Annotated in this window: 52 protein-coding genes (2 of these 52 cut by a window edge); 26 read left to right on the top strand and 26 right to left on the bottom strand. The window is 60.5% G+C overall.

What is annotated here, in order from left to right:
• A protein-coding gene (locus ACYSTU_RS13590) for an alpha/beta hydrolase (protein ID WP_498999296.1) crosses the window boundary here: on the bottom strand, nucleotides 1-144 show its 5' end (the start). 627 nt of this gene lie to the left of the window's left edge; the window shows 144 of its 771 coding nt (coding positions 1-144); it begins with the start codon at nucleotides 142-144; its stop codon lies beyond the left edge, outside the window.
• Between the two features lie 111 nt (nucleotides 145-255).
• On the opposite strand from ACYSTU_RS13590, the gene ACYSTU_RS13595 reads away from it, so the two are divergent.
• Nucleotides 256-1215, top strand: coding sequence for an aldo/keto reductase (locus ACYSTU_RS13595; protein ID WP_350483891.1), 960 nt, complete (start codon nucleotides 256-258; stop codon nucleotides 1213-1215).
• Between the two features lie 6 nt (nucleotides 1216-1221).
• Here ACYSTU_RS13595 and ACYSTU_RS13600 read toward each other — a convergent pair whose 3' ends face one another.
• Nucleotides 1222-2115, bottom strand: coding sequence for a LysR family transcriptional regulator (locus tag ACYSTU_RS13600; RefSeq protein ID WP_498999299.1), 894 nt, complete (start codon nucleotides 2113-2115; stop codon nucleotides 1222-1224).
• 96 nt (nucleotides 2116-2211) lie between these two features.
• Here ACYSTU_RS13600 and ACYSTU_RS13605 point away from each other — a divergent pair, with 96 nt between their 5' ends.
• Nucleotides 2212-2688 carry a (R)-mandelonitrile lyase gene (locus tag ACYSTU_RS13605; RefSeq protein WP_498999303.1) on the top strand — a complete coding sequence of 159 codons (477 nt, stop codon included), beginning with the start codon at nucleotides 2212-2214 and terminating at the stop codon, nucleotides 2686-2688.
• A gap of 337 nt (nucleotides 2689-3025) precedes the next feature.
• On the opposite strand, the gene paoC is transcribed toward ACYSTU_RS13605, so the two are convergent.
• The 4 genes from paoC to ACYSTU_RS13625 all read right to left on the bottom strand — a co-directional run bounded on the left by paoC (nucleotide 3026) and on the right by ACYSTU_RS13625 (nucleotide 8822).
• Nucleotides 3026-5224, bottom strand: coding sequence for an aldehyde oxidoreductase molybdenum-binding subunit PaoC (gene paoC, locus ACYSTU_RS13610; RefSeq protein ID WP_498999306.1), 2199 nt, complete (start codon nucleotides 5222-5224; stop codon nucleotides 3026-3028).
• Entirely contained in the window at nucleotides 5221-6177 is a 957-nt protein-coding gene (locus tag ACYSTU_RS13615) for an FAD binding domain-containing protein (protein WP_016775138.1), read from the bottom strand. The genes paoC and ACYSTU_RS13615 overlap by 4 nt, the downstream gene beginning before the upstream one ends.
• Nucleotides 6174-6797, bottom strand: a complete 624-nt coding sequence (gene paoA / locus ACYSTU_RS13620) for an aldehyde dehydrogenase iron-sulfur subunit PaoA (protein ID WP_016775137.1) — start codon at nucleotides 6795-6797, stop codon at nucleotides 6174-6176. Before paoA ends, ACYSTU_RS13615 begins: the two co-directional genes overlap by 4 nt.
• Nucleotides 6798-7067: 270 nt before the next feature.
• Entirely contained in the window at nucleotides 7068-8822 is a 1755-nt protein-coding gene (locus ACYSTU_RS13625; protein WP_056789178.1) for an L-lactate permease, read from the bottom strand.
• A gap of 244 nt (nucleotides 8823-9066) precedes the next feature.
• On the opposite strand from ACYSTU_RS13625, the gene ACYSTU_RS13630 reads away from it, so the two are divergent.
• Nucleotides 9067-9273: a hypothetical protein gene (locus ACYSTU_RS13630; protein ID WP_016775135.1), complete on the top strand. Its 207-nt coding sequence runs from the start codon at nucleotides 9067-9069 to the stop codon at nucleotides 9271-9273.
• Nucleotides 9274-9323: 50 nt separating this feature from the next.
• Here the strand turns inward: ACYSTU_RS13630 and ACYSTU_RS13635 are convergent, their stop codons facing one another.
• Nucleotides 9324-9605 carry a hypothetical protein gene (locus tag ACYSTU_RS13635; RefSeq protein ID WP_110601006.1) on the bottom strand — a complete coding sequence of 94 codons (282 nt, stop codon included), beginning with the start codon at nucleotides 9603-9605 and terminating at the stop codon, nucleotides 9324-9326.
• A gap of 243 nt (nucleotides 9606-9848) precedes the next feature.
• On the opposite strand from ACYSTU_RS13635, the gene ACYSTU_RS13640 reads away from it, so the two are divergent.
• A complete protein-coding gene (locus tag ACYSTU_RS13640) occupies nucleotides 9849-10871 on the top strand; it encodes a hypothetical protein (protein WP_498999312.1) in 1023 nt (340 codons plus the stop codon).
• 90 nt (nucleotides 10872-10961) lie between these two features.
• Nucleotides 10962-11582: a TetR/AcrR family transcriptional regulator gene (locus ACYSTU_RS13645; RefSeq protein WP_024013291.1), complete on the top strand. Its 621-nt coding sequence runs from the start codon at nucleotides 10962-10964 to the stop codon at nucleotides 11580-11582.
• Nucleotides 11583-11784: 202 nt separating this feature from the next.
• Here the strand turns inward: ACYSTU_RS13645 and preA are convergent, their stop codons facing one another.
• From preA to hydA, 3 genes are all read right to left on the bottom strand, one after another.
• Nucleotides 11785-13059 carry an NAD-dependent dihydropyrimidine dehydrogenase subunit PreA gene (gene preA / locus ACYSTU_RS13650; RefSeq protein ID WP_071172797.1) on the bottom strand — a complete coding sequence of 425 codons (1275 nt, stop codon included), beginning with the start codon at nucleotides 13057-13059 and terminating at the stop codon, nucleotides 11785-11787.
• Nucleotides 13060-14427 carry an NAD(P)-dependent oxidoreductase gene (locus ACYSTU_RS13655; RefSeq protein ID WP_498999317.1) on the bottom strand — a complete coding sequence of 456 codons (1368 nt, stop codon included), beginning with the start codon at nucleotides 14425-14427 and terminating at the stop codon, nucleotides 13060-13062.
• A 164-nt stretch (nucleotides 14428-14591) separates the two neighbouring features.
• On the bottom strand, nucleotides 14592-16031 hold the full coding sequence (gene hydA, locus ACYSTU_RS13660; RefSeq protein WP_150741059.1) for a dihydropyrimidinase: 1440 nt from the start codon (nucleotides 16029-16031) through the stop codon (nucleotides 14592-14594).
• A 624-nt stretch (nucleotides 16032-16655) separates the two neighbouring features.
• Here hydA and ACYSTU_RS13665 point away from each other — a divergent pair.
• The 4 genes from ACYSTU_RS13665 (at nucleotide 16656) to ACYSTU_RS13680 (ending at nucleotide 21655) form a co-directional block, all read left to right on the top strand.
• A complete protein-coding gene (locus tag ACYSTU_RS13665) occupies nucleotides 16656-18140 on the top strand; it encodes an NCS1 family nucleobase:cation symporter-1 (protein ID WP_217878441.1) in 1485 nt (494 codons plus the stop codon).
• 136 nt (nucleotides 18141-18276) lie between these two features.
• Entirely contained in the window at nucleotides 18277-19560 is a 1284-nt protein-coding gene (locus ACYSTU_RS13670) for a Zn-dependent hydrolase (protein WP_125918691.1), read from the top strand.
• 201 nt (nucleotides 19561-19761) lie between these two features.
• Complete coding sequence (locus ACYSTU_RS13675; RefSeq protein WP_498999322.1) at nucleotides 19762-21258, top strand: helix-turn-helix transcriptional regulator; 1497 nt, start codon at nucleotides 19762-19764, stop codon at nucleotides 21256-21258.
• A 139-nt stretch (nucleotides 21259-21397) separates the two neighbouring features.
• Nucleotides 21398-21655 carry a DUF1652 domain-containing protein gene (locus ACYSTU_RS13680; RefSeq protein ID WP_024013284.1) on the top strand — a complete coding sequence of 86 codons (258 nt, stop codon included), beginning with the start codon at nucleotides 21398-21400 and terminating at the stop codon, nucleotides 21653-21655.
• A 1056-nt stretch (nucleotides 21656-22711) separates the two neighbouring features.
• Here the strand turns inward: ACYSTU_RS13680 and ACYSTU_RS13685 are convergent.
• From ACYSTU_RS13685 to ACYSTU_RS13700, 4 genes are all read right to left on the bottom strand, one after another.
• A complete protein-coding gene (locus ACYSTU_RS13685; protein ID WP_024013283.1) occupies nucleotides 22712-23479 on the bottom strand; it encodes an SDR family oxidoreductase in 768 nt (255 codons plus the stop codon).
• A gap of 37 nt (nucleotides 23480-23516) precedes the next feature.
• Nucleotides 23517-24584, bottom strand: coding sequence for a phosphotransferase family protein (locus ACYSTU_RS13690; RefSeq protein ID WP_130927225.1), 1068 nt, complete (start codon nucleotides 24582-24584; stop codon nucleotides 23517-23519).
• 163 nt (nucleotides 24585-24747) lie between these two features.
• Nucleotides 24748-25716 (bottom strand): 2-hydroxyacid dehydrogenase, encoded by a 969-nt coding sequence (locus ACYSTU_RS13695; protein WP_024013281.1) that lies wholly within the window; start codon nucleotides 25714-25716, stop codon nucleotides 24748-24750.
• Between the two features lie 156 nt (nucleotides 25717-25872).
• Nucleotides 25873-26256, bottom strand: coding sequence for a tautomerase family protein (locus ACYSTU_RS13700; RefSeq protein ID WP_016775121.1), 384 nt, complete (start codon nucleotides 26254-26256; stop codon nucleotides 25873-25875).
• 136 nt (nucleotides 26257-26392) lie between these two features.
• Here ACYSTU_RS13700 and ACYSTU_RS13705 point away from each other — a divergent pair, with 136 nt between their 5' ends.
• The 3 genes from ACYSTU_RS13705 to ACYSTU_RS13715 all read left to right on the top strand — a co-directional run bounded on the left by ACYSTU_RS13705 (nucleotide 26393) and on the right by ACYSTU_RS13715 (nucleotide 28432).
• Nucleotides 26393-26677 (top strand): hypothetical protein, encoded by a 285-nt coding sequence (locus tag ACYSTU_RS13705; protein ID WP_373877948.1) that lies wholly within the window; start codon nucleotides 26393-26395, stop codon nucleotides 26675-26677.
• A gap of 52 nt (nucleotides 26678-26729) precedes the next feature.
• Nucleotides 26730-26900, top strand: a complete 171-nt coding sequence (locus tag ACYSTU_RS13710) for a hypothetical protein (RefSeq protein WP_016775119.1) — start codon at nucleotides 26730-26732, stop codon at nucleotides 26898-26900.
• Between the two features lie 251 nt (nucleotides 26901-27151).
• Nucleotides 27152-28432: an HAAAP family serine/threonine permease gene (locus tag ACYSTU_RS13715; protein ID WP_024013278.1), complete on the top strand. Its 1281-nt coding sequence runs from the start codon at nucleotides 27152-27154 to the stop codon at nucleotides 28430-28432.
• A gap of 181 nt (nucleotides 28433-28613) precedes the next feature.
• On the opposite strand, the gene acnB is transcribed toward ACYSTU_RS13715, so the two are convergent.
• A complete protein-coding gene (acnB, locus tag ACYSTU_RS13720; RefSeq protein ID WP_122698657.1) occupies nucleotides 28614-31223 on the bottom strand; it encodes a bifunctional aconitate hydratase 2/2-methylisocitrate dehydratase in 2610 nt (869 codons plus the stop codon).
• Nucleotides 31224-31690: 467 nt separating this feature from the next.
• Here acnB and ACYSTU_RS13725 point away from each other — a divergent pair, with 467 nt between their 5' ends.
• Nucleotides 31691-32161, top strand: a complete 471-nt coding sequence (locus ACYSTU_RS13725) for a DUF1289 domain-containing protein (RefSeq protein WP_024013275.1) — start codon at nucleotides 31691-31693, stop codon at nucleotides 32159-32161.
• 100 nt (nucleotides 32162-32261) lie between these two features.
• Here the strand turns inward: ACYSTU_RS13725 and ACYSTU_RS13730 are convergent, their stop codons facing one another.
• Nucleotides 32262-33125, bottom strand: coding sequence for a universal stress protein UspL (locus tag ACYSTU_RS13730; RefSeq protein ID WP_324175385.1), 864 nt, complete (start codon nucleotides 33123-33125; stop codon nucleotides 32262-32264).
• A gap of 159 nt (nucleotides 33126-33284) precedes the next feature.
• On the opposite strand from ACYSTU_RS13730, the gene ACYSTU_RS13735 reads away from it, so the two are divergent.
• From ACYSTU_RS13735 to ACYSTU_RS13745, 3 genes are all read left to right on the top strand, one after another.
• Nucleotides 33285-33887 carry a MiaE family protein gene (locus ACYSTU_RS13735; protein WP_016775115.1) on the top strand — a complete coding sequence of 201 codons (603 nt, stop codon included), beginning with the start codon at nucleotides 33285-33287 and terminating at the stop codon, nucleotides 33885-33887.
• Between the two features lie 141 nt (nucleotides 33888-34028).
• Nucleotides 34029-34736 (top strand): response regulator, encoded by a 708-nt coding sequence (locus ACYSTU_RS13740; protein ID WP_016775114.1) that lies wholly within the window; start codon nucleotides 34029-34031, stop codon nucleotides 34734-34736.
• Nucleotides 34737-36023: an ATP-binding protein gene (locus tag ACYSTU_RS13745; RefSeq protein WP_217878436.1), complete on the top strand. Its 1287-nt coding sequence runs from the start codon at nucleotides 34737-34739 to the stop codon at nucleotides 36021-36023. It begins immediately after the preceding gene.
• 98 nt (nucleotides 36024-36121) lie between these two features.
• Here ACYSTU_RS13745 and ACYSTU_RS13750 read toward each other — a convergent pair whose 3' ends face one another.
• Nucleotides 36122-36610, bottom strand: coding sequence for a GFA family protein (locus ACYSTU_RS13750; protein ID WP_125918562.1), 489 nt, complete (start codon nucleotides 36608-36610; stop codon nucleotides 36122-36124).
• 139 nt (nucleotides 36611-36749) lie between these two features.
• Here ACYSTU_RS13750 and glsB point away from each other — a divergent pair, with 139 nt between their 5' ends.
• Nucleotides 36750-37658, top strand: a complete 909-nt coding sequence (glsB, locus tag ACYSTU_RS13755) for a glutaminase B (protein ID WP_073471184.1) — start codon at nucleotides 36750-36752, stop codon at nucleotides 37656-37658.
• A gap of 180 nt (nucleotides 37659-37838) precedes the next feature.
• The gene (locus tag ACYSTU_RS13760) at nucleotides 37839-39341 is read left to right on the top strand and encodes an aldehyde dehydrogenase family protein (RefSeq protein WP_498999333.1); all 1503 of its coding nucleotides are present in this window, start codon (nucleotides 37839-37841) and stop codon (nucleotides 39339-39341) included.
• A gap of 171 nt (nucleotides 39342-39512) precedes the next feature.
• Here the strand turns inward: ACYSTU_RS13760 and ACYSTU_RS13765 are convergent, their stop codons facing one another.
• Together ACYSTU_RS13765 and cynS are read right to left on the bottom strand one after the other, a co-directional pair.
• Entirely contained in the window at nucleotides 39513-40172 is a 660-nt protein-coding gene (locus ACYSTU_RS13765) for a carbonic anhydrase (protein WP_498999336.1), read from the bottom strand.
• A 58-nt stretch (nucleotides 40173-40230) separates the two neighbouring features.
• Nucleotides 40231-40698, bottom strand: coding sequence for a cyanase (cynS, locus tag ACYSTU_RS13770; RefSeq protein ID WP_130900439.1), 468 nt, complete (start codon nucleotides 40696-40698; stop codon nucleotides 40231-40233).
• 122 nt (nucleotides 40699-40820) lie between these two features.
• Here cynS and cynR point away from each other — a divergent pair, with 122 nt between their 5' ends.
• On the top strand, nucleotides 40821-41708 hold the full coding sequence (cynR, locus tag ACYSTU_RS13775) for a transcriptional regulator CynR (RefSeq protein WP_498999339.1): 888 nt from the start codon (nucleotides 40821-40823) through the stop codon (nucleotides 41706-41708).
• A gap of 253 nt (nucleotides 41709-41961) precedes the next feature.
• Here cynR and ACYSTU_RS13780 read toward each other — a convergent pair whose 3' ends face one another.
• Nucleotides 41962-42291, bottom strand: a complete 330-nt coding sequence (locus ACYSTU_RS13780) for a hypothetical protein (RefSeq protein WP_041480831.1) — start codon at nucleotides 42289-42291, stop codon at nucleotides 41962-41964.
• 542 nt (nucleotides 42292-42833) lie between these two features.
• Nucleotides 42834-44777: a DNA topoisomerase III gene (locus ACYSTU_RS13785; protein WP_498999343.1), complete on the bottom strand. Its 1944-nt coding sequence runs from the start codon at nucleotides 44775-44777 to the stop codon at nucleotides 42834-42836.
• A gap of 191 nt (nucleotides 44778-44968) precedes the next feature.
• On the opposite strand from ACYSTU_RS13785, the gene ACYSTU_RS13790 reads away from it, so the two are divergent.
• A complete protein-coding gene (locus ACYSTU_RS13790; protein WP_024013262.1) occupies nucleotides 44969-45331 on the top strand; it encodes a DUF427 domain-containing protein in 363 nt (120 codons plus the stop codon).
• A 52-nt stretch (nucleotides 45332-45383) separates the two neighbouring features.
• Here the strand turns inward: ACYSTU_RS13790 and ACYSTU_RS13795 are convergent, their stop codons facing one another.
• Both ACYSTU_RS13795 and ACYSTU_RS13800 read right to left on the bottom strand, forming a co-directional pair.
• The gene (locus ACYSTU_RS13795; protein WP_024013261.1) at nucleotides 45384-47006 is read right to left on the bottom strand and encodes an MFS transporter; all 1623 of its coding nucleotides are present in this window, start codon (nucleotides 47004-47006) and stop codon (nucleotides 45384-45386) included.
• Between the two features lie 132 nt (nucleotides 47007-47138).
• Nucleotides 47139-48800 carry a GMC family oxidoreductase gene (locus ACYSTU_RS13800; protein ID WP_498999347.1) on the bottom strand — a complete coding sequence of 554 codons (1662 nt, stop codon included), beginning with the start codon at nucleotides 48798-48800 and terminating at the stop codon, nucleotides 47139-47141.
• A 133-nt stretch (nucleotides 48801-48933) separates the two neighbouring features.
• Between ACYSTU_RS13800 and ACYSTU_RS13805 the strand changes: the two genes are divergently transcribed.
• The 6 genes from ACYSTU_RS13805 to ACYSTU_RS13830 all read left to right on the top strand — a co-directional run bounded on the left by ACYSTU_RS13805 (nucleotide 48934) and on the right by ACYSTU_RS13830 (nucleotide 53913).
• On the top strand, nucleotides 48934-49818 hold the full coding sequence (locus tag ACYSTU_RS13805) for a LysR family transcriptional regulator (RefSeq protein ID WP_016775104.1): 885 nt from the start codon (nucleotides 48934-48936) through the stop codon (nucleotides 49816-49818).
• A gap of 198 nt (nucleotides 49819-50016) precedes the next feature.
• Nucleotides 50017-50364: a metalloregulator ArsR/SmtB family transcription factor gene (locus ACYSTU_RS13810; RefSeq protein WP_016775103.1), complete on the top strand. Its 348-nt coding sequence runs from the start codon at nucleotides 50017-50019 to the stop codon at nucleotides 50362-50364.
• A 27-nt stretch (nucleotides 50365-50391) separates the two neighbouring features.
• Nucleotides 50392-50862, top strand: coding sequence for an arsenate reductase ArsC (locus tag ACYSTU_RS13815; protein WP_101155199.1), 471 nt, complete (start codon nucleotides 50392-50394; stop codon nucleotides 50860-50862).
• Nucleotides 50863-50871: 9 nt separating this feature from the next.
• Nucleotides 50872-51570 (top strand): arsenical resistance protein ArsH, encoded by a 699-nt coding sequence (arsH, locus tag ACYSTU_RS13820; RefSeq protein ID WP_217878428.1) that lies wholly within the window; start codon nucleotides 50872-50874, stop codon nucleotides 51568-51570.
• A gap of 148 nt (nucleotides 51571-51718) precedes the next feature.
• Complete coding sequence (locus ACYSTU_RS13825) at nucleotides 51719-53260, top strand: phospholipase effector Tle1 domain-containing protein (protein WP_498999352.1); 1542 nt, start codon at nucleotides 51719-51721, stop codon at nucleotides 53258-53260.
• Nucleotides 53260-53913 (top strand): DUF2931 family protein, encoded by a 654-nt coding sequence (locus ACYSTU_RS13830; protein WP_110645605.1) that lies wholly within the window; start codon nucleotides 53260-53262, stop codon nucleotides 53911-53913. The genes ACYSTU_RS13825 and ACYSTU_RS13830 overlap by 1 nt, the downstream gene beginning before the upstream one ends.
• Before the next feature lie 106 nt (nucleotides 53914-54019).
• Here the strand turns inward: ACYSTU_RS13830 and ACYSTU_RS13835 are convergent, their stop codons facing one another.
• The 3 genes from ACYSTU_RS13835 to ACYSTU_RS13845 form a co-directional block, all read right to left on the bottom strand.
• A complete protein-coding gene (locus ACYSTU_RS13835) occupies nucleotides 54020-55123 on the bottom strand; it encodes a DNA alkylation repair protein (RefSeq protein ID WP_498999355.1) in 1104 nt (367 codons plus the stop codon).
• A 2-nt stretch (nucleotides 55124-55125) separates the two neighbouring features.
• Nucleotides 55126-55731: a glutathione S-transferase gene (locus ACYSTU_RS13840; protein WP_016775097.1), complete on the bottom strand. Its 606-nt coding sequence runs from the start codon at nucleotides 55729-55731 to the stop codon at nucleotides 55126-55128.
• Between the two features lie 61 nt (nucleotides 55732-55792).
• Nucleotides 55793-56567: the 3' portion of a MurR/RpiR family transcriptional regulator gene (locus ACYSTU_RS13845; protein ID WP_016775096.1), read on the bottom strand. 134 nt of this gene lie beyond the right edge of the window; 775 of the gene's 909 nt are visible here — the last part of the coding sequence; the start codon falls outside the window, past its right edge; its stop codon occupies nucleotides 55793-55795.

Genomic DNA, 56567 nt, shown 5'->3' on the forward strand with positions numbered 1-56567 from the left:
CAGTTTCATTCGCGAGTCCGCTGTAACCACGGCGGCAGGCTGGGGAAACCAGATCAGCGAGCGCTGAAACACGAACAGCGCGGCGCACAGCACCAGGTACACGGCAATGATGAAAACGACGAGTGACATCAGGGTTCGAGACATTCGGCTACTTTTAACGGGGAGAGAGGTTGGCTGTGGCAGTGTAGTTCAGCGACTGCGCCTGACAGCCGGCGCACACACCGTGCAACAGATCCGCGCAGCAGGAGGACTCGCATGCGCCACACTGAGGGGTACTCACGTCGCCGCTTGCTCACGCTGGCTGCCCAAGCTGCGGCGCTGCTCACCATTGATCGGGCGTTGGCCGGCAGCGTAGCGCCGACCGCCACTGCGCCGCCCACGGCAGGAGACCAGACCATGCAGACCCGCGCCATCCCTTCCAGCTCCGAGGCACTGCCCATGGTCGGGTTGGGCACCTATCGCGGTTTCGACGTCGCCCCGGGCGATCCGGTTTACCGGCAATTGCCCGCCGTCCTCGAGGCGCTGTTCAGGAAGGGCGGCACGCTGATCGACAGCTCACCCATGTACGGCCGCGCCGAGCAAACCACCGGTGAACTGCTGTCGATCCACGAACCGCGCTCGCCGGCGTTCCTCGCCACCAAGGTGTGGACGCGCGGGCGCGAGGAGGGCATCGCGCAGATGGAGCAGTCGTTCAGACTGCTGCAAACCGAGCGCATCGACTTGATGCAGATTCACAACCTGCTCGACTGGCAAACCCACTTGCCGACCCTGCGCGAATGGCAGGAGCAGGGGCGGATTCGCTACATCGGCATCACCCATTACACCTCGTCGGCGTATGACGAGGTCGAAGCGGTGCTGGAAGCCGAAAAGCTGGATTTTCTGCAGATCAACTACGCCCTCGATGATCGCGCGGTCGAGAAACGCATCCTGTCGCTGTGCCGCGAGCGTGGGGTGGCAGTGATTTGCAATCGGCCGTTTGGCGGCGGTGATTTGCTCGCCCGGCTCAAGGGCAAGCCGCTGCCGGCGTGGGTCTCGGATGTGCAGGTCAACAGCTGGCCGCAACTGGCACTGAAATTTCTCCTGGCGCATCCGGCGGTGACCTGCGTGATTCCGGGGACCAGCAATCCGCGCTACATGGCTGACAACGCCGGAGCCGGTTTTGGGCCGATGCTGACCGATGCGCAGCGGCATCAGTTGATTGCGTTGCTGGGCTGAGCCGGGTCAACCGCGATAGCGCAACGCTTCCAGCAACAACGCAAACGCTGGCGCTGCCTGGCGCCGGCTCGGGTAGTACAGGTGATAACCGGAAAATGCCGGGCACCAGTCTCCCAGCACCTGGACCAGGCGACCGTCCGCCAGAAAGGGCGCGACGACGTTTTCCGGGATGTAGCTCAGCCCGAAACCGTCCAGCGCGGCGTCGAGCAATGGGTACACGCCATTCAGGGTGACCTGGCCGGAGACGCGCACTTTCAGGCTTTCACCGTCCTTTTCGAACTCCCACGAATACAGCCCGCCATTGGTTGGCAGGCGCAGGTTGTTACAGGCGTGGTCGGTCAGGTCGCGCGGGGTTTGCGGCGGATCGCGCCGGGCGAAATAGGCGGGGGAGCCGACCACGGCCATGCGCATGTCCGGGCCAATGCGCGTGGCGATCATGCCTTGGGCGACGTCTTCGCCCAGGCGCACACCGGCATCGAAGCCCTGGCCGGCGATGTCGACGAAACCATAGTCGCAGCAAACCTCGACGGATACATCCGGGTATTGCGGCAGGAAATCCTGCAACACCGGACGCAGGATCCAGTTCAGCGAATGGTCGGTGGCGCTGATGCGGATCTTGCCCGCCGGGGTTTCACGCAGGTTGCTCAGGGCGGCCAGTTCCCCTTCGATTTCATCGAAGCGCGGACCGATGGTTTGCAGCAAGTGTTCGCCGGCCTCGGTCGGCGACACGCTGCGCGTGGTGCGGGTGAGCAGGCGCAGGCCGAGTCGCGCCTCGAGGCTGCGAATGGTGTGGCTGAGCGCCGATTGTGACACGCCGAGTTTGGCCGCAGCCTTGGTGAAACTGCGTTCACGGGCGACGGCGAGAAAGGCGAGCAGGTCGGTGGCGTTTTCCCGAAGCATTGATGATTGTCCTGCATAAGTTTTTTCGGATTCTAGTCGATTATCCAAAGAGTGCGGATCGCTACAGTGCTTGCATCATTTATTGGAGGAAATGCCATGGACCCGATTGCTGCTTCCGCGCTGACGCTTTCACTGCTGGCTGGTGAGGTGCACGCCACTGAAAATCCCCGTGTCACGGTCACACCGAATGGCTCGCAACCATCGGCGAAAGGCCCGGCTGACTGGTTTACCGGCACGGTGCGGGTGGATGCGCCGTTCAAAGGTACCGACGAGGCGCGGGTCAGTGGTGCGACCGTAACGTTCGAGCCGGGCGCGCGCACTGCATGGCATACCCATCCGCTGGGGCAGACATTGATCGTCACCTCGGGAGCAGGCTTGGTGCAGGAGTGGGGCCAGCCGGTTCGTGAAATCTGCCCGGGCGATACCGTGTGGATTGCCCCGGGCGCCAAGCATTGGCACGGCGCAGCACCGACGACGGCGATGAGTCATATCGCGATCGCCGAAGTGCTGGATGGCAAGGTGGTGGACTGGATGGAGCAGGTCAGTGAAGAGCAATATCCAAAGATCGAGTGAAACCGCGCCCCTCACCCCAGCCCTCTCCCGAGGGAGAGGGAGCCGATTGGGGGATGCTCGAGACGTTCGGCATTCTGCAAGCGTGGTGGTGAATCCACTCGACCCCTAGCACCCCATGCAGGTGCGCTAACAGCATGCGACTCACCCCAGGCGTCTCCCGGGGGAATGGGAGCCGACCGAGGTGTCTTGCGATGTGCATCGACCTGAACTTGCCGTTGCGATTATGGATACACAGAAGACTTTCACGTCGCTGCACATCCTGAATATACCCGGATCGGTCCCCTCTCCCTTTGGGAGAGGGCTAGGCGGGCGGCGTTCCGATGAGGGGCTTTTCGCTTCAGATCATCTCCGGCAACGAATCAAGAATCTTGTCCAGCGTAATCGGATATTCGCGGACCCTTGCGCCGGTGGCATTGTAGATCGCATTCGCCACCGCCGCGCTCACGCCGCAAATCCCCAATTCACCCACGCCCTTGGCCTTCATCGGCGACGAAATCGGGTCGGTTTCTTCGAGGAAGATCACTTCCTGATGCGGTATGTCGGCGTGCACCGGCACTTCGTATCCGGCGAGGTCATGGTTGACGAAAAAGCCCAGGCGCTTGTCCACCGCCAGCTCTTCCATCAACGCCGCGCCGACGCCCATGGTCATCGCGCCGATGACCTGACTGCGCGCCGACGTCGGGTTGAGAATTCGCCCCGCAGCGCACACCGCCAACATGCGCCGTACGCGAACTTCGCCAGTGGCGGCATCGACGGCGACTTCGACGAAGTGCGCGCCGAAGGTCGATTGCTGATACTTCTCGGCCAGATCACCGAATTCGATGCTGTCCTCGCCGACCAATGCGCCGCCTTCAGCCGCGTTGCGCAGCGGCAGGCTCTTGCTGCCGACGCGCACCTGACCATCGGCGAACTCCGCTTGATCCGCCGCCAGGCCCAGCTTGGCCGCCACCGCTTCGCGCAATTTCACGCACGCGGCGTAGACCCCGGCGGTCGAGCAGTTGCCGCCGAACTGGCCACCGGAACCGGCCGACACCGGGAAGTCCGAATCGCCCAGACGCACCACCACATGATCAAGGCCAACGCCCATCATCTCGGCAGCGGTCTGCGCAATGATCGTGTAGCTGCCGGTGCCGATATCGGTCATATCCGTTTCAACAACGACCTTGCCGTCACGCTCCAGGCGTACGCGGGCGCCGGACTTGACCAGCAGGTTGTTGCGAAACGCCGCCGCCACGCCCATGCCGATCAGCCAGCGGCCTTCACGACGGCTGCCCGGTTGCGCCTTGCGCTGCTCCCAGCCGAATTTCTCCGCGCCGATCTGCAGGCATTTGACCAGTTGGCGTTGGGAGAACGGCCGCTCGGTTTTCACCGGGTCGACTTGAGTGTCGTTAGCGATGCGGAACAGTACCGGGTCCATCTTCAGTTGTTCGGCCATTTCGTCCATGGCAATTTCCAGCACCATCAGCCCCGGCGCTTCACCCGGCGCGCGCATGGCGTTGCCTTCGGGCAGGTCGAGCGGGGCGAGGCGCATGCTGACGCGGCGGTTTTCTGCAGCGTAGAGCAACTGGCTCGGTTGCGCGGCCAGTTCGACCTTGCCGTCGGCGAGGTTGCCCGACCAGCCTTCATGGGCAATGGCGGTTAGCTTGCCGTCCGCCGTTGCGCCCATGCGGATGCGCTGAATCGTAGCCGGACGATGGGTGGTGTTGTTGGCCATTTGCGGGCGGGCGAGGGCGACTTTCACCGGCCGCCCCGCCATGCGCGCGCCGAGAGCGGCGAGGATCACGTCGGCGCGAATGAACAGCTTGCCGCCGAAACCACCGCCGATGTACGGCGAGACCAATCGGACTTTTTCCTTCGGCAGGCCGAGGGTTTTCGCAATGTCACCGACACTCCAGGCGACCATCTGGTTCGACGTCCACACGGTCAGTTGATCGCCTTTCCACGCGGCCAGTGTGGCGTGCGGTTCCATCATCGCGTGGGACTGGTCCGGCGTGGTGTAGGTCTGATCGAACTGCACCGGCGCGGCGGTGAAGGCCTTGTCGAAGTCGCCGTGATTGACGTCTGGCAACTCGTCTTTTGGCTCGACGCCGAGGTCTTTGACGCTGGCCAGATCGAACTTGCCTTCGCTGGTCTCGTAATCGACCCTGACCAGTTGCGCGGCGGCGCGGGCCTGTTCGAAGGTTTCGGCAACCACCAATGCAACGGCTTGCTGGTAGTGCTGCACTTCGGGACCGGCGAGCAGATGCGCGGCGTTGTAATCGCCTTTGTCGAGCTTGCCGGCATTCTCGGCAGTGACGATTGCGAGTACGCCGGGCGCGGCTTTGGCTTCGTCGAGATGAATGGCTTTGATCCGCCCTTTGGCGATCGCCGAGTCGACCATGAAACCGTAGGCCTGATTGGCCGCCGCTTCATGTTGCTCGTAGGCGTAAGTGGCCTGGCCGCTGGTTTTCAACGGGCCTTCGATGCGCTCGGTGGGCTGGCCGACGACTTTCAGGCGGTCGATGGGATTGGTGGTGGCGGGCGTGTCGAATTTCATGCGGTTTCCCTCGCTTGCGCCAACACCGAAGCCAGCGTGCGCTCGACCAGTGTCAGTTTGAATTGGTTGTCATCGGTGGGTGTCGCGCCCTCAAGCAGGCGTTCGCTGACTGCTTTGGCGCCCTTGGGCAACAGCGCTTCAGCGGCTTCGACCCGCCACGGTTTCGGCGCAACGCCGCCGACGGCGACACGGCCGGTGCCGTCCTTTTGCAGGATCAGACCGACTGAAACAAGGGCAAACGCGTAGGACGAGCGATCCCGCACCTTGTGATAAATGTGCGTGCCGCCGACCGGTGCCGGCAGGGTCACGGCGGTGATGAACTCGCCGGGCGTGAGGCTGGTTTCGATGTGCGGCGTGTTGCCCGGCAATTGATGGAAATCCGCCATGGGAATGCTGCGCGTGCTGCCGTCAGGCTTGACCGTTTCGATCTGCGCATCGAGTGCGCGCATGGCGATGGCCATGTCGCTCGGGTGAGTGGCGATGCAAGCGTCGCTGACGCCGATGATTCCGAGTTGCCGAGTCACGCCACCGATCGCCGCGCAGCCACTGCCGGGGTTGCGTTTGTTGCAGGCCTGGTGGGTGTCGTAAAAGTACGGGCAGCGGGTGCGTTGCAGCAGGTTGCCGGCGGTGGTCGCCATGTTGCGCAGCTGCCCGGAAGCCCCGGCGAGCAAGGCGCGGGAGAGCAGGGCGTAGTCCTTGCGCACGCGCGCGTCGGCGGCCAGATCGGTGTTGCGTACCAGCGCACCGATGCGCAGTCCGCCTTCGGGTGTGGCTTCGATCTGGTCCAGGCCGAGGTGGTTGATATCGATCAGGTGCACCGGGGTTTCGATGTCGAGTTTCATCAGGTCGAGCAGGTTGGTGCCGCCGGCGATGAACTTGGCGCCCTCGACTTGCGCAGCCTGGGAAGCGGCTGCGGCAGGCGAGTCGGCGCGGCTGTAATTGAAGGCTCTCATGCCGGCACCTCCGCGACTTCAGTGATGGCTTCGATGATGTTCGAGTAAGCGCCACAGCGGCAGATATTGCCGCTCATGCGCTCCTGCAGTTCGGCGGCAATCAGCTTCGGCGGCTCGGTCAGGCTCGGGCTGACGTGGCTGGGAATGCCGTCGCGGATTTCTTTGAGCACAGCGACCGCCGAGCAGATCTGCCCAGGGGTGCAATAGCCGCACTGGTAACCGTCGTGCTTGATGAAGGCGGCCTGCATCGGGTGCAGCTTGTCCGGCATGCCGAGGCCTTCGATGGTGGTCACCTCACTGCCGTCGTGCATCACCGCCAGGGTCAGGCAGGAGTTGATCCGCCGACCGTCGGCGATCACCGTGCAGGCGCCGCACTGGCCGTGATCGCAGCCTTTCTTGGTGCCGGTCAGGTGCAGGTGTTCGCGCAGGGCGTCGAGCAGGGTAGTGCGGGTGTCTACTTCGAGGGTTTGCGGTTTACCGTTGACTTGCAGGGTAACTTTACTCATGGCCGGTTGCTCCAGACTGGCCGCGTAGGCCTTGAGGCTGATAAAGGGGGGCATGGCGAACGCCGTCGCGGTTACGGCGCCGAGGATCATGAAATTGCGTCGGGAAATCGGCATGGTTCGATTCCTTTTCTCTCATCGGGCGGCAGGATTGCAAAAGGCCCAAACGGGCGCGCCGGCATGCATGCCAGTCTCGTAAAAGGAGTGACCGCAGCGGGAGGGAAAAGGTTTTGTCGGATTTGCGCTAAAGAGTTATGTGCGCAGCTCATCAATTGACCCGTGGGAGCGAGCCTGCTCGCGAAAGCGTCGGGTCAGACCCAGCCGCTGCTGGATCTGCCGACCTCTTCGCGAGCAGGCTCGCTCCCACAGTGGAGTTGTGTTTTGCAGTTATGGCCCACCCACCACCATCGAGGTAAACGGTGCGACATACGCCTGCAACGTCACCAGCCCGCCGACCAGGATCGCCAGCACGATCGAGTGGAAGAACACGTAACGCAGGATCTCGCCCTCATGCCCATACCAACGGGTTGCGGTCGAGGCAACGACGATCGACTGCGCGTCGACCATCTTGCCCATCACCCCACCGGAACTGTTCGCTGCCGCCATCAGCACCGGGCTGATACCCAGTTGTTCCGAGGTCACCCGTTGCAAGCCGCCAAACAGCACGTTTGACGCGGTATCGGAACCGGTCAGCGCCACCCCCAGCCAGCCGAGCAAAGTGCCGAACATCGGGTAGAAAATCCCCGTGGCCGCAAACGCCAGGCCCATGGTTGCATCCAGCCCCGAATAGCGCGTGAGGAAGCCCAGCGCGAGCATCGCCGCAATGGTGATCAACGAAAAACGCACCACCCACAGCGTGCGCAGGTACTGCTTGATCAGTTGCGGGATCGAATACCCCATCAGCAGACCGCCGACGATCGCCGCCAGCAAAATCCCGCTGCCGGTCGCGGTCAGCCAGGTGAACTTGTAAATCGCTTCCTCGGCTTTCGGCGCTGCGACAACCGGCGGCACTTTTTCTATTTGCAGATGCAGACCGGTGAAGGTCACCGCTGGGGCGAAGATCGGGTTGGCCTCGCGCACCGGTTTGCCTTGCGGGTCGAGCTTGGCCGATTGCGTGACCGGGTCGATCACCGGGCGCGTGTCGAACATGTTCTTGAAGCCCTGCGTGCCCCAGGCAAAAACGAACACCGTGAGAATGATCCACGGCATCCACGCACGCATCACTGCCGGGCGCGCCTGATCGCTGAACGCAGCGCTGGCGGTGACTGTTTCTTCATCGACTTTGGAGTTGTCGACGCGCCCGGACAGCGCTGCCGAGGTGTGGATGGTCGCCGGTTTCCACACCTTGAGGAACAGCGTCAGACAGGCCATGGATATCAGCGCAGCGATGACGTCCACCAGCATCGGCCCGTGGTAGTTGGACACGAGAAATTGCGGGATGGCGAAACTCACCCCGGCCACCAGAATCGCCGGCCACACCTCAAGCATCTTGCGCCACCCGGCAAACGCCCAGATCAACCAGAACGGCACCAGCACCGAGAAGAACGGCAGCTGCCGCCCGACCATCATCGACAGCTCCATCTCGTCCAGCCCGGTGACTTTGGCCAGGGTGATGATCGGCGTGCCCAGCGCACCGAAAGCTACGGGTGCGGTGTTGGCGATCAGTGCCAGGCCGGATGCGGCCAATGGCGAAAAACCCAGGCCGATCAGAATCGCCCCGGTCACCGCTACCGGCGTGCCAAAGCCTGCCGCACCTTCGAAGAACGCACCGAAACAGAAGGCGATCAGCAGCAATTGCAAACGTCGGTCATCGGTGATGCGCGCGAGGGAATCCTGCAGCACTTTGAACGAACCGTTTTCGGTGGTCAGGCGATGCAGAAAGATGATGTTGAGCACAATCCAGCCGATCGGCAGCAAGCCATTCGCCGCGCCGAACAACGCCGCCGAACCGGCCATGCCCGCCGGCATGTCGAAGGCGAAAATCGAGATCAGCAGGGCGGACGCCAGCGCCAACAGCGCCGCCAGATGCGCCTTGACGTGAAAGAACGCCAGCGCCGCGAGCATCACCACCACCGGCACTGCGGCCATCAGCGTGGAGAGTACCGGGTTGCCGAACGGGTCGTAGATTTGCTGCCAGACCATGATCCACCTCTGCTTATTGTTATTGAGGGCGCAGATCCATTGCATGGGGGTAGGTTGCAAGCAGTATAGGTGGCGTTACGCCGCTGTTCGGCTGCGACGAACGAGCCGACAAACGGTCGATAGTGGCCACTGAATCAACGCGCTTTTGCCCGGTCGTATCTGCGGCTGCGCGCACTGCGTCCCGAAGACGCGGGCAGCGTGGCGATTTCCGTCGTCAAGACCTTGGGTTTTAGGGAAGTGTTGAATGAAGCAAGCGACAACCATGCTGCTCACTGTGACCGCCGCCGTATTGCTCAGCGGCTGTATTGCGGATTTTGATGATGACCATCGCCATGGCCGGCACTACGACCGCGACCACGGCCGCTATTACGACCATGACCGGCGCTGGGACGACCGCGATGACGACCGCCGCGATGGCCGTCGTTATCACCGTGATCGCGATGATGACTGATTGAGTGAAGAGGGCGTTCCCATCAAAGGAACGCCCTCTGTGCATCAGCCTCAGTTGAAAAAACGAGCGTTCGCCTGGACGCGGGATCGCGCAGGCACCGAGGCCTCGTGATCGAGCAAATGGGTGGCGAGTATGTCGCTCAGAAAACGGAACTGATCGTTGAGGCCGACCACTTCATTGCTGAAATGGTTGCTGGCGGCGGGCATCAGCAGATCGTCGAAATCCTTGTTGAACACCAGCGTCTGCGCCTTGCGGGGCACGACGTGCTGTTGGTAGTAGTTGCTGCCGAACACCGGGAAACTCACGGAGAGGGTGACTTGGGTGTGGATCATGGTGTGAACGCCTCGTTGTGTTTCGGATGAGTCAATCGTGCCTTTCATCATGGGAGGGCGGAAGGCAATCGTGGCGATGGTGGATATCGACAGCGGTGATGGTTGGGCATTGCAGTGAGGCTGATGGCGTAGCACCTGTGGGAGCGAGCCTGCTCGCGAAGAGGCCGGAACCTTCAGCATCGAAATCGACTGACCCACCTATACTCAAACCTGCACCTCCCCAAGCCAAAGGACACCACCACCGTGAACCCACGAGCGCTGGTCGTCGCCGCACTGCTTTTGCTGGCCGGCTGCGCCTCCTCGGCTCGGGCGCCGGTGAGTGCGCCGCAGGCGGTGGTGGTGTCGGCGCAAACCTGGCAGCAGATCGACCGCGAGATCCTCAGCGCATCGCAGCAGGCCACCGAGCAGGTCAAGCTGTTCGCCCGTGGCTCGATGGAACATTGGCGCACTCGGGTCTATCAGCAAACTGAAGAAAATTTCATCCCCTGGTTCAGCAGCTACTGGACCCAGGAATGGCTGTCGATGAAGGTCAGTTGGTACACGATCAGCGCCGGCGGCGAGCAGGACGCTTCGGCGAAACGGCTGGCAGCGTATCTGCTTGAGCAATATCAGGAAAAAGTCCTCGCGCCGGTCGCCGTGGAGATCGATCCGGATGCGATTCTGGCGCAGGCCACGGGGTTCTATGCGCAGTTGATGGCGCAGCAGATGCCGCTCATCGCCCAGCGTCATGGTGTGCCGATTGCGCAGCTCAACGGGCGCTTGCAGAAGGTCCCGGCCATCGCCCTCGGCCCGCCGCCGGCGCGGGATGCTTCGCTGTTCAAAGTCATCAGCACCGAGCCGCTCAACACCCTCCCGGCGTACGCCGCGCTGATCGACAAGATCCACACCGACGGCGGCGCCAGGGGCATTTCCTCTACCGACGCGGCGATGGCCCCGGTGGCCAAGCGCGCCAGCCAGCGCATCGAAGCAGAAATGGCCCCGCGCGGCGCCGCCAGTGCAGTGGCGGCAGCGGCGGGTAAACTGGCCGGGGCGATGATTTCGGTCGGCGTGGCCGGCATTCGCGCCATCATCCAGGCCAACGACCGCCCCGACAGCGAAGCGCTGATCCGCAGCAGCCTCGGCAACACCTTCGACAAGGCCTGGCAGAAGCTGCTGCAGAATCCGACCACGGGGGTGATGGCCGGCACGCTGCACATGGCCGGGCAGGTTGAAGGTAATCTGGGCGTGAGTGAACCATCGCCTATCGGTGTGAGCGCTGTGCCATAGCGCTTGTACCTGCGAAGTTTTGTTGGCGGCGGTCGCGCCCGGATCAGAGCGGATGCTAGTCTTGCGCAACGCTGTTGTCAGGGAGCCCACATGGGCAATCACAAGATCGAAATTCGCCGCAGTAACGTCGAGAAAATCCTGCTGGCGGCGGAAAAGGTTTTCGCCGAAAAAGGCTTCGGCAGCACCGCCATGGCGGACATCGCTGCCGAAGTGCAGTTGCCGCGTTCCAACCTGCATTACTACTTCAGCACCAAGAGCGAGCTGTACAGCGCAGTGCTGTTCGATCTGCTGGAAGTGTGGAAGCAGGACGCCCTGTGCTTCGAGATGTTCGACGACCCGCGCGTGGTGCTGAGCAGTTACATCCGCGCCAAGATGAACCACTCGCGCAGCCGGCCCTATGGCTCGAAGGTCTGGGCCAACGAGATCATCCACGGCGCGCCGACCTTGGGCGAGGCGCTGGATGCGAGCCTGTATGACTGGGCGAAGATGAAGGAAGCGAAGATTCGCCAGTGGGTCGAGGACAAGCGGATTCTGCCGGTGGAGCCGTCGGGTTTGCTGTACATGATCTGGGCGTCGACCCAGCATTACGCCGACTTCGATCATCAGGTGAACATTCTCAATGATCATCAGCCGTTGTCGGATATGCAGTTCGAGCGGGCGGTGCAGACCGTGACAGGTGTGATTTTGCGCGGGATCGGGCTGGAGCCTTGAAGAGCACCATCAAGGGCTTACCCTCACCCCAGCCCTCTCCCAGAGGGAGAGGGGGCCGACCGAGGTGTATTGAGAGGTACATCGACCTGAAAGACCGTGTCGATTATGGATTCACAACAACTATTTCAGGTCGGCGAAGTTTGTCAGCATCCCCCAATCAGTCCCCTCTCCCTTTGGGAGAGGGCTAGGGTGAGGGGTTTTTTCAGACTGCAACGTGGTAGGGGTTACGCGGATCATGATTCCAGTCCAGAAACGGCTTGCCCGTGTCCATCGGCACCATCTCGATGCAGTCGGCCACGGGGCAGGTGATCTGGCACAGGTTGCAGCCCACACATTCCTCATCGATCACTTCATATTTATGCGTACCGTCGGCCTGTTTCAGACTGCCGATCGCCTGGTGTGACGTGTCTTCACAAGCGATGTGGCAACGTCCGCAACCAATGCACGCCTCCTGGTCGATTTTCGCGATGACCTGATAGTTGATATCGAGGTACTTCCAATCCGTGGTGTTACCCACGGCGCGCCCGGAAAACTCGGCGATATTGGCGTAACCCTGGCTGTCCATCCACCGCGACAGGCCATCCTTCATCTCTTCGACAATGCGGAAACCATGCAGCATCGCCGCCGTGCACACCTGCACCGCACCGCTGCCCAGCGCCATGAACTCCGCGGCGTCGCGCCAGCTGCCGATGCCGCCAATGCCGCAGATCGGCAAACCCTGGGTCTGCGGATCACGGGCAATTTCGGCAACCATGTTCAGCGCAATCGGCTTGACCGCCGAACCGCAATAACCGCCGTGGGTGCTTTTGCTGCCGACGGTGGGCAGGGCGACCATGTGGTCCAGGTCGACGCTGGTGATCGAGTTGATCGTGTTGATCAGCGACACCGCATCGGCGCCACCACGATGCGCCGCCCGGGCAGCGACGCGGATGTCGGTGATGTTCGGGGTGAGTTTGACGATCACCGGCAGCGAGCAGTACGTCTTGCACCAGCGCGTCACCTGCTCGACATACTCCGGCACCTGGCCGACCGCTGCGCCCATGCCGCGTTCGGGCATGCCGTGGGGGCAGCCGAAGTTGAGTTCGATGCCGTCGGCGCCAGTGGCCTCGACCAGCGGCAGGATGTGTTTCCACGATTCCTCGACACACGGCACCATCAGCGACACGATCAGCGCGCGATCCGGCCAATCCTTTTTCACCTGAGTGATTTCGCGCAGGTTGATTTCCAGCGAACGGTCGGTGATCAGTTCGATGTTGTTGATACCCAGCACTTCGCGATTGGCGCCGTAATGCGCCGAATAACGCGAGGAAACGTTGACCGCCGCCGGATCCTCACCCAGGGTTTTCCAGACCACGCCACCCCAGCCCGCTTCGAAGGCGCGGACCACGTTGTAGGCCTTGTCGGTGGGTGGCGCGGAAGCCAGCCAGAACGGATTGGGCGCTTTGATACCGGCGAAGACTATCGAGAGATCGGCCATTTACGCAGCCTCCACGTTGAGCATCAGTTGAGCGTTGATCGCCTCGGCGGCGCGTTTGCCGTGCTGCACTGCTTGCACGGTGAGGTCCTGATCGAGGCTGGTGCAGTCGCCGCCGGCATACACGCCGGGGACGCTGGTGCGCAGGTGTTCATCGACCTCGATGCGTTCGCCCTGACGTTTGAGCTCGCGCGCCAGCGGATCGCTGAGGGCGTTGTCATCGAAGCTCTGGCCGATCGCTTTGAAGATCGCATCGGCAGCCAGCTCGAAGGTTTCTCCGGTGGTTTGCAGACGGCCTTCAACCAGATCGGTGCGGGCGAAACGCATGCCGCGCACGCGGCCCTGATCATCAAGCAACACTTGCTCCGGCTGGGCCCAGGTCAGCAATCGCACCTGGTTGGCTTTGGCGATGTCCTGCTCATGGTGGGTGGCGCCCATGTCTGCGGCACCACGGCGATACACCAAATTGACGTCGCGCGCGCCGAGGCGGGCCATTTGCACGGCCATGTCGATCGCGGTGTTGCCGGCGCCGAGAACGATGCAGCGTTCAGCCAAGGGCAGTTGCGTGAGGTCATCGGCCTGGCGCAGTTCGCGGATGTAATCGGTGGCGGCGAGCAGGCCCGGCGCGTCTTCGTGGGCCAGACCGAGTTGCTTGCTGGCATTCAGGCCGAGGCCGAGGAATACCGCGTCGAACTGCTGATGCAGTTCGCTGAGGGTGAGGTTTGCACCGAGTTTCTGGCCGTGGCGGATTTCTATCCCGCCAATCTGCAGGAGAAAGTCCAGCTCCTTCTGCGCGTAGTCATCGACCAGTTTGTACTTGGCGATGCCGTACTCGTTGAGCCCGCCGGCCTTTTCCCGTGCTTCGAAGATCACCACGTCATGCCCGTGCATCGCGCTGCGATGGGCGCAGGACAACCCGGCCGGCCCGGCGCCGACCACGGCGATACGTTTGCCCGTGGCCGGGGCGCGCTGAAACGGATGCTCGGCGAAATGCGCGTTGTCCACGGCATAGCGTTGCAGCAGACCAATCAGCACCGGCGCGCATTCCTGCGCGTTGTTGCGCACGCAGGCTTGCTGGCAGAGGATTTCCGTCGGACAGACCCGCGCGCAACTGCCGCCGAGGATGTTTGCCGAGAGGATCTTTTGCGCCGCGCCCTGTACGTTGTCCTGATGGATGTTGCGGATGAATGACGGGATGTCGATTTCGCTGGGGCATGCATTGACGCAAGGCGCGTCGTAGCAATACAGGCAGCGCGACGCCTCCAGATGCGCTTGCCGTGAATTGAGCGGCGGCGCCAGATCAGTGAAATGGCCGGCGAGGGCGGCCGCGCTTTCGTGCGGGGGGGGAAGGTGGTTCAGGGTCTCGATCACGGTTTATGGCCTCATGGCTAATTGAGGTGCTGCCTCTGGTGGGCAGTGGTTGATCGTTCCCACGCTCTGCGTGGGAATGCCCCAAGGGACGCTCTGCGTTCCAATGGGACGCAGAGCGTCCCGGGCTGCATTCCCACGCAGAGCATGGGAACGATCACTAAGGGTCAGCGTTTAACGGCAGTCGGCTTGTGCAACTCCGCCCGCTTGCTCAACAGATCAAACACCGCCGGGTAGGCCGGCCGTTCGATGTAGCGTCCGGCGCCGCGTTCGGCGCGCAGGTCGCCGTCGGCCCAGACCACGCGGCCCTGGCTGACGGTGTGGCTCGGCACGCCGCGCACGGTCTTGCCTTCGAAGATGTTGAAGTCCACCTGCTGATGGTGGGTCTTGGCGGAAATGGTCCGAGTGCCTTGCGGATCCCACAGCACCAGATCGGCATCGGCGCCCACGCGGATCGCGCCTTTGCGTGGATAGAGATTGAATATCTTCGCGGTGTTGGTGGAGGTCAGCGCGACGAAATCCTGCATCGACAATCGTCCGGAGTTGACGCCTTCATCCCACAGCACCGCCATGCGGTCTTCGATACCGGCGGTGCCGTTGGGAATCTTGCTGAAGTCGTCGCGGCCGGCGGCTTTCTGCTCCGCGCAAAAGCAGCAGTGGTCGGTGGCGGTAGTGTGCAGATTGCCGTTCTGCAGCCCGTGCCACAGCGCCTCCTGATGGCCGCGTGGACGGAACGGCGGGCTCATCACGTAGCCGGCGGCGGTTTGCCAGTCCGGGTGTTGATAGACGCTGTCGTCGAGCAGCAAGTGCCCGGCCAGCACCTCGCCGTAAACCGGCTGGCCCTTGCTGCGGGCATAGGTGATTTCGTCGAGGGCTTCCTTGGTGGAAACGTGCACCAGGTACAACGGCGTGCCAATGGTTTCGGCAATGCGGATCGCCCGGCTCGCGGCTTCACCTTCGACCTGCGAAGGTCGCGACAGCGGATGCGCTTCCGGCCCGGTAATGCCCTGGGCCATCAGCTTGCGTTGCAGGTGATAGACCAGTTCGCCATTTTCCGCGTGCACGGTCGGCACCGCACCGAGTTCCAGGCAGCGCTCGAAACTCGCCACCAGAGTGTCGTCGGCGGCCATGATCGCGTTCTTGTAGGCCATGAAATGCTTGAAGCTGTTGATGCCGTGGTGGCTGACCAGCTCGGCCATTTCCTCGCGCACCTGCTCGCTCCACCAAGTGATCGCGACGTGGAAGCCATAGTCCGACGCAGACTTTTGCGCCCAGCCGCGCCACTGATGAAACGCCTCCATCAGCGATTGCTGCGGATTGGGAATGACGAAATCGATGATCGAGGTAGTGCCGCCGGCCAGGCCGGCAGCGGTGCCGCTGTAGAAATCCTCGCTGGCAACGGTGCCCATGAACGGCAGTTGCATATGCGTATGCGGGTCGATGCCGCCGGGCATCAGGTACTGGCCACTGCCGTCGAGCACTTCGGCGCCGGCGGGAATGTCGAGGTTTTCACCAATGGCTTTGATCACGCCGTCAGCGCAATAGACGTCGGCGCGGTAACTTTCATCATGGGTAACAACGGTGGCGCCACGGATCAACAGAGACATTCCGGATTCCTCGCAGGCATGACCGACTTGTGCCGGTTCTAAATGTTTTATTGAAGTACAGCGGCGCAGTTCGTATTCCTGTCATCGCTGTCAGGAATAGAAACTAGTCGCGATTTCAAGAATGATCAAGAATATTTTTTATAAGCTTATAGCCTGTTCAAGTTACTGAAAAATAACGATAAAAACTGGAAATCACCAAAATGGTGAGGCTGCTCACCATTTTGACGCACTTGACAGGATGGAAATATGAGCAAGATTTCCTATGTGAAATCAGCCGCTTGAAGTTGTACTGCGGTGGCGCGTTCACCGACAAAAATAAATGCAGTGCACCAGTTTGAGTCCTGACACTTCGGACAACTTGCCCGACGTTTAGCCTGAGCGTTCAGACAAGTTTTCCCGGACTCATCGAATATTCAATTAAAACTGATGAATATCAGAAAGTTGCAAAGCGTCCAGTGTACCGCCCAAGCGTTCAGCGCCAGACCCGGCACGTTTATTGATGCCGCCGCTGACACCATGGCCGGTGCATGAAAGTTGTCAGTTCCTCCGGCCATCGTCCGGTTGGCGCCGTATGCGCCAGCCGCCTGATGAGCAAAAAATAATCAGAAGAACAGTGGAGCGGCCATGCAACAGACCAGATCACAAGTGACCGAGCGCGACGGCTTGTACGAGCTCGAAGCCGGCAGCGACGTCCTCGACAGTCCCCGTTACAACCACGACATGGCACCGACCAAGGTGCGCGAACGCACTTGGAACAAATGGCACATCACCGCGCTGTGGGTCGGCATGTCGATTTGCGTGCCGACCTACACTCTCGGCGGCGTGCTCACCGCTTATTTCGGCTTGAGCGTCGGCGAAGCGCTGTTGGCGATTCTGTTTGCCAACGTCATCGTGTTGATTCCACTGACCCTCAATGCTTTCCCCGGCACCAAGTACGGCATTCCGTTTCCGGTGCTGCTGCGCTCGTCGTTCGGCATTCTCGGTTCCAACGTGCCGTGCCTGATCCGCGCATTGGTGGCGTGTGGCTGGTTCGGCATCCAGACCATGTTCGGCGGACTGGCGATTCACCTGTTTCTCGGCTCGGTGTTCGAGGGCTGGAAATCCCTCGGCGGCACCGGCGAGGTGATCGGTTTCATGGTGTTCTGGGCGCTGAATCTGTGGGTGGTGATTCGCGGTGCCGAGTCGATCAAATGGCTGGAAACCTTGTCGGCGCCGTTGCTGGTGGCGGTGGGCATCGGCCTGCTGGTGTGGGCGATGCCCAATGTGTCGATGACTGAGTTGCTGGCGATCCCGCCCAAGCGTCCGGAAGGCGGCAGCGTAGTGAGTTACTTCGCGGCAGGGCTGACGGCAATGGTCGGGTTCTGGGCCACGCTGTCGCTGAACATTCCCGACTTCAGTCGCTACGCCAAGAGCCAGAAGGATCAGATCCTCGGGCAGATTTTCGGCCTGCCGCTGACCATGTTCCTCTTCGCTGCGCTGGGCGTGGTGATGACCGCCGCATCGGTGAAACTGGTCGGCGTCACCGTGTCCGACCCGGTCACGCTGATCGGCCATATCCAGAGCCCGGTGTGGGTCGCGGTGGCCATGGCGCTGATCATCGTTGCCACACTGTCGACCAACACCGCCGCCAATATCGTCTCGCCAACCAATGACTTCCAGAACATCGCGCCGAAGGTGATCAACCGCACCAAAGCGGTGTTGCTCACCGGTCTGGTCGGGCTGGTGCTGATGGGCCATGAACTGCTGAAAAAGCTTGGCCTGATCGTTTCCGACATCAGCCTGGAAACCGTGTACTCGAACTGGCTGCTGGGCTATTCGAGCCTGCTCGGGCCGATCGCCGGGATCATGGTGGTGGATTATTTCCTGATCAAAAAACAGCGACTGGACCTCGCCGGGCTGTACCGCGATGACGTGTATCCGGCTTGGAACTGGGCGGGTTTTCTCGCCTTTGGCGTGCCGGTGGCGCTGACCTTGCTGTCGCTGGGCAGCGACGCGTTCAGCTGGTTCTACAGCTATGGCTGGTTCACCGGCTCGGCGTTGGGCGGAGTGATTTATTACGGGTTGTGTGTAATGCGGGCGCAGCCTTCTGCCGTGAAAACAGCGGTGTAACACATGATCGTTCCCACGCTCTGCGTGGGAATGCAGCCCGGGACGCTCTGCGTCCCAACAGCGGACGCAGAGCGTCCATGGATGAATGCCCACGCAGAGCATGGGCACTATCGGCATCAGCATTGAGGAGATCCCCATGAACGCAGCCGTAGACGTTCTGCAATCCACCCATCAGCACATCAACCGCGATCGCCTCTGGGCCTCGCTCATGGAACTGGCCAGACTCGGTGCCACGGTCAAGGGCGGCGTCTGTCGCCTGGCCCTGACCGACCTCGACCGCCAGGCCCGCGACCTGTTCGTGCAGTGGTGCAAGGACGCCGGTTGCAGCGTCACGGTCGATGCCGTGGGCAACATTTTCGCCCGGCGCGCCGGGCGCAACCCGAACCTGCCGCCGGTGATGACCGGCAGCCACATCGACACTCAACCCACCGGTGGCAAGTTCGACGGTTGCTTCGGTGTGCTCGCCGGCGTCGAAGTGCTGCGCACCCTCAACGACCTCGGCGTGGAAACTGAAGCGCCGCTGGAAGTGGTGGTCTGGACCAACGAAGAGGGCTCACGCTTCGCCCCGTGCATGATGGGCTCCGGAGTCTTCGCCGAGAAATTCACCCTCGAAGAAACCCTCGCCAAGGTCGATGCCGACGGCGTCACGGTCGGCGAAGCACTGAATGCGATCGGCTACGCCGGCCCGCGCAAGGTCAGCGGGCACGCGGTCGGCGCCTATTTCGAAGCGCACATCGAGCAAGGCCCGATCCTTGAAGATGAAGAGAAAACCATCGGCGTGGTACTCGGCGCGCTCGGGCAGAAGTGGTTCGACCTGAAATTACGCGGCGTCGAAGCCCACGCCGGCCCGACGCCGATGCACCTGCGCAAGGATGCCCTGGTCGGCGCCTCGGTGATCGTCGGCGCCGTCAACCGCGCCGCCCTCGGTCATCAGCCTCACGCCTGTGGCACGGTCGGCTGCCTGCAAGCCTATCCCGGCTCGCGCAACGTGATCCCCGGCGAAGTGCGCATGACCCTCGACTTCCGGCATCTGGAGCCGGCGCGGCTGGATTCGATGATTGCTGAGGTGAAGCAAGTGATCGATGCGACCTGCGAAGAGCACGGCCTCACCTATGAACTGACCCCGACCGCCGACTTCCCGCCGCTGTACTTCGAAAAGGGCTGTGTGGAGGCGGTGCGCGGCGCCGCGAAAGGGCTGGGTCTGTCGCACATGGACATTGTCAGTGGCGCCGGGCATGACGCGATCTTTCTCGCCGAGCTAGGTCCGGCCGGGATGATCTTCGTGCCGTGCGAGGGCGGGATCAGCCACAACGAAATCGAGAATGCCGCACCGGATGATCTCGCGGCAGGGTGTGCGGTGTTACTAAGGGCGATGCTCGCGGCTTCGGCGATGGTGGCGGACAGCGAGCGTGCCGCCTAAGGTAAACACACCCAGTAAACCTGTGGGAGCGAGCCTGCTCGCGAATGCGCCGGGTCAGTCACCGAATGGTCTATCTGACCCAGCGCTTACGCGAGCAGGCTCGCTCCCACAGGGGATTTCTGGCGATTTTGAGGCCGCGGCACGATCCCGAACCGCTGCGGTCGTACTCTTCACCTAGCCGCATCACAGTGTGGAGATCCAATGAGCCAGGAAGTCCTGACCACCGAAACCAACCGTCGCCAGTTGCAGCAGATCATCGCCGGGCTGTCGGACGGGGTGATTCTGCTGGAACTCGACAAAAGCATTCTCTGGGCCAACGAAGCGGCGCTGACCATGCACGGTGTCAGCACCATCGGTGATCTGGGCAGCAACGCCGACGAGTATGCCAAACGCTTCACGCTGCGCTATCGCAACAATCATGTCTTGCCACCGGAGAGTTACCCGATCAGCCGCGTCGCGCGCTGCGAGGCGTTCAATGATGTGCTGATTGAAGTTTCGTCCGTGGACGACCCGGAACGGGTCTGGGTGCACAGCGTGCGCAGCATGGTGCTGACCGACCGCGTCGGCCAGCCCGAGTCGCTGGTGCTGATCATGAGCGACGTCACCGATTGGGCCAACGCCGAGCTGCGCTTCGAAAAAACCTTCAACGCCAACCCCGCGCCGGCAGTGATCTGTCGTCTCAGCGATTTGCGTTACATCAAGGTCAACCCGGGCTTTCTGGAAATGACCGGCTATACCCGCGATCAGGTGATCGGCACCTCGGCGTATGAAATCGATATTTTCGAACAGGCCGATCAGCGCGATCTGGCCGTTCAGCGCTTGCGCGATGTCGCGACCATTCCGCAGATGCAGGCGGAACTGCGCCTCCCCGACGGTGGCAGTAAACAGGTGATCGTTGCCGGTCAGCCGCTGCTGCTCAATGACGAGAATTGCATGCTGTTCTCCTTCGTCGACATGGAGCCTCGGCGCCGGGTCGAAGTGGCCTTGCGTCAGAGCGAGGAGCGCTTTGCCAAGGCTTTTCGTCTGACTCCGGTGCCGATTTTGATCTGCACCGCTGACAAGCAGGAGGTCATCGACGTCAACCAGGCATTCCTCGATACCCTGGCCTATGACAGCGATGACGTACTCGGGAAAACCGTGACGCAGCTGAGCTTCATCCACGATGACAGCGCGCGCACGCGACTGCTGTCGGCGTTGGCGAAGAACGGTCGGGTGGATCGGGTCGATGTGCCGGTGCGCAAGAAGGACGAGGAGTTGCTGGAGTGTGCGGTCTCGGCCGACACCGTGAACATTCACGACACGTCCTGCTATTTGCTGGTGTTGATGGACATGACCGAGCGCAAGCGCACTGAGCTTGAGCTGGTCGCGGCGATCGAAGAAGTGATGAAGGATGCGTCGTGGTTCAGCCGGACGCTGATCGAAAAGCTGGCCAACGTGAAGAAGATCAACTCGCCGCAGCTGCCAAGTGCCTCGTTCACTGACCTGACGGCCCGTGAACGCGATGTGCTGGGCTTGATCTGTGAAGGACTGGCGGACAAGGAGATCGCCGCGCGGTTGAAGCTGGCGCCGAACACCGTGCGCAATCATGTGGCGACGGTGTATTCGAAGCTTGATGTGCACAGCCGCAGTGAAGCGATTGTCTGGGCTCGTGAGCGTGGTTTGTTTTCGGGAGAGTGGGGCACCAAGGGGCAGCGCTGAGGGTGCAAATGCACTAGTTACAAGGGTGCAAATTCATGTATTGGCCAAGGCGTTGTGTTCTTAGGCTGGTGGGGTGCGGTGTAGACCATTTCGGGTTTGCGATCGTGCCCCTTTTGAAACAGTCATAGGAACAACGTCAATGATGAATCTTGCGCAGTTGCGCGCTCGGCTCGAGCACAGTTTTGCGCCGCTGGCTTGTGAGTGTTCGGTGGATGGTGATCATTCGCTGACGGTCAAGTTGTATCACCGGGATTCGGGGCAGGTGGATCTGGTGATCAGCGGGCTGGATCTGGCTTCGCTGCGTACGCCTGGGGCGGTCGAGGCGTTGGTGGATGAGTTGCGGTATGAGCTTGAAAGCAATTCCTTGCGTTCTTCGCGGGATCCGGATTTGGCTTAAGCGCGCTTTGGTCTTGGCGGCCTTTGGGCCGGCCATGCTCTGGGGGGGGTTGGGTGTATATCCGTTTCTGCGGGTGTTGCGGCTGGCGGTTTCGCCCTTACGGCGAGTCACCTTTTCCAGACGCCGAAAAGGTAACCGAAAAGGCTTGCTCCTGCGTTCGGCCCTCGCAGGCTCGGGTTCCTTCGCTCCGGGACTGATCCGGGCGCAGCGGCTACGGTTTGCTTCGCTGCACCTCCTTCCGCTGTGTACGACTGCGTCGTACGGTCGCTGCGCTCCCACGCCCGGATCAATCCCTCCACTCAGCCTTCCGACGTCGCCTGTGAATCAAGATCAAAAGCGGTACTCGAGCTAACGCTCATTGTTTTGAGTGATGAAGAGCGGATGAGCTTTGCTTTTTGCTTTTCTGTGGGAGCGAGCCTGCTCGCGAAGGCGGCCTGACAGCCGACCTGGTTGTTACTGAACTCACTCGATCAAAACTGTAGGAGTGAGCCTGCTCGCGTTGAGGCCCTCGCCGACGACCATAATCCCAATCCAGCCCTCTACCGGAAACACCCCGCAAAACCGACAGCCAATCCCAGCCAATCTCCCCAATCCACTGGCGCTAACAAGGCGCTCAGCTATAAAGAATGAGTGGTCAGGTCTTCCGCGGCCGGTTGGGTTGCGGGAGTTTGTCTCTCTTTACCGCGGGTCGTCCTATGAATAATCCTGGGAAACGCGTATTGCCGTTGGCTTTTCTTGCAGTGTTGTTGGCCGGTTGTGCCAGTCCTCCACCCCCTGCGCCTGTCGCGCCGCCGCCTCCGCCGGAACGTCGGTGTGAGGTGCTGGAGAATACTGAGGTTGCCGGAGATATGTATGTCGATGGGCAGGTAACTCGCCACATCACCACTACCCGTTGCATAACCCAATAAGATTCGCGATTCCTCGATTGCACGAGGCCTGGAATCCTGCAGTGACCCTGTGGGAGCGAGCCTGCTCGCGAAGGCGTGGTATCAGTCAAAACACAGCTGACTGACCCAACGTTTTCGCGCGCAGGCTCGCTCCCACACGGGACAGATATCAGGACAGGAAACCGCCATCCACATTCAGCGCCACGCCGGTGGTGTAGCTCGACGCATCGCTGGCCAGGTACAACACCGCGCCGGCCATTTCGCTTGGGTCGGCTACGCGTTTGAGCGGGATCTGCGTCAGTGCCTGTTTCAGAATCGCGTCGTTCTTGACCAGCGCCGAGGCGAATTTGGTGTCGGTCAGGCCGGGGAGCAGGGCGTTGCAGCGGATGCCGAATTGCGCGCATTCCTTGGCGAAGACTTTGGTCATGTTGATGACCGCCGCTTTGGTTACCGAATAGATGCCCTGGAAGATGCCCGGTGAGATGCCGTTGATCGAGGCGACGTTGATGATGCTGCCGCCACCGTTTTCGCGCATCAGCTTGCCGGCTTCGACCGACATGAAGAAATAGCCGCGAATGTTCACATCGACGGTCTTCTGGAACGCGCCGAGATCGGTGTCGAGTACGTTGCAGAATTGCGGGTTGGTCGCGGCGTTGTTGACCAGGATGTCGAGGCGGCCGAATTGTTCCTTGATCCCGGCGAAGACCTGGCTGATCTGCTCCATCTCACCGATGTGGCAGGCCACGGCTGTTGCCTTGCCGCCGGCGGCGGTGATGGCGTCGGCGACGTGTTGGCAGCCTTCGAGCTTGCGGCTCGAGACGATCACATGGGCGCCTTGCTGGGCCAGCAGTTTGGCGATGGCTTCACCGATGCCACGGCTGGCACCGGAGACGAAAGCGATTTTGCCGTCGAGGTCGAACAACTGAGTCTTGGACATGGGTTTCCCTTGTTGGAAGTCTTGTTATTGGCCCGGATCAGAGGCTGGATTTCTGGATGACCTGCAGGCTCATCTGCTCCAGCAGTTTGTTCATGTGAATGAACTGCGCGAAGCGTTTGTCCTGCGTCTGGCCATGGTAGAAGCGGTAGTAGATCTGCTGCACGATGCCGGCCAGGCGGAACAGGCCGTAGGTGTAGTAGAAGTCGAAATTGTCGATGCGGATGCCCGAGCGCTCGGCGTAGTAGTCGACGAATTCGCGGCGGGTCAGCATTCCCGGTGCGTGGCTTGGCTGGCGGCGCATCAGTTGCACCGGTGCCGGGTCGCCGGCTTCGATCCAGTAGGCGAGGGTGTTGCCCAGGTCCATCAGCGGGTCGCCGAGGGTGGTCAGTTCCCAGTCGAGCACGCCGATGATCTGCATCGGATTGGCCGGGTCGAGGATGACGTTGTCGAAGCGATAGTCGTTGTGGACGATGCTTGAGGTCGGGTGGTCGGCCGGCATCTTGTCGTTGAGCCAGGCTTTGACTGCTTCCCAGTGCGGCGCGTCCGGGGTCAGGGCTTTTTCGTAGCGCTCGCTCCAGCCCCTGATCTGCCGCGCGACGTAGCCTTCGGGCTTGCCCAGGTCGCCGAGGCCGCAGGCGTTGTAATCAACCCGATGCAGTTCGACGAAGCGGTCGATGAAGCTTTTGCAAAGCGCTTCGGTTTTCGCCGAATCAAGGCCCAGTTCCGGCGGCAGTTCGGCGCGCAGGATGATGCCCTTGACCCGTTCCATCACATAGAACTCGGCGCCAATCACCGATTCGTCGGTGCAGTGCACATACGCTTTCGGGCAATACGGAAAGCCGTCGCGCAGTTGGTTGAGAATGCGGAACTCACGGCCCATGTCGTGGGCGGATTTGGCCTTGTGGCCAAACGGCGGACGGCGCAGAACGAATTCTTGCTCGGGGTATTCCAGCAGGTAGGTCAGGTTCGACGCGCCGCCGGGAAACTGGCTGATCTGCGGAGTGCCGGTCAGGCCGGGAATGTGCGCCTTGAGGTACGGATCGATCAGGCTGGCATCGAGTTCTTCGCCCGCGCGGATCCGGGTGGACTGGTCAGTAAGCGCCATGCTTATCCCTTCTGCTTATTTTGGAGGCCAGACATCATTGGCTAATCTAATGGCGCGCTCGGGTGCTCACAAGCGCGGGTCGGTCTTATAGGTTAGCGTGTTGCTGGATAATCAACTTTGAGAATGGGGCGAGCAGCGGCGCAGGCCGAGGATCCTGCGCGCCTTAATGCACGCGCTGGTTGCTCAGTTTCGGTGGCAGGGCGACAGGCGTCAGCACCGGTTGCCCGGAGAAAAACGCCATCAGGTTTTTGCCGACCAGTTCGACAGTGCCTTGCGTGGCTTCAGGGGAAAGCCCGGCGACGTGTGGGGTCAGCACAACGTTGCTGAGGTGTTTCAGGGCATCAGGCACTTCCGGTTCGTGATCGAACACGTCCAGCGCTGCGCCGGCGATACGACGTTGTTCGAGTGCAGTGATCAGGTCTGCCGTTGCGATAACGCTGGCGCGGGCGATGTTGACGATAAATCCCTTGGGGCCGAGGGCATCGAGCACGGCTCGCGTCACCAGATGTTGAGTAGCAATGCCACCAGGCGTGGCAACGACCAGAAAGTCCGAAGCTCGCGCCAGATCGGTCGGTGTCGAGCAGAACGCATAAGCGACGTCGCTGCGCACCTGGCGGTTGTGGTAGCTGATCTGCATGTCGAAACCCAGCTCCGCACGCTTGGCAATCGCCATGCCCACGGCGCCCAGCCCGAGGATGCCCAGACGCTTGCCGGCCAGCGACGGGCGCATGATTTTCGGCCATTCACCGCGGCGCACGGCGGCATCGCAGCGCGGGATGTCGCGGACCAATGCCAGCAGCAATGCCATCGCATGATCGGCCACTGACGAGGCGTTGACACCGGCGCCATTGGTGACGGTGATCCCGCGGTCGCTGGCCGCTTGCAGGTCGACCTGTTCATAACCGGCGCCGATCACCGTGATGATTTTCAGGGCGGGCAGGGCGCTGATCTCTTGCGCAGTCAGGCCCAGTGGGCCGCGAGTGAGCACGGCGTCGATGCGACTGCCATGGGTGGCGATGGCTTGCGCGCGTTCGGCTGGCGTTGGTGCAAGGATCAGGTGGAATCCCTGATGCTCAAGAATCGGCAGATAGTCATTGATCGTTTCAACCAGTACCAGAACGGTTGCGGGCATTGCGCGGCTCCTGTGATTGGCGGCGGGTGGGTCGCGAAAGTCGACTCAGAGTGCTGAATCCGCAGCGGCTTGGCAATCGTTGCATTCAAGCAGTGGTGCTTTGATTCTGGACGGGTTCGTGGAACAAGCAAGTACGCAGGCATGGCGCACGACCCATCAGCTGACGTATTGCGCAACACCATTACCGAACGACCAGTTCTCTTTCTTTACCTCCAGCAGATTGATGAACACATCCTCCAGGCGAATACCCAGTTGCGCATGCAGGCGCTCGGCAATGGTTTTGAACAGCAATTGTTTCTTTTCCACGCTGCGCCCTTCGCTGATGGTGATCTGGATGAACACCACGCCGTCGCTGCGCTGGATGCCGAGGTATTGCGGGTCATAAACGAAATGCTGGGCGTCATGTTCGTTGAGAATCTGGAAGTTGTCGTGCTCGGGCACATCGATACAGCTGCGCAGAGCGGCGTAGATCTGTTCGCCGATGCGCCTGGCGAAAGTGGGATCGGGATTTTGCTGGATGTCGACGCGGACCAGTGGCATGGGGGCTCCTTGGGTTATGGCTTCTCACACGCTAGATCAAGGTCAGGGTTCTGGCAGGTAATTGGTCTGGAATATTGCAAATTCCGTGTATGAGGCGGCTTACGTGACTCGCGGATTTTGCCTACGGGAATGGCAGATGCGTCTGCTGGTCAGCACCCGTATGGATGCGAAATCATCACGCCTCAGAGCAGCTTGCGCGATAGCTGCCACCAGCCAGGGAAGGCGAATGCTTCAAAACGACCGGGAAAACCTCGAACTGGACAAGCTGATGAATGAAATACGCAAGCTTGTGGCCGAGAGGAAAAAACTTGTGGCGGAAGAAAAAAAGATGAAATGGGAAACCTATTTCTACCCGGTTGCGGTAGTGGCCGGAATGTTGACCGCGACAGCGGCCTTGATCGGCCTTTCGCTCAAGTTATGAATGTGCGCGTTTCGCTCTATCCAACCCGTTACCCGCGAAAAAGGAAATCACCATGAGTACGTTCGACCGCCAAGCCATGATTGACCGTTCCGATCGAGAGCACGACGAGTACGTAGAAAGGTTACGCCTCAAGCAGCGAGGCGACATCGTTCCGATCCTCGCATTGCTGAGTCTTGCCTTGCTTTGCATGTCGTTTGGCTTTCTGGTCGCTCGATTGATCTGATCGTTCCGGCTGCGCACGGTGCCGGAAAAATTGCCAGAAAACGACATGCAGCGTAGCTGGAAACGGCAAAAAGCATTCCGAAAACGACTCCCCATCGGTCTGCTCCGCACAACCATTCCTCAGCTAAGTCTTTGCTTGCATTGATTTATCACGGAGAATCGCGCCCCTGTTTCGGCCGGAGCATGTCTGTCGGTTTTTTCCGACGCATCCTGACCGAGTGGCAAGTGACCGGAAAGCGGAGATCCGACCGGATGAATGATCAGGCCAATAGCCTCGAAAAGCGCTTCGACGCAGCAGCACCCGCTGAACTTTCGAGCTGGAATCGCCAGGACACCACCTGGATGCTGGGACTGTTTGGGACGGCCATTGGCGCCGGCACCCTGTTTTTGCCGATCAACGCAGGGCTGGGGGGCTTCTGGCCGCTGGTGATCCTCGCGCTGCTGGCCTTCCCGATGACGTTTTACGCGCACCGTGGCCTGACCCGTTTTGTGCTGTCCGGTCGCGAAGGCGCCGATATCACCGAAGTGGTCGAGCAGCATTTCGGTATCAAGGCCGGTGCCTTGATCACCCTGCTGTACTTCTTTGCCATCTTCCCGATCCTGCTGATCTACAGCGTCGGCCTGACCAACACGGTCGCCAGTTTCCTCGAACACCAACTGCACATCACGCCGCCACCGCGCGCGCTGCTGTCGTTCGTGCTGATTCTTGGTCTGCTGGCCGTGGTGCGTTGCGGTGAGCAGGCGATCGTCAAAGCCATGAGCCTGATGGTCTATCCGTTCATCGTTGCACTGCTGTTCCTCGCCGTGTACCTGATTCCGCACTGGAACGGCGGCATCCTCGCCACCGCGTCGCAAGTGCCGGCGCCGTCAGCGCTGCTGCACACGCTGTGGCTGGCGATTACGGTGATGGTGTTCTCGTTCAACCATTCGCCGATCATCTCGGCGTTCGCGATGGACCAGAAGCGTCGTTACGGTGTGCACGCCGACGAGCGCAGCTCACAGATCCTCGCGCGCGCTCATGCATTGATGGTCATTTTGGTGCTGTTCTTCGTATTCAGTTGCGTGCTGACCCTGTCGCCAGAGCAACTGGCTGAGGCGAAAGAGCAGAATCTTTCGATCCTGTCGTACCTGGCCAACCACTTCAGCAACCCGACCATCGAGTTTGCGGCGCCGTTGATTGCGTTTGTGGCGATCTCCAAGTCGTTCCTCGGTCATTACATCGGGGCCAGCGAAGGCCTCAAGGGCCTGATCGTCAAGAGCGGGAGGCGTCCGGGCGCCAAGGCGCTGGATCGCATCGTGGCGGCGTTCATGCTGGTGATCTGCTGGATCGTCGCAACGCTTGATCCGAGCATCCTGGGCATGATCGAAACCGTCGGTGGGCCGGTGATTGCGGCGATTCTGTTCCTGATGCCGATGTACGCGATTCGCAAGGTGCCAGCGATGGCGCGCTATCGCGGTCAGGCGTCGAACGTGTTTGTTACCGCGGTCGGGCTGGTGGCGATTTCGGCGCTGGTTTACAAGCTGGCTGTCTGACCTGTCACTGATGACTGATCGTTCCCACGCTCTGCGTGGGAATGCCTCTTGTGACGCTCTGCGTCACGCTTGGGGACGCAGAGCGTCCGGGGCTGCATTCCCACGCGGAGCGTGGGAACGATCAGCATAAAAAAACGCCGCTCATCTCACGATGGGCGGCGTTTTTTATTGCCTTGCAGCGTTAGGCTTGAACGACCGGGATCTTGGCGTTCGCAGCAGCTTCACGGAACTCGGCGATCTGGTCGAAGGACAGGTAGCGGTAGACATCGGCCGCCATGCTGTCGATCTTGCCAGCGTATTCCATGTACTCCTCGACGGTCGGCAGGCGACCCAGGATCGAAGCAACGGACGCCAGCTCGGCCGAGGCCAGGTAGACGTTCGCGCCGTCGCCCAGACGGTTCGGGAAGTTACGGGTCGACGTGGAGACCACGGTGCTGTTCGGCTCAACGCGTGCCTGGTTACCCATGCACAGCGAGCAGCCTGGCATTTCCATGCGTGCGCCAGCCTTGCCGTAGATGCCGTAGTAGCCTTCTTCGGTCAGTTGGTGAGCGTCCATCTTGGTCGGCGGCGACAGCCACAGACGGGTTGGCAGCTGACCCTTGACCTGATCCAGCAGTTTACCGGCAGCGCGGAAGTGACCAATGTTGGTCATGCACGAACCGATGAACACTTCGTCGATCTTCTCGCCAGCAACGCTGGACAGCAGACGGGCGTCGTCCGGATCGTTCGGCGCGCAGAGCACAGGCTCGTTGATCTCGGCCAGATCGATTTCGATGACTTCGGCGTATTCGGCGTCGGCATCGGCTTCCATCAGCTCAGGATTGGCGATCCAGGCTTCCATCGCTTGAGCGCGGCGTTCCAGGGTACGCGCATCGCCGTAGCCTTCGCCGATCATCCAGCGCAGCAGGGTGATGTTGGACTGCAGGTACTCGGTGATCGACTCTTTCGACAGCTTGATGGTGCAACCGGCAGCCGAACGTTCGGCCGAGGCGTCGGACAGTTCGAACGCCTGCTCCAGGGTCAGACCTTCCAGGCCTTCGATTTCCAGGATGCGGCCGGAGAAGGCGTTTTTCTTGCCTTTCTTCTCGACGGTCAGCAGACCGTTCTGGATAGCGAAGTACGGAATGGCATGAACCAGGTCACGCAGGGTGATGCCAGGTTTCATCTTGCCCTTGAAGCGCACCAGGATCGATTCCGGCATGTCCAGTGGCATTACACCAGTGGCTGCGGCGAACGCGACCAGACCGGAACCGGCCGGGAACGAGATGCCCATCGGGAAACGGGTGTGCGAGTCACCACCGGTACCGACGGTGTCCGGCAGCAGCATGCGGTTCAGCCACGAGTGGATGATGCCGTCGCCCGGACGCAGGGAAACGCCGCCGCGGGTCATGATGAAGTCAGGCAGGGTGTGGTGGGTGGTCACGTCGATCGGCTTTGGATAAGCCGCGGTGTGGCAGAACGACTGCATCACCAGATCAGCGGAGAAGCCCAGGCACGCCAGGTCTTTCAGTTCGTCACGGGTCATTGGACCGGTGGTGTCCTGAGAACCCACGGTGGTCATCTTCGGTTCGCAGTAGGTGCCAGGACGCACGCCCTGGCCTTCTGCCAGACCGCAGGCCTTGCCGACCATTTTCTGCGCCAGGGTGAAACCCTTGGTGCTTTCAGCCGGAGCTTCAGGCTTCTTGAACAGATCGAACGCTGGCAGACCCAGTTCGGCGCGAGCCTTTTCGGTCAGACCACGGCCGATGATCAGCGGAATACGACCGCCGGCACGGACTTCGTCCAGCAGCACCGGGGTTTTCATTTCGAAAGTGGTGATGACTTCGTTGGTACCGTGCTTGCAGACTTTGCCGGCGTGCGGGTACAGGTCGATCACGTCGCCCATGTTCATGTTCGATACGTCGAACTCGATCGGCAGGGCGCCGGCATCTTCCATGGTGTTGTAGAAGATCGGAGCGATCTTGCTGCCGAAGCAGAAACCGCCAGCGCGCTTGTTCGGCACGTACGGGATGTCGTCGCCGAAGAACCACAGCACCGAGTTGGTGGCCGATTTACGCGAGGAACCGGTACCGACCACGTCACCGACGTAGGCGATCGGGAAGCCCTGGCCGCGCATTTCTTCGATCTGCTTCATCGGGCCGGTCTTGCCTTGCTCGTCCGGAACGATGCCGTCACGGGCCATTTTCAGCATGGCCAGGGCGTGCAGCGGGATGTCAGGACGCGACCAGGCGTCTGGCGCAGGGGAGAGGTCGTCGGTGTTGGTTTCGCCGGTGACCTTGAATACGCGCAGGCTGATCTTGTCGGCCAGGACCGGGCGCTTCTTGAACCACTCGCCGTCAGCCCAGGATTGCAGCACGGCCTTGGCGTGAACGTTGCCGTTCTTGGCTTTTTCAGCGACGTCGTGGAAGGCATCGAACATCAGCAGGGTGTGCTTGAGTTCTTCGGCGGCGACTGGCGCCAGCTCGGCGTCGTCCAGCAGTTCAACGAGGGTGACGATGTTGTAGCCGCCCTGCATGGTGCCGAGCAGTTCTACAGCGCGTTTCTTGTCCAGCAGAGGGGAGGTGGCTTCGCCCTTGGCCAGGGCAGACAGGAAACCGGCCTTGACGTAAGCGGCTTCGTCCACTCCAGGTGGTACGCGATTGGTGATCAGGTCAACGAGGAAAGCTTCTTCGCCAGCCGGAGGGTTCTTCAGCAGCTCGATCAGGCCTGCTGTTTGTTCGGCGTTAAGCGGCTGGGGAACGATACCCAGGGCTGCACGCTCTTCGATATGTTTGCGGTAGGCTTCAAGCACAGTTATTACCCTCATCAGTGGTCCCAAATGGGTGTCCGGGACGCTCATCCCGAAATTGCCGTACTCATGCGCCTCACGACGTTGTGGGTCGTTCGGCCAGAATTACCGGCAATTCCTTACAGAAGCTGCTTTCAAAGTTTTACGCCTGCAGAACGGGGAGCTGATGAGGGTTGGCGTTGGGCTTTTCCCCGCTGGAAAAACCCTTCGCCAACACCGCTCTGAAGGAACGACTGTGCTCGTGACGCTTTGAAAACAGCTTCTAACGGACATTGGCGCCTTAAAAGGCTGGCTGATTCTACGGCAAAAAAAATTTAAAGGTAAGTCGCGCTCTATTGGACTTTCGTGGCAATCAGCGCGGCCGGAGCAAACCTGCGACGCTGGCGAGACCTTGCTGTTTGAGGGGTGATCAATGCCCGACAAAGGGCTAACATGCCGGCCTGTTCCGCGTTTCAGTGTTCTGCCCATTTATGCCCAATCAGACCATCAAGACCCCCTGCGTCGGCCTCTGCTCCACCGTTTACGGTGACCTGGTGTGCCGTGGCTGCAAGCGTTTCCACCACGAAGTGATCCATTGGAACGGGTACAACGAGGAGGAAAAGCGTGCGGTGTGGCTGCGTCTGGAGCAATTGCTGTCACAAGTGATGGCAAGCAAGGTCGAGATCTTCGATCCGGCGCGCCTGCGCGAGCAGCTGGAACAGCGCAAGATCCGCTTCGTACCGCATCAGTCGGAATATTGCTGGGCCTATCAGCTGATTGCCCGGGGCGCGCGGGTGATCATTAATCTTGAGGCGTATGGGATGGTGTTGCTGCCGGAGTTCCGCGATTGGAACCTGCCGGAACTGCGCGATGCCATTGATCGGGAATTCTTCCTGCTGTCGGAAGCGCATTATCAGCGCTACATCGCCCCGGGCTTTCTGAAAGACGCCTTCGGCGCCTGAACAGCAAAAGCTTCGCGAGCAGGCTCGCTCCCACAGGGAAATGCATTCCAGATGTGGGAGCGAGCCTGCTCGCGAAAGCGCCAGTCAGGCATGGCAATCCTCAGTGTTTTGCCGTCAGTTCCACCAGATGATCCTCAACCTCTTGCGGCTTGAGCACCAGCACATCGCTTTCCAGCGTATCCAGCACCGCTTCAGCCGTATTGCCGATCAACGCGCCTGACAGACCGCTGCGCGCCACCGTGCCAATCACCGTCACCGCCGCCTGCAGCTTGTGCGCCATGAACGGGATCAACACATCCGCCGGGCCTTCCTCGATGTGCAAGTGCTCGTCATCGACATCGAACTCCGCCTGAAACGCTCGACACTGCTCGCGGTATTTGGCTTCTATGGTCGATTTCAGCTGAAACGTCGGGTCCGCCGCCGAGAGCATCGGCGACGGATGCGCGGTGATCACATGCAGATGCGCCTTGGCCAGACTGGCGATGTCATAACCGTGATCGATGATGGTGCTGTGCAGATGCCGATGCTCACCATCGGCATTGCCGACATCGATGGCAGCGAGAATCACTTTGTCTTTCCACGAACCGGCGGTTTTGACCAGCAGCACCGGGGTAGGGCAGTGGCGCAGGAGTTTCCAGTCGGCCGGGGTCAGCAGGGCCTTTTTCAGCGAGCTGTCGGGGAAGTGCTGTTTGATCACCAGACCGCAACCTTCGGCCTGCTGCACATCGATGATGGTTTCGTGCAGGCTCTCGTTCCACGCCTGTTCGGTGGTCACGCTGTAGCCTTCGGCGAGCAATGCCGCCTTGAGCACGCTGAGCAGGCCGGCGTGGTCATGCTTCTTGTCACACACCAGCAGATGCAGATGGGCCTGGGTGACACCGGCGATCAGCTTGGCGCGCTTGAGCGCCAGGCTTTCTGCATGTTCAGGTTCGATGACCACCAGAATGCTGCGAATGGCTTGCATGAGCGGAGTCTCCAGCAAAGAAAAGGCACGGCGTTGCACAACTATAGTTGCTACCCGAACGTCTGCGACTTGATGCATATCAACAGCCGCCGCTGGTGGTCTGCGGGCAGGCCGGTATAATCGGCGCCCTTCGCTCGAACACCTTTTATCGTGAGCCCCATGATCCTTCCCGAAATCCACGAATTCCTTGGCTGCCGCACGCCCGACGCCTGGGTCCAGGCGGCACTGGCCGATCAGGAAACCCTGCTGATCGATCACAAGAACTGCGAGTTCAAGGCCGCCAGCACGGCGCTGAGCCTGATTGCCAAGTACCACGCCCATGTCGACCTGATCAACATGATGTCGCGCCTGGCCCGGGAAGAACTGGTGCACCACGAGCAAGTCATGCGCATCATGAAACGGCGCAAGATCGAGTTGCGTCAGCTGCACGCCGGCCGCTACGCCTCGGGCCTGCGCAAGGTGGTGCGCAGCCACGAACCGGTGAAACTGGTGGATACGCTGGTGGTTGGTGCTTTCATCGAAGCGCGCAGTTGCGAACGCTTTGAAGCATTGGTGCCGCATCTGGACGAAGAACTGGGCAAGTTCTATTTCGGTTTGCTGAAAAGCGAGGCGCGGCACTTTCAGGGTTATCTGAAACTGGCCTATCAGTATGGTGATGCCAAGGATGTCGCGCAGGTGATCGAGCGCGTCCGTGCGGCCGAGCAGGAACTGATCGAATCGCCGGACGAGGAATTCCGTTTCCACAGCGGTGTGCCCGCCTGAATTTGTTAAAAACTCTTAAGAGTATGAAACATCACCGAAAACCGGCCCGAGTGGCCGGTTTTTGCTATCTGCCGTCATCGCCTGTTCGATGAATGCCAGCATAATATCGGCCCTTCCACGTTTGGCTTGGCAACGGTTGTTATGGATAACCTGGGTTTCGGCAAAGTTCTGCTGGTCGAAGACGATGAGCGTCTCGCCGCACTGATCGCACACTTTCTAGAACAACACGGCTACGAGGTGCGCACGGTGCATCGCGGTGATCTGGCCATGGCTGCGTTCCTGGAATTCAAGCCGAAAGTGCTGGTGCTCGACCTGATGTTGCCGGGGCAGAGCGGTTTGCAGGTCTGCCGGGAAATTCGCAGTGTCTCGGACACGCCGATCGTGATCCTCACCGCCAAGGAAGACGATCTCGATCACATCCTCGGTCTGGAGTCCGGCGCTGACGATTACGTGATCAAACCGATCAAACCGCCGGTATTGCTCGCGCGGCTGCGGGCGTTGCAACGGCGGCAGACGCCGGATACCAGCGTCGTCAGTTTCCTCGAGTTCGGGCAATTGAGCATCGACCGCAGTTGCCGTGAAGTGCGCCTGACGGGTGAGCTGATCGAGCTGACCACCATGGAGTTCGAATTGCTCTGGTTGCTCGCCAGCGCGGCGGGCAAGATTCTTTCCCGCGATGACATTCTCAATCGCATGCGCGGCATTGCCTTCGACGGCCTCAATCGCAGCGTCGACGTCTACATCAGCAAATTGCGCAACAAACTCAAGGACAACCCTCGCGAGCCGGTGTGCATCAAGACCGTGTGGGGCAAGGGCTATCTGTTCAATCCGTTCGCGTGGGAGCTGTAGATGCTGCGCTTGTTCCTCGGCCTGTTTCTGGTGATGACGGTGGGTCTGGTGCTGGCCTTGCAGGCGGTCGAGCACACCTTCAATGCCTTGCTCGACAGCCAGACGCAGGATTACAACCGTGAAGCCGTGCGCGGTCAGGCGTGGTCGCTGGTCGATCATCTGCAAGGCCGCCAGGGCGCCGAGCGTGAACAGAAACTCGATTCATTGCGCGCGCACTATGGTCTGTCGCTGAGTCTGGTCGAGGCCGATCAACTGGCCCTGACACCGCAGGAAAAAGCCGAGCTCGCGCGAAACCTGTTGGTGATCCGCGACGATTACACGCAATTCATCAGCAACATCGATGGCGGCTCGCAGTTGCTCAGCATCAAGCTGCCGCCAGAGCCGAGCCTGATGCCGTTCTACATCACCGCGGCGTACATGATGCTCGCGGTGTTGATCGGCATCGTTCTATTTTTCTGGGTGCGCCCGCACTGGCGCGACCTGGAAAAGCTGCGGCTGGCGGCCGAGCGTTTCGGCGACAACGATCTGTCGGTGCGCATTCAGTTGTCGCGGCGCTCGAACATCCGCGATCTGGCCGAGCACTTCAATCTGATGGCGGCGCGCATCGAAGGCTTGATCGCCAACCAGCGCGAACTGACCAACGCGGTATCTCACGAATTGCGCACACCGATTGCGCGGCTGTCGTTCGAACTTGATCAGCTCAAACAGCTACCGGACGCCAGCGAGAATCGCGAGCTGATCGCCGACATGTATGCCGACCTTGGTGAGCTGGAGGAGATGGTCTCGGAGCTGCTGACCTACGCCAGCCTCGAGCACGGCGCAACAGTGATCAAACGGGAGAATATTCACGCGGCCGACTGGCTAGACAGCGTTGTCGGCAGTGTCGCGCTTGAGGCCGAAGCAGTGGGGGTGCAGTTGTCGATCGCCGGTTGCCAGGTCGACACTGTAAGCATCGAACCGCGCTTCATGGCGCGGGCGGTGATCAACCTTTTGCGCAATGCCATTCGCTATGCCGAGCAGCGCGTTGAGGTGTCGCTGCTGCGCAATGGCGATGACTATGAAGTACGGGTCAGCGATGACGGTCCGGGTGTGCCGCTGGAGGGACGGGAGAAAATCTTCGAACCGTTTTCCCGACTGGACGCCAGCCGGGATCGGCGCACCGGTGGTTTTGGGTTGGGCCTGGCGCTGGTGCGGCGGGTGTCGCAGTCCCATGGCGGGCAGGTTGAAGTTGGCGATTCGGTGTGGGGTGGGGCGCTGTTCAGGATGACTTGGGCGCATCTGGACTGATTGATATTGCCTGACCCGGCCCCTTCGCGAGCAGGCTCGCTCCCACAGGTGATCGCAATCCAAATGTGGCAGCGAGCCTGCTCGCGAAGGGCGGGTGTTCAGCGAGTTACACCGAGTCGCTCATGCCACTGGGCAATCGATTCTTCGGGATATACATCAAACTGCTGATCCTTCGGCTTCGCCTCGACTTCAACCCACGGCGCTTTCGAACCTAGCATCAGATGTGTGCGTTCCGGCGGCACCGGCAGCGGCGTATCGATCGCCGAGGCGAATGGATGAATCAGCTCTGGCCACTCCGGGCTGAACAGCCACAGGCCGCTGCCGCACAGTGAGCAGAAGTGGCGCTCGGCGCTGCTGCGATGGGCGCGCTTATCGCCGTTGGCTTTCATCTTCGCGTGATAGATGCTGATGTTTTTGCGTCCGCGAACCTTGAGAGTGGTCGCGTCGCCGCCAAGGTTGATCGCATAACCGCCGCCGCCCTGGGTCTTGCGGCAGATCGAGCAATAGCAGCGTTGATAGGGATAAGGATGGGCGCTGTCGAGGCTGAACGTGACTTCGCCACAATGGCAGGAGCCTTCGAGGTGCATGGTGCTCTCCCGTGTCTGAATGGTCCGCTTCAGCCTAGAACATTTTGCCTGGCGCTTGCCGGTGTGATGCGACCGGCGGGCGCAGCGTCTAGCCCCAGTGTCCCCGCGATCCCATGGGGCGAGACTTTCGGAACCCGGCATGCAAGCGCTGTTGAACGAGATCCTTGACGCGGTCCGGCCCCTGATCGGGCAGGGCAAAGTTGCTGACTATATTCCCGCCCTCGGCACGGTGCCGGCCAACCAGTTGGGCATCGCCGTGTACAGTAACGACGGCGAAATGTATTGCGCCGGCGACGCTGAAACGCCGTTCTCGGTGCAGAGTATTTCCAAGGTGTTCAGCCTGGTGCAGGCCATCGATCACTCCGGCGAAGCGATCTGGGAACGGCTTGGCCACGAGCCGTCCGGCCAGCCGTTCAACTCGCTGGTGCAACTGGAATTCGAGCGCGGCCGCCCGCGTAACCCGTTCATCAACGCCGGGGCGCTGGTGATCTGCGACATCAACCAGTCGCGCTTCGCTGCGCCGACACTGTCGATGCGCGACTTCGTCCGACGCCTGTCGGGCAACCCGCAGATCATGATCGACGGCAAGGTCGCCGACTCCGAATACCAGCACCGCGCGCGCAATGCGGCGATGGCGTATTTGATGCAGTCTTTCGGCAACTTTCACAACGATGTCGAAGCGGTGTTGCGCAGCTATTTCAGCCATTGCGCGCTGCGGATGAATTGCATCGATCTGGCCCGGGCGTTCTGCTTTCTGGCCAATGACGGGTTCTGCAAGCACAGCGGCGAGCAGATCCTGACGCGCCGCCAGACCCAGCAGGTCAACTCGATCATGGCCACCAGCGGTTTGTATGACGAGGCGGGCAACTTCGCTTATCGCGTCGGCCTGCCGGGCAAGAGCGGGGTCGGCGGCGGCATCGTTGCGGTGGTGCCGGGGCAGTTCAGCGTGTGCGTGTGGTCGCCGGAGCTGAATACCGCCGGCAACTCGCTGGCGGGGATGGCGGCGCTGGAACTGCTGAGCTCGCGGATTGGCTGGTCCGTCTTCTGAAGATACACCACGATTTCCAGTGTGGGAGCGAGCCTGCTCGCGAAGAGGTCGGCACATTCAGCATCGATGTCGTCTGGTCGGACGCTTTCGAGCAGGCTCGCTCCCACCGGGTGCAGTGTTGCTTTGCAGGATCGTGTTCTATACATTTTCCGGCCGCCCTCTGCATGGTGAATCCGCTTCATGTCTCTTGCGCTCGAACGTCTAGTTGCTGGCACGCCGATCCCTTTCGCTGGTAACCGCGTCACCGTGGTCAGCCCCGAACTGGCCGCGCGGTTTCAGCCCGGTGACCATCTGCTGGTCGAGCAGGTCAGTGGCGAGTTGTTGCTGATCCCCGTGGCCGATCAACAGGCCGCCTCGGTGGCAATCGAGCGTGCGGCTGCGGCATTCACAGCGTTGTCGGCGGTGTCCGATGAAGCCATCAGCCGATTTTTCGATCTATTCGCTCAGCGCCTGGAAAACCCTGAATGCTGGACGCAGATCGAAGCCGCCAACCGCGCCGACATCGAACGGGCCAAAGCGCGCGGCCGCTCGACCACACGCTTGCTCGCTGATGAACGCATGCGCCGCGACATGATCGCCGGGCTGCGCGCCTGGCGTGATGCGCCACCGACCAGGGGCAAAGTGATCAGCAGTGTCGAGCACGATGGCTGGAAGGTTGAGCAAGTGATCTCGCCGCTGGGCATCGTCGCGTTTGTCTTCGAAGGCCGACCCAACGTATTTGCCGACGCCGCCGGGGTGTTGCGCACCGGTAATACGGCTGTGCTGCGCATCGGCAGCGATGCGTTGGGCACTGCGCAAGCCATCGTCACTCACGCGCTGAATCCAGCACTGGCCGAAGCCGGCTTGCCGGTGGGGGCGGTGTCGTTGGTCGAAAGTGTCAATCACGCCGCTGGTTGGGCGATGTTTGCCGATCGGCGTCTGTCGCTGGCGGTGGCGCGCGGCTCGGGCCGTGCGGTCAGTCAGTTGGGCAGCATTGCTCAACAGGCCGGCACTGCCGTCAGCCTGCACGGTACCGGCGGCGCGTGGCTGATCGCCGACCGTGACGCCGACGCCACTCGCTTCGCGGCAGTGGTGCGCAACTCGCTGGACCGCAAGGTCTGCAATACCCTGAACGTCTGCCTGATTCAGCGCGAACGCGCCGATGAGCTGGTGCCGCTGTTCCTCGATGCCTTGAAAGACGCCGGTACTGCGCGCGGCCAAGGCTGCAAATTGCACATCGTTGCGGGCAGTGAAAGTTGCCTGCCAAGCGAATGGCAGAACGCAACGGTCGAGGTTTATCGCGCCGAGGGTTACCAGACCGAAGCGCTGGCCGAGTCTTTGCCCGAGTCGGAGCTGGGCCGCGAGTGGGAATGGGAAGAAACCCCGGAAGTCAGCCTGATGATTGTCGACGATCTGGATCAGGCGATTGCGCTCTTCAACCGTTACAGCCCGCAATTCACCGTGTCGTTGATCAGCGTGGCGGCGGCGGTTCAGGAACGTTTCTACAATGCGGTGAATGCCCCGTTCGTAGGCAACGGCATCACCCGTTGGGTCGATGGCCAGTACGCGTTGAACAAGCCTGAGCTGGGTCTTTCGAACTGGGAGAGCGGGCGCCTGTTTGCGCGTAGCGCGATTCTTTCTGGCGATGGCGTGTTTACCGTGCGTAGCCGGATGACTCAGGTTGATCTCACGGTAAAACGCTGACTTGAAACCCGGACCGCGCCGTGTAGGAGCTGCCGAAGGCTGCGATCTTTTGATCTGATCGTTCCCACGCTCCGCGTGGGAATGCCTCTAGGGACGCTCCGCGTCCAGTGACGCAGAGCGTCACGGGCTGCGTTCCCACGCGGAGCGTGGGAACGATCATCGGCCGGGGCGTCAGGCTGCGTTGGAAGTCTTAGCGCTGATTGCGCAGGTCTCAGGTTGCGTGGCCAGCGGCACAAAGGTGCGGCGATCGGAAGAGAGCGCGTCGATCGAGCCGGTCTCGATGTCGTACACCCAGCCATGCAGATTCAGCCGCCCTTGCTCCTGGGCCAGGCGCACACTCGGGTGGGTCTGGATATTCGCCAGTTGCGCGATCACATTCTCGCGCACCATCGAACTCAATTTCGCCGCGTCGCTGCCATGCACGCGCGCTTCGTTCATCACCTTCGCCGACTCGGCATGCTGCAGCCAGCCGCTGACGGCGGGCAGGTGATCCATGCATTCGCACTGGGCGATCGCCGTCATTGCGCCGCAATCGGAGTGGCCGCAAATCACGATATCGGTCACCCCCAGTACCGCCACCGCATACTCCACCGTCGCCGAGACCCCGCCCGGATGCGGGCTGTAGGAGGGCACGATATTGCCGGCGTTACGGATCACGAACAGTTCGCCGGGCTCTTGCTGGGTCAGCAGCTCAGGCACCACGCGACTGTCGGAACAGGTGATGAACAGCGTGCCGGGTTGCTGAGTCGTGGCCAGATGTTTGAACAGTTCGCTGCGTTGCGGGAAGGCTTCGTTCTGGAATTTCAGGAAGCCGTCGATCAGGGCTTTCATGGGCGTGTCCTCGTGGCAGTAATGAGATGGCCCGCACGCAGGATGCGGGCCGGGCGCATTAGAACGGGCGCAGCGGCAGGAACTTGCCGTCGAGCGTCACCACCGCGCGGGAGCCGCCTTCCGGGTCTTCGACTTTTTTGATGTCCAGTTTGAAGTTGATCGCGCTGATGATGCCGTCACCGAACTGTTCATGAACCAGTGCTTTCAGCGTGGTGCCGTAGATCTGGATCATTTCGTAAAAACGGTAGATGGTCGGATCGGTCGGCACGCCGCTGAGGCTGCCACGCAAAGGAATGATCTGCAGAGCGGCGACGTCATCGGCGTTGAGGTCAAGCTTGTCGCCGACCACTCGAGCAGCGTTTTCCGGCAGCGGATGCTGGCCGAGCAGGGCGGCGGTGACGTAGGCCAGGCTGAGGCCGGCGCCGTCAGCAAGATCCTGCCACGACAGATCTTTCTTCGCCTTGGCGTCGAGAACGCGGGTGGTCAGGGCCAGGCTATTGTCGTTGTAGGCGTGGGACTGTTGCATGGTGTCACTCCTTTCAGGGGTTGGCTTGCTGTGTGTGGAAGCAATGTTGCGCCGGTCGATTCATAGCGTCCAAGACCGATATACAATGCTTCGCATAAGCCCTGCCTATAGATGGTGCCCTCATGCTGTTGCGACATTTGCGTTATTTGCTCGCCGTTGCCGATCACGGTGGCTTCACCCGCGCCGCCGAAGCGCTGCATGTGTCGCAGCCGACGTTGTCGCAGCAGATTAGGCAACTGGAAGAAACCCTCGGCGTGAGCCTGTTCGATCGCACCTCGCGCACGGTGAAGCCGACAGATGCCGGCGTGGCTTACATCGAGTGCGCGCGGCGCGTGCTGGTGGAGCTGGAGGCCGGGCAGCGCGCCTTGCACGACGTGAAGGACTTGTCCCGCGGCACCCTGCGCCTGGCGATGACGCCGACGTTCATGGCGTATCTGGTCGGGCCACTGGTGCGCGACTACCGGGCACGGTTTCCCGGGATTCATCTGGAGATCTTCGAGTTGTCGATGGACGACATCGAGGCCGGGCTGGCGGATGACTCGCTGGATGTCGCGATCGCGTTTACCCCGGTGCGCAATGCCGATATCGAATGCATACCGGCGTTTACCGAGACGCTGGGGATCATGGTCGGGCCTGGGCATCCGCTCTATGACAGCCCTTCGGTGTTGACGCCGGTGGAGGTTGCTTCACTGGATTTCGCCTTGCTGGCGCCGGGCTTCATTACGCGGTTATTGGTGGATGAGTATTTCCGTGAGCACGGGATTACGCCGCAGGTGCGGATTGAAGTGAATTCGGTGAGTACGTTGCTGGAAGTGGTGCGGCATGCGCCGCTGGCGACCATGCTGCCCGAGGCGATTGCCAGCGAAGACCGCGCGTTGCGCCGCTTGCGGGTCGAAGGGGAGGCGCCACAGCGTGGCGCGGCGTTGTTGCGGCGCAGAAATAATTATCACAGTGCGGCGGCGTTGGCGTTTGTGGAGCTGGTGCTCGGCATGAAAAGCCCCTCACCCTAACCCTCTCCCAGCGGGAGAGGGGACTGACCGAGGTGTTTGGTCAAGTTACTCCGACCTGAACGAGCTTCGTTGACTCATAATCGCCACGGTCATTCAGGTCTACGGTTGAGCTGAGGCAACTCGGTCGGCTCCCTCTCCCTCGGGAGAGGGCTGGGGTGAGGGGCGACGGGGGCACTCACGCCGCAAAACTCAAAAGAACAACAAAGGGCCTGCTCCCAATCGGAAGCAGGCCCTTAGTTAAACAACCTACAACTCAATACAACCGATCAATCACCCGAACTTCATTCTGATTCTGCATCGAATCCCACGCCTGTTTAAGCGTCTGCAGCACACTTCCAATGAAGTCCTTGTCGGCCGCAGCCTTCTTGCCGACATAACCGTGGCCGCGGCGGTACATCTTCAGGCGGGCCAGCAGGTTCTGGTGGTTGCGGTCGAATTCTTCTTCGCCAGCGTGAGGCGACAGGCAGTCAATGTGTACCTGGCCCGACTTGCTGATCCAGAGAATATGGCTGTCGTGGCTGTCTTTCTGCGCCGCGAACATACGCGCCAGTTCTTCAATGGTGGGTTGATTGTTCAGATTCATTGTTATGCCCCTTGACCAGTCTGGTGATCTTTCAAAGTTGATTCGCTAATACAGGTAGCCCATCGGTTAGTTGATCCCTGGCACCGAAACCAGGACGTCAGCGCTCGCCCGTATGAAGTACGGGGTCATGCATCTGTTGCATGTAGTCGTGTTGAATAACTGCTACGCAATAGCGTCACAACGAGGAGAAGCAGCGAAAACCGGGAGGCTCCTTGACGACAATCCAGTGTCGGCCACAAGCGTCTTGAGAATTTTCGCCAGCGCTTCTCGTCCTTGTACTGGACGTTCAGGCCAGGTCAGCTTCTTCAATCTGCCTTGTGGGCAGCGTGTATCCGGAAAAAACAACTCGGCGGTCAGACGAGTTTGCTCAAGCGTGTTACCAGTGCTCCCGATCGGGGAACGTCTTCATCATGCAAAAGCAAAACGATGCCGTCAACGGTTTTGTAGTGATTATTTTCAAGCACTACATATTGTCGGACAAAGCTGTTTTGGAATGAGAAAAGGTCCGTTTCAGCAACGTAGAGAAGGGAACCTCAAGGGATTCATCGAGTCGCCGGACGCGCCGTGCGTTTGCGCGTACCGGCGGCTTTGCTGGCCGTCGACTTGCGCTTTTTTTTCCACGGCGCTGCGGCTTTGCCGGCAGGCGGCGGGCCGCTGATGGTCAGGCTGAGGGCTGAGCAGCGGCTGACCTGCTTGCTCATCCACGCAGCCTGTTTGGTGACGAATTCTTCCAGACTCATCTCGCCGCTTTGCACCATGTCCAGCGCCTGTTCCCAGATCGCCGTAGTGCCGGGATCGGCGATCGCGCGCGGTACCGCATCGATCAGGCTGAACGCCGCAGGTGTCGCCGCCAGTGCCTTGCCGTTCTTCACCAGATAACCACGATCCAGCAGCCCTTGGATGATCGATGCGCGGGTAGCTTCCGTGCCGATGCCGGTAGTGTCCTTGAGTTTCTGTTTGAGCAGCGGATCCTCGACCAGTTTGGCGACGTTCTTCATCGCCTTGATCAGATCGCCTTCGGTGTAGGGTTTTGGTGGCTGCGTCCACAGATCCTTGAGATTCACTTTCCCCACAGCGCATTCGACGCCTTGGCTGAGGGTCGGCAAGGTTTGCGGCGCGGGGGCTTCGCGGCCCCTGGCCGGTGCCAGTGCTTCGGGCAATGCGCGCTTCCAGCCCGCTTCGATGATCTGCTTGCCGACCGCGCGCAACGCCTGCCCGTTGCAATCGAAATCGGCCTGGGTGCGATCGTATTCGTGATTGGGCAGGAACTGCGCCAGGTAGCGCGCACGAATCAGCGTGTACACCGCGCGATGCTTGCCGGTCAGGCGTTCGAGGTTCTTCGCGGCGATGGTAGGGATGATGCCGTGGTGAGCGCTGACCTTCGCGTCATTCCAGGCCCGCGAGCGCCGCTGCGGTTCGAGATGCCTCTGCAAAGGTTCAAGGCTCGGATCGGCCTGACGCAACGCTGTGAGGATCGATGGCGCCTCACTGTGCTGGCTCAATGGCAGAAAGCCGCAGTCACTGCGCGGATAGGTGATGACTTTGTAGGTTTCATACAGGGCTTGAGCGATGTCGAGGGTTTCCTGCGCACCAAGGCCAAGCTTTTTCGAGCAGACTTCCTGCAAGGTGCCAAGATCGAAGGGCAGGGGCGCGACTTCGCGCATGCGCTCGGTTTTCAGCTTGATCACCCGTGCGCTGTCTGCACTGCTGATCGCCGCCGCTGCTTGTTGCGCCAACGCCTGATTCAGGCAGCGATCCTGATCATCACAAACGTCTGATGGTGCGCGCCACTGTGCGGTAAACGTCGTGCCGTTGTGCAGCAAATCCACGTCGATTGCCCAGAACGGTACGGGGACGAAATCGGCGATGCTGCGGTCGCGGTCGACCACCAGTCGCAGGGTGGGCGTCTGCACTCGGCCCACAGGCAGCACGCCCTGATAACCCGACTGCCGGCCCAACAAGGTGAACAACCGGCTCATGTTCATGCCGATCAGCCAGTCCGCCCGCGATCGGCCCAGTGCCGAGTGATACAGACTGAACGTCTCTGCGCCCGGTTTCAGCGCTGCCAGCGCCTTGCGAATCGACGCTTCGTCCAGCGCCGACAGCCACAAGCGGCGGATCGGCCCGCGATAGCGGCAGTGCTCGACCAGTTCCCGAGCGATCATCTCGCCCTCGCGGTCGGCGTCGGTGGCGATGATCAGTTCGCTGGCCTCGCCAAGCAGACGTTTCACCGCTTTGTACTGACTGGCGGTGCGCGGCTTGACGGTCATTTTCCATTTGTCGGGAATGATCGGCAGATCAGCCAGCAACCAGCGCTTGTAGCGCGCGTCGTAGGCATCCGGCGGCGCGGTTTCGAGCAAATGGCCGATGCACCAGGTCACTGTGAGGTCCGTCCCCAACCAGCAGCCGTCGCCGCGACGCCTGGCGCCGAGCACGGCCGCAATGTCTTTGGCCTGGGAAGGTTTTTCACAGAGGTACAGCCGCATAGCTACCATCGCTGGTTGGTTTGTGGGAGCGCACAGGATGGCTGGAGTCTGCGACGCGAGCAACTTTTATCTGTATGGATATACAGATAAAAGCGTTGCAGGAGGTTTAGCCGTTCGGCCGTAATCCAGTCGAGCTGCGCAACCATCAGCTATACCTGAACCGGTCTCTTCGCCGTCTTCAGGAGAACCCCATGAAAAGCCCCAGCCCCGTGATCAGCGTTGAACAACTCAGCGGCTGCCTGCTGGTGAAATTCCACGGCATCCAGGTCGCCGCGTCCTCCCACGCGCTGATCCTCAATGAGGCCAACTATCCGCCGGTGTACTACATCCCGCGCGAAGACATCGACGAAAAATACTTCGCCCGCACCGACCACACCAGCTATTGCCCGTACAAGGGCGACGCCAACTATTTCAGCCTGCAAGTGCCCGGACATGAGGGTGCCAACGCGGTGTGGACGTACGAAAACCCGAAGGTCTCCGTCGCACCGATCCGCGACTACGTGGCCTTTTATCCGGACCAGGTGACATTCGAAGTGATCAAGGCGGACGCCTGAAGCAAAAAATGGCGAGAGAATCGCTTCCCTCGCCATTGTGTGAGCGGGTTTTTCAGTTCTTGTCGAGATCGATATTCTTCGTCTCACGCAGACAGATCATCCCCACCACCAGGCTCACCCCGGTGATCAGCACCGGATACCACAGCCCGTAGAAAATATCCCCGGTGTACACCACCAGCGCAAACGACACGGTGGGCAGGAAGCCGCCAAACCAGCCGTTGCCGATGTGATAGGGCAGCGACATCGACGTGTAGCGAATGCGGGTCGGGAACAGTTCGACCATCAGCGCCGCCAGCGGTCCGTAGCACATGGCCGAGATGATGATCAACGCGACGATCAGGGCGACGATCATCGGTTTGTTGATCTGCTGCATATCGGCTTGTTGCGGGTAGCCGGCGAGGGTGATCGCGCCGCGCAGTGCCGCCTCATCGAAACCATCCAGCTTCACGTCGCCGACACTCACTTGCACGGCGCTGCCCGCAGGTGCTGCGACGCTGGAGTAGGGCAGGCCTTGTTTGACCAGGAAGGTCTTGACCTTGTCGCAGGGGCTGTCGAATTTGGCCTTGCCCACCGGATCGAACTGGAAGGTGCAAGTGGCGGGGTCGGCGAGGACGGTGATCGGCGCCTGACGGCTGGCCTGATCGATTGCCGGGTTGGCGTAATGGGCCAGGGATTTGAAGATCGGGAAGTACAGCGCGGTGGCCAGCAGCAGGCCGAGCATCAGCACGGGTTTGCGTCCGACCTTGTCCGACAGCCAGCCGAAAAAGATGAAGAACGGCGCGCCGATCACCACGCTGATGATCAGCAGACTGTTGGCCACCGCCGGGTCCATTTTCAGGAACTGGGTGAGGAAGAACAGCACATAGAACTGCGCAGCGTAAAAGGTCACCGCTTGCCCGGCGTTGATGCTGAACAGCGCGATCAGCACGACTTTGAGGTTTTCCCATTTGCCGAAGGATTCGCGGATTGGTGCCTTCGAGGTTTTGCCTTCTTCCTTCATCTTCAGATAGGCCGGCGACTCGTGCAGGCTCAGGCGAATCCAGGTGGAAATACCCAACAGGACGATCGACAGCAGAAACGGAATGCGCCAGCCCCACACCTCAAACTGGTCGCCGGTGAAGTAGCGGCAACCGAGCACTACCAGCAGCGAGAGCAGCAGGCCGAGGGTCGCGGTGGATTGAATCCAACTGGTGTGGAAGCCGCGTTTGCCGATCGGCGCATGTTCGGCCACGTAGGTCGCCGCACCACCGTATTCGCCACCGAGCGCCAGGCCCTGAAGCATGCGCAGCACCACCAGAATGATCGGCGCGGCGATGCCAATGCTGGCGTAGGTCGGCAGCAGGCCGACGCAGAACGTCGCCACGCCCATCAGAATGATCGTCGCCAGAAAGGTGTATTTGCGCCCGATCATGTCGCCCAGGCGGCCGAACACCAACGCGCCGAACGGCCGTACGATGAAGCCGGCGGCGAACGCCATGAGCGCGAAGATGAATGCCGTGGTGTCGTTGACCCCGGCAAAAAACTGCTTGCTGATCACCGCCGCGAGGGCGCCGTAGAGGAAGAAGTCATACCACTCGAACACCGTCCCGAGTGATGAAGCGAAGATGACTTTCTGCGTGGCGTTGCTGGTCTCGGCGCTGCCCGCAGCGTCCAGCGGCTGAACGTGTTCTGACATATCGGTATCCCTCACAGTGATTGTTTTTGTTGTTCCACTGGTGTTGCGTGTCCGGTAATGCGCGATGCCTGAGTCTGGTGATGATTCCTGTGGGAGCGAGCCTGCTCGCGAAAGCTTTTTGCCAGTCAACTCCTAGGCTGAGTGAGCTACCGCATTCGCGAGCAGGCTCGCTCCCACATGGGAAATATCTGCAGATCTGGACAAAATCAGTTGTGCCGCCTTCTCGGCAATCATCAGCGTAGGCGAACAGGTATTGCCCGAGGTAATTCTTGGCATGATCGACGCATCGGCAACGCGCAGACCCGGCACGCCATGCACGCGCAATTGCGCATCGACCACTGCGTCACCGTCGTTGCCCATGCGACAGGTGCCGACCGGATGGAAAATCGTCGTGCCGATTTTCGCCGCCGCTTCATGCAATTGTTCTTCGCTTTGCAAGCTGTCGCCGGGCAGGTATTCGACCGGTTTGAACGCTTGCAGGGCAGGGGCGCTGACGATGCGCCGAGTCAGGCGAATCGCATCGGCGGCGACGCGCAGATCTTCTGGATGGCTGAGGTAATTGGGCTGGATCAGCGGCGCCGCTTGCGGATCGGCGGAGCGAATCTCGATGCGCCCACGGCTCTGCGGGCGCAGGTCACACACCGAGGCGGTGAACGCCGGGAAGCTGTGCAGCGGCTCGCCAAAGCGCTCCAGCGACAGCGGTTGCACGTGATATTGCAGGTTCGCCGAGGTTTGCTCGGGGCCGGAGCGGGCAAACGCGCCCAACTGACTCGGCGCCATCGACAACGGCCCGCTGCGATCGTACAGATAACGCAGGCCCATGCCCATCTTGCCCCACACGCTGCCGGCGATCTGGTTCAGGGTACGGGCGTTTTCCAGCTTGTAGATCAGGCGCAGTTGCAGGTGATCCTGCAGATTGCCGCCGACCCCCGGCAGCTCATGAATCACGCCTATCCCTAAGCGTTCGAGCAGCGGCCGCGGACCGATCCCGGAGCGCTGCAGAATGCTCGGCGAGCCGACCGAGCCGGCGCACAAAACAATCTCCTTGCGCGCCTTGAACTGTCTGGTCTGGCCTTCATGCTGCGCGTTGACTTTCGCCGCGCGGCCATTCTCCAGCAAGACACGATCAACCTCGACGCCGGTCAGCACAGTCAGGTTCGCCCGGCTGCGCAGCGGTTTCAAAAAGGCCTTGGCCGCGTTCCAGCGCACCCCGGCTTTCTGGTTGACCTGAAAGTAGCCGCAGCCCTCGTTGTCGCCCTGGTTGAAGTCATTGATGCTGGCGATGCCGCTTTGCTCGGCAGCGCTGCGAAAGGCATCCAGAATCGGCCACGACAGGCGCTGCTGTTCGACCCGCCATTCACCCTGATCGCCATGAAATTCAGCGCCGCCGGCAAAGTGATTTTCGCTCTGTTTGAACAGCGGCAGCACGTCTTTCCAGGCCCAGCCCGGATTGCCCTCTGCCGCCCAGCCGTCATAGTCGCCGGCCTGGCCACGCATGTAGATCATGCCGTTGATCGACGAACAGCCGCCCAGCACCTTGCCGCGCGGATAACTCAGCGCGCGGCCATTGAGGCCCGGTTGTTGTTCGGTTTTGAAGCACCAGTCGGTGCGCGGGTTACCGATGCAGAACAGGTAACCCACAGGAATGTGAATCCAGGCGTAGTTGTCGCGTCCGCCGGCTTCGAGCAGCAACACCCGTTGCTGTGGATCCGCTGAGAGCCGGTTGGCCAGCAAGCAACCGGCGGGGCCGGCGCCGACCACGATGTAGTCGAATTCATCCAGGGACGTGTGCATGCCCTGACCTCGCTTTTTGTTTTTATTGTCGGACACTCTAGTTGTTAGCTTTCGTTAAAAGAATGTTAGTTTTTGCGCAGCCGCTGTGCGTTTTCAAACAGCCCGAAGTGACGACAGCTGACAAGGACCTGCCATGTTCGACTGGAACGACCTGCGCTTTTTTCTCGAGCTGCAACGCAGCGGCCGCCTGCTCACCGCCGCGCGCCGGCTCAACACCACCCACGCGACGGTGGCGCGGCATATTGAATCGATCGAGAAAAGCCTCGGTACGGCGCTGTTCGTCCAGCACGCCCAGGGCTATGAAATGACCCCGGCGGGGGAGGCGCTGCTCAAGCACGCCGAAGCGATGGAAAACGTCGCGCTGCTGGCGCAGGAAGAAATCACCCAGTCCACCGCGCCGCTGGGCAAGATCCGCGTCGGCGTCACCGAAGGCCTCGGCATCAAGTTCCTCGCCAGCCGCATGATCGGTCTGTTCGAGCGCTATCCGGGGCTGGAAGTGGAACTGGTCGCCGTGCCGCGCTTTGTCAGCATCCTCAACCGCGAAGCGGAAATCAGTATCCACCTCGAACGGCCATCCGCCGACATGCTGGTCACGCGCAAACTCACCGACTATCGACTCGCGTTGTATGCCAGCCAAACCTACCTCGACAACGCACCGCCGCTGCACAGCCGTGAAGACCTGGGCCGGCATGCGTGGATCGGTTACGTTGACGACCTGCTGTTCAGTCAGGAACTGATGTTCCTCAACAGCTTCTGCCGCAGCCCGCGCGTGGTGTTTCACAGCACCAGCGTCATTGCCCAGCAGGAAGCGGCGCGCTCGGGGTTGGGCATCGCCGTGCTGCCGTGTTACATGGCCGCGTCCGACCCGGATCTGGTGGCACTGTTGCCGGATGAAAGCATCGAGCGCAGCTACTGGATCAGCACCCGCCGGGAGCTGCATAAATCGGTGCGGCTGCGGGTGGTCTGGGATTATGTGGTGGGGTTGTGTGAGGCCGAGCAGGGGCTTTTACGCGGTTAAACCTGGCGCATCCAAATCCCCCTGTGGGAGCGAGCCTGCTCGCGAAAGCGGTGTATCTGATACGCAAACCTCGCCTGACCCACCGCCTTCGCGAGCAGGCTCGCTCCCACACGTTTATTCACCGTGGCTGCTTTCACGGGTTGATAAACATATGGATATCCGTATATTCGATTTCCCGCATATGGCGAGCCGATCACCATGATCACCCCCACCGAAGTCTTCAAAAGCCTCGCCGATGAAACCCGCGTCCGCGCCATCCTGCTCATCGCCGAGCAAGGTGAACTCTGCGTTTGCGAGTTGATGTGTGCGCTCGACGACAGCCAGCCGAAAATCAGCCGCCATCTCGCGCAACTGCGCAGTAATGGTTTGCTGCTCGACCGCCGTCAGGGCCAGTGGGTGTATTACCGCCTCAATCCGGAACTGCCGGCATGGATTGGCGAAATCCTTCAGCTGACATCCAAGGCCAATGCCGATTGGCTCAAGGACAACGCCGCGCGCCTGCAAAACATGGATGGCCGTCCCGTGCGCGAACGCGCCTGCTGCTGAATCTTCCACTATCTACGGAGCGCATCGATGCGAGTCCTGTTCATGTGCACGGCCAATAGCTGCCGCAGCATTCTTTCCGAAGCCATGTTCAATCACCTGGCTCCCGCTGGTTTCCAAGCGGTGAGTGCCGGCAGTTTTCCCAAAGGCCAGGTTCTGCCGCGCAGCCTGTCGACGTTGCAAAAGCACGGCATCGCCATCGACGGGTTGCACAGCAAAGGCAACGATGCCTTCGCAAACAACCCGCCGGATATCGTCATCACTGTCTGCGACAAAGCCGCCGGCGAAACCTGTCCGGTGTATTTCGGTCCGGCACTGAAAACGCATTGGGGACTGGAAGATCCGTCCGAAGTGCAGGGCGACGAAGCGGCAATCGACGGGGCGTTCCAAGCCACTCTGATGCGCATCGGTGAACGCTGCCAAGCCTTCCTCGATCTGCCGTTTCACTCGCTCAGTCGTGAGCAACTGAAAGCCGAACTCGATCGCATCGGCACGCTGTAAGGAGGCTTCATGACAAATCATTTGCCCAACCTCGACGCAAGCCTGATCGACGCTGTTAAGCCATCGAATGTCGGCGAACACAAACCGCGCATCCTTCTTCTCTACGGCTCGACCCGTGAACGCTCCTTCAGCCGCTTGTTGGTGGAAGAGGCCGCGCGCCTGCTCGAACACTTCGGCGCCGAAACGCGGATCTTCAACCCATCCGGTTTGCCATTGCCCGACGACGTCCCGGTCGACCATCCCAAGGTCCAGGAATTGCGCGATCTGGTGTTGTGGTCGGAAGGCCAGGTCTGGTGCTCGCCAGAACGCCACGGCGCGATGTCCGCCGTGTTCAAAGCACAGATCGACTGGATCCCGCTGGAACTCGGCGCTGTGCGCCCGACCCAAGGCAAAACCCTGGCGGTGATGCAAGTCTGCGGCGGCTCGCAGTCGTTCAACGTGGTCAACCAACTACGCGTCCTCGGCCGCTGGATGCGCATGTTCACCATCCCCAACCAATCCTCGGTGCCGAAGGCCTACATGGAGTTCGACGAGGCCGGGCGGATGAAACCTTCGCCGTTCTACGACCGTGTGGTGGATGTGATGGAAGAACTGGTGAAGTTCACCATGCTGCTGCGTGGGCAGCAGGCGCATCTGGTGGACCGCTATTCCGAGCGCAAGGAAAGTGCTGAACAGTTGATGGCGCGGGTGAATCAGCGGTCGATTTGACCCGCCATCCCCAGCCAGGCTCATTCCTTTTTGGGAGTGAGCCTGCTCGCACTGACGCTCCATGGCTGGCACACCGCCACGGCTTGCACCGCCCCCTCCCGGCTGTCACCCTTCTGGCCGTTCTTCAAGGATCAGAAGGAATCAAGGATTGAGTGGCTACGTTCCAAACCCGCCGAAAAACTATCGCTACGAAGAAGCCAAACCCGTCGACATACACGCCCAGCATTGGGCCGAGTATGAGAAGCATGGGAAAGAGCCTGCGCGCGCGCCTGAGAAAATCGGGATTGCGTTGAGGATCGGGGTGTTCTTTGATGGCACGGGCAACAACGCGAACAACTCAGCTGCGGGGTTGTTGTGTGGTGCTCAGCATCCGATTGCGCCTGAGGATATTCCCGTCAGTTGCCAGCCTTATATGGGTGATCCGGATAGTAGTTATGGTAGCGATGTCAGCAATGTGAAGAAGCTGAGCGAACTGTATGGAGCAACACGACTCGCTGAGGGAGAAGGGCCACGAAAGAGAGCTTTCGGTATGGTCTACGTCGAAGGTATAGGTACCCGTTCAGGTAAAGAAGACAGTAAATTCGGCGCCGGTACAGGACGTGGTGAAACCGGCGTTGCAGGGCGAGTCCAGTCCTGTTTCGCGGTGATCGAACAGCGTATCACTGAAGTATTGGACAAAAATCCCGGTAGTGAAATTGCTTCGTTGACTTTCGACACGTTTGGCTTTAGTCGCGGTGCCGCAGCCGCCAGACATTTCGCCAACGAGATAGTGCGTGGCAAACAAGGGCCTTTAGGCGACATTCTCCGCAGTATGTCCGATGCCCTCAGTTCGACCTTTGTTGATCAGTATCACAGCGACATCAACGTGGGCTTCATTGGGCTGTTCGACACGGTACCGTCGATTGCTGGATGGTCCAATCTGGGCAACATAAAAAGCGCAGTCGCAACGGGGGTCAAACTCTATCTCGACCGACGTTATTTCACCGACGTTGTGCAGTTGGCTGCGCGGGATGAATGCAGGGCTAACTTTGCTCTCAATCGAGTAGCGATGGATCATCCGGAAATCGTCTTGCCGGGTGTGCATTCCGATGTGGGTGGAGGTTACCTTGAGGACGCTGAAGAGTGTGTTCTCGTTAGCCCAATGCAGACGCTAGAGGTCGGTACGTATACTGACGTCGCTACCACATCGATCTACCAGGATGCGATCAATGTGAGAAATCAGTGGCTAGCCAAGGGTTGGCCGCTCGAAAATCTCGAGATCGTTACGCCACCGCCATTACTGCTACCGGTCAGCCCTCAGGATCGACTTAGTCCTCGAGTCAAGCGAGTCTATGCGGCCGTCCAACTCAAGCGTCCGGTGAGTGGATTACTGTCGAGAGTGAGCCTGCGCGTGATGCATCAACTCGCCAGAGCCAAAGGCGTTCTCTTCGAAGACATTCCCGAGACGCCAGACTTCGCCGTTCCTGAAGAACTCAAGCCCATGTGTGATCGTTTTGTCTCCGGCGACTACAGCACCACGCCAGAGGAGGAGCAAATACTCAAACTCAAGTACATTCACACGTCCGCCAACTGGAACCATCCGCTTGGCAGGAGAGATGGGAGTGGCATCAGAGCTGTTTACATCAACGCCCCCACGGAAGATGCAATCCGAGTAAAGCACCCACACGTACCTGACTGGACGCTTTGGTAATGAAGTTATTTACAGCACTGCTGTGTACGCTTTTTGTGGCTGGTTGTAATGCCGACCCGCTGTCAGCAAAAAACGACCCTAAATCCCCTTGGTGGGAGCTCGGGTTTACCGAACCCAACTACATGAAGGTCTGGGTTGAAGACACTGCTGTGGAAGATATAAAGGGAAAGACATTTTTGCGTACCGGTGGTGGATCGGCATCGGGCGGGCAACCTGAAGACGGCACCGAATCGGCGCGTGGTTGGGACGGAGTGGGCGCGTCCGCAAAAGCCGTGGTCGGCGCTGATCTCCCAAAAAGAATTTTTGTTCGCTGGCAGTCCATCGTAGAGCCTCAAACTTATCGGGCTTGGGTAGATATACCCGAAGAAGCCAGGCAAATGATGCGGACTTCGGTCGCGCAGCGCTGCGCGAAAACACCAGAGCGGCGGAGTACCTATATTTCATCGGTCTATCTGGGCCTGGCGCCTGGCGGCGTTGTGCAGGTTTGGGTCAGAGACGAGTGCCACCATCCGATCAAGGTCGCTAGAGCACAGGCAGAGATCGAGCCTTTAGGACCGAGTCAGGGTAAGAACCAAGGACGCTACGCCTATCCCGTCAGCGAAAAGTCCAAGCGCTATATCGAGAAATTCGGCATCCCGTACGGAAGTTGGTAAGCGCTGAAGCCGTGAGTCGTCCACTGTGCCGCCGCGCTCAATATCGATGCACGGCTGCCAGTGAACTGATCCGCTACCGGCTCTTTTGGTGAATAAACAACTCACCTCAAATCAAAACGTCAAACGCCGCGCTCCCCAACACCTCCCCATTAACCATCACCTGCACCCCATGTCGCCCGGCAAAATGCTTGCGCGTCGTAAAATCCTTGATGACTTGATTCCGTCGCACTACCTCAGTCCCGAAACCCGCTAATGCCAGAGTCTTCAACTTGAAAACCTTCCTCGAAACCCCGCCATTCGCCTTCACATACTCAATTGCATAATCAATCACCAGCCTTTGCTCGTGCGCCACCATGGACTTCACCGTAAACGACAAAGTAATCGCTTCCCCCAACCTCACCACCGTAGGCTCAACCTGCACATCCAACAACTCAACCTCAGCCTTCGCCCCCGCGCCAATCACCGTCAACGCGCGCACGTCGCCCTGTTTGATCAAACTGCGCAGCGCATGCTTGGCAATCCAGGCCGTATGCTTGTTGTCCAGCGACCAACCTTCAATCGTGTCCAACACCCACTCCGGATGCACTTTCGTTACATCATTCAAATGATTCGCCACCGACTTGCGCACGTACAAGCTCTCGTCCGCCTTCAACCGATCCAGTATCCCGGCGGCCAGCAGCGGATCCGCCTGCACCGCTTCCAGGCGAAACGACCACGGCAGGCGAGGGCGGCTGCCTTCGCTGGCTAGGCGTCGAACGTGGTGGTTTTCGTCTCGGGTCCAGTCGTGCATTCGTTCCAGCGAGCGCTCGAGGTCGCTGCGCAAAAAGTAGCGGATGGCGAATTCGGAGGAGCCGAAGGTGGTGAAGTACTTCAGCGCGTCCATTGAGGTGTCGAACGCATGGGCGCCGTAGCTCGCGACGTAGTGTGGAAGGCACATGCTGACAAAGCCGCTGTTCAGCCGTGGCGCGAGTTCGAACAGCACTTCGAGGGAATCTTCGTAGTCCAGCGGCAGCACGGCATGCAGGCTTTCGCTGACACGCGCCATGCGTTGCATCACTGATAGTTCAGCGAGTCCGTCCTGGGCGTGTTTGAGAAACGTCTTGGACTTGAACGCCGGGTACACCGCGCTCATTTCGTCAGCGATGTGCTGCAAGCGCTCGGCGTTGAAGATTTCCTTTAACGCCGGGGCGGCGGTGTCGGTGGAGCTCATGATCAGTTCATCGGTGTGTTGATGAACGCATCGGTGCCTTCTGCGTAGGCGGTGTACTCGGCGATACGCGCAAAGCGTGCTGCGTCGATCTGATCGGGTACGACGAGTTCGGTGAAGCTCCAGGCAACCGCCAGGCTGATGCCGGTCTGGGCGAGGGAGCCGTCGACAGGCAAGTCACTGTCTTCAAGTTCTTTTTCCAGTGCGGTAAACGCGGCGGCGAGCTGGCTTTCGACGCGTTCGACCCACGGCTGATATTGAATGTCGGCCGGGCGCAGGTTGCGTTCGTAGTAAAGCTGCACGGCTTTTTCGCAGGCGGCGAGACTGAGGCCGATCAGGCGCAGGGCTTGAGCGCGTTGTTTGAGATCGCTTGGCAGCAGGCTTTTGCCGCAGCTGGCTTCGAGGTAATCGAGGATGAGGGTCGAGTCCATCAGGACCACGCCGTCGTCGAGGATCAATGTGGGCGCCTTGACCACAGGGTTGATCTGCTGAAATCGTTCGAAGTGGCGGAACACCGAGACCGACTCGTGTTCGAGGTCAATCCCCAGGCATTTGGCGGAGATTGCTACGCGGCGCACGTAGGGGGAGTCGAGCATGCCGATCAGTTTCATGACGCGTTCCTTCAAGTCGAACCGGTGGGAACGCATAACCTAGCCGAGCGAGAGGCAATTGTCAGTCGTCGAATCCGGGTTGTTCGTGAATCTCATCGACATTCAGTTCCAGCCGATAGGCCACCGCCACAAACAGCGCCTGGCACAAACACAGCGTCGCACTCAGCGAACGAAAGGCCAGCGCACTGCCTTCATTGACCAGCAACACGCTATTGGCAAGTTTCGCCAGTGGCGAAAGAGGGCTGTCGGTGATGATCAAGGCATTGGCGTTCTGCTGCCGGGCGAAGCGCAGGCAGTGCTGGGTTTCCCTAGCGTAGGGCACGAAACTGATGGCAATCACCAGATCGTTGGCGCGCACGCTGCGCATTTGTTCGCGATAGCCGCCGCCGATGCCGGAAACCAGATGAATGCGTTTCTGCGTGTGCTGCAGGTTGTAAACCAGATAGTCGGCGACGGCGAACGAGCGGCGGACTCCGACCACATAGATGTCGTCGGCATTGACGATGAGATCGACGGCCGTATCGAACGCCACCTCGTCCAGTTCGCGGCCCAAGCGTTCGATGCCCGAGAGCGTTGCGTCGATGCATTCGCGGGCCAGGTCGCCGCTGTTGGCGGTCTGCGAGTTGTTGGCGATCAGGCTACGGATGCGTTGCTGATAGTTTTGCGCTGGCGTGGTTTTGTGCGTCCAGGCCTGGCGGAACAGCGCCTGCATCTCGCTGAAGCCGCTGAACCCGAAACGTTGCGAGAAACGCACAATGGCTGACGGATGCACTTCGCACTCGCGGGCGATGTCGCTGATGCGCTCGACCATGATTCGCTCGCTCTGCTGGCTGATG

Source organism: Pseudomonas glycinis, from assembly GCF_054871425.1.

Coding starts and splice junctions, on each gene's coding strand:
- ACYSTU_RS13595 (WP_350483891.1), top strand. CDS start 256: ATGCGCCACACTGAGGGGTACTCACGTCGCCGCTTGCTCACGCTGGCT.
- ACYSTU_RS13600 (WP_498999299.1), bottom strand. CDS start 2,115: ATGCTTCGGGAAAACGCCACCGACCTGCTCGCCTTTCTCGCCGTCGCC.
- ACYSTU_RS13605 (WP_498999303.1), top strand. CDS start 2,212: ATGGACCCGATTGCTGCTTCCGCGCTGACGCTTTCACTGCTGGCTGGT.
- paoC (WP_498999306.1), bottom strand. CDS start 5,224: ATGAAATTCGACACGCCCGCCACCACCAATCCCATCGACCGCCTGAAA.
- ACYSTU_RS13615 (WP_016775138.1), bottom strand. CDS start 6,177: ATGAGAGCCTTCAATTACAGCCGCGCCGACTCGCCTGCCGCAGCCGCT.
- paoA (WP_016775137.1), bottom strand. CDS start 6,797: ATGCCGATTTCCCGACGCAATTTCATGATCCTCGGCGCCGTAACCGCG.
- ACYSTU_RS13625 (WP_056789178.1), bottom strand. CDS start 8,822: ATGGTCTGGCAGCAAATCTACGACCCGTTCGGCAACCCGGTACTCTCC.
- ACYSTU_RS13630 (WP_016775135.1), top strand. CDS start 9,067: ATGAAGCAAGCGACAACCATGCTGCTCACTGTGACCGCCGCCGTATTG.
- ACYSTU_RS13635 (WP_110601006.1), bottom strand. CDS start 9,605: ATGATCCACACCCAAGTCACCCTCTCCGTGAGTTTCCCGGTGTTCGGC.
- ACYSTU_RS13645 (WP_024013291.1), top strand. CDS start 10,962: ATGGGCAATCACAAGATCGAAATTCGCCGCAGTAACGTCGAGAAAATC.
- preA (WP_071172797.1), bottom strand. CDS start 13,059: ATGGCCGATCTCTCGATAGTCTTCGCCGGTATCAAAGCGCCCAATCCG.
- hydA (WP_150741059.1), bottom strand. CDS start 16,031: ATGTCTCTGTTGATCCGTGGCGCCACCGTTGTTACCCATGATGAAAGT.
- ACYSTU_RS13665 (WP_217878441.1), top strand. CDS start 16,656: ATGCAACAGACCAGATCACAAGTGACCGAGCGCGACGGCTTGTACGAG.
- ACYSTU_RS13670 (WP_125918691.1), top strand. CDS start 18,277: ATGAACGCAGCCGTAGACGTTCTGCAATCCACCCATCAGCACATCAAC.
- ACYSTU_RS13675 (WP_498999322.1), top strand. CDS start 19,762: ATGAGCCAGGAAGTCCTGACCACCGAAACCAACCGTCGCCAGTTGCAG.
- ACYSTU_RS13680 (WP_024013284.1), top strand. CDS start 21,398: ATGATGAATCTTGCGCAGTTGCGCGCTCGGCTCGAGCACAGTTTTGCG.
- ACYSTU_RS13685 (WP_024013283.1), bottom strand. CDS start 23,479: ATGTCCAAGACTCAGTTGTTCGACCTCGACGGCAAAATCGCTTTCGTC.
- ACYSTU_RS13690 (WP_130927225.1), bottom strand. CDS start 24,584: ATGGCGCTTACTGACCAGTCCACCCGGATCCGCGCGGGCGAAGAACTC.
- ACYSTU_RS13695 (WP_024013281.1), bottom strand. CDS start 25,716: ATGCCCGCAACCGTTCTGGTACTGGTTGAAACGATCAATGACTATCTG.
- ACYSTU_RS13700 (WP_016775121.1), bottom strand. CDS start 26,256: ATGCCACTGGTCCGCGTCGACATCCAGCAAAATCCCGATCCCACTTTC.
- ACYSTU_RS13705 (WP_373877948.1), top strand. CDS start 26,393: ATGCGTCTGCTGGTCAGCACCCGTATGGATGCGAAATCATCACGCCTC.
- ACYSTU_RS13710 (WP_016775119.1), top strand. CDS start 26,730: ATGAGTACGTTCGACCGCCAAGCCATGATTGACCGTTCCGATCGAGAG.
- ACYSTU_RS13715 (WP_024013278.1), top strand. CDS start 27,152: ATGAATGATCAGGCCAATAGCCTCGAAAAGCGCTTCGACGCAGCAGCA.
- ACYSTU_RS13725 (WP_024013275.1), top strand. CDS start 31,691: ATGCCCAATCAGACCATCAAGACCCCCTGCGTCGGCCTCTGCTCCACC.
- ACYSTU_RS13730 (WP_324175385.1), bottom strand. CDS start 33,125: ATGCAAGCCATTCGCAGCATTCTGGTGGTCATCGAACCTGAACATGCA.
- ACYSTU_RS13735 (WP_016775115.1), top strand. CDS start 33,285: ATGATCCTTCCCGAAATCCACGAATTCCTTGGCTGCCGCACGCCCGAC.
- ACYSTU_RS13740 (WP_016775114.1), top strand. CDS start 34,029: ATGGATAACCTGGGTTTCGGCAAAGTTCTGCTGGTCGAAGACGATGAG.
- ACYSTU_RS13745 (WP_217878436.1), top strand. CDS start 34,737: ATGCTGCGCTTGTTCCTCGGCCTGTTTCTGGTGATGACGGTGGGTCTG.
- ACYSTU_RS13750 (WP_125918562.1), bottom strand. CDS start 36,610: ATGCACCTCGAAGGCTCCTGCCATTGTGGCGAAGTCACGTTCAGCCTC.
- glsB (WP_073471184.1), top strand. CDS start 36,750: ATGCAAGCGCTGTTGAACGAGATCCTTGACGCGGTCCGGCCCCTGATC.
- ACYSTU_RS13760 (WP_498999333.1), top strand. CDS start 37,839: ATGTCTCTTGCGCTCGAACGTCTAGTTGCTGGCACGCCGATCCCTTTC.
- ACYSTU_RS13765 (WP_498999336.1), bottom strand. CDS start 40,172: ATGAAAGCCCTGATCGACGGCTTCCTGAAATTCCAGAACGAAGCCTTC.
- cynS (WP_130900439.1), bottom strand. CDS start 40,698: ATGCAACAGTCCCACGCCTACAACGACAATAGCCTGGCCCTGACCACC.
- cynR (WP_498999339.1), top strand. CDS start 40,821: ATGCTGTTGCGACATTTGCGTTATTTGCTCGCCGTTGCCGATCACGGT.
- ACYSTU_RS13780 (WP_041480831.1), bottom strand. CDS start 42,291: ATGAATCTGAACAATCAACCCACCATTGAAGAACTGGCGCGTATGTTC.
- ACYSTU_RS13785 (WP_498999343.1), bottom strand. CDS start 44,777: ATGCGGCTGTACCTCTGTGAAAAACCTTCCCAGGCCAAAGACATTGCG.
- ACYSTU_RS13790 (WP_024013262.1), top strand. CDS start 44,969: ATGAAAAGCCCCAGCCCCGTGATCAGCGTTGAACAACTCAGCGGCTGC.
- ACYSTU_RS13795 (WP_024013261.1), bottom strand. CDS start 47,006: ATGTCAGAACACGTTCAGCCGCTGGACGCTGCGGGCAGCGCCGAGACC.
- ACYSTU_RS13800 (WP_498999347.1), bottom strand. CDS start 48,800: ATGCACACGTCCCTGGATGAATTCGACTACATCGTGGTCGGCGCCGGC.
- ACYSTU_RS13805 (WP_016775104.1), top strand. CDS start 48,934: ATGTTCGACTGGAACGACCTGCGCTTTTTTCTCGAGCTGCAACGCAGC.
- ACYSTU_RS13810 (WP_016775103.1), top strand. CDS start 50,017: ATGATCACCCCCACCGAAGTCTTCAAAAGCCTCGCCGATGAAACCCGC.
- ACYSTU_RS13815 (WP_101155199.1), top strand. CDS start 50,392: ATGCGAGTCCTGTTCATGTGCACGGCCAATAGCTGCCGCAGCATTCTT.
- arsH (WP_217878428.1), top strand. CDS start 50,872: ATGACAAATCATTTGCCCAACCTCGACGCAAGCCTGATCGACGCTGTT.
- ACYSTU_RS13830 (WP_110645605.1), top strand. CDS start 53,260: ATGAAGTTATTTACAGCACTGCTGTGTACGCTTTTTGTGGCTGGTTGT.
- ACYSTU_RS13835 (WP_498999355.1), bottom strand. CDS start 55,123: ATGAGCTCCACCGACACCGCCGCCCCGGCGTTAAAGGAAATCTTCAAC.
- ACYSTU_RS13840 (WP_016775097.1), bottom strand. CDS start 55,731: ATGAAACTGATCGGCATGCTCGACTCCCCCTACGTGCGCCGCGTAGCA.